The 55,297-nt window shown below is 69.2% G+C and carries 55 protein-coding genes and 10 pseudogenes (1 of these 65 cut by a window edge); 38 read left to right on the top strand and 27 right to left on the bottom strand.

Translation table 11 applies throughout. From position 1 onward, the window contains the following. From ACIBA9_RS36380 to ACIBA9_RS36360, 5 genes are all read right to left on the bottom strand, one after another. A protein-coding gene (locus ACIBA9_RS36380) for a sensor histidine kinase (protein ID WP_399369828.1) crosses the window boundary here: on the bottom strand, positions 1-266 show its beginning. It extends 1,015 nt beyond the left edge of the window; the window shows 266 of its 1,281 coding nt (coding positions 1-266); the start codon lies at positions 264-266; its stop codon lies off the left edge, out of view. Positions 267-347: 81 nt separating this feature from the next. Then, the gene (locus tag ACIBA9_RS36375; RefSeq protein WP_399369826.1) at positions 348-845 is read right to left on the bottom strand and encodes a hypothetical protein; all 498 of its coding nucleotides are present in this window, start codon (positions 843-845) and stop codon (positions 348-350) included. A 100-nt stretch (positions 846-945) separates the two neighbouring features. Further along, entirely contained in the window at positions 946-1,170 is a 225-nt protein-coding gene (locus ACIBA9_RS36370; RefSeq protein WP_399369824.1) for a hypothetical protein, read from the bottom strand. A gap of 28 nt (positions 1,171-1,198) precedes the next feature. Beyond that, positions 1,199-1,774 carry a hypothetical protein gene (locus tag ACIBA9_RS36365; RefSeq protein WP_399369822.1) on the bottom strand — a complete coding sequence of 192 codons (576 nt, stop codon included), beginning with the start codon at positions 1,772-1,774 and terminating at the stop codon, positions 1,199-1,201. A 295-nt stretch (positions 1,775-2,069) separates the two neighbouring features. After that, the gene (locus tag ACIBA9_RS36360) at positions 2,070-2,669 is read right to left on the bottom strand and encodes a hypothetical protein (protein WP_399369820.1); all 600 of its coding nucleotides are present in this window, start codon (positions 2,667-2,669) and stop codon (positions 2,070-2,072) included. 151 nt (positions 2,670-2,820) lie between these two features. On the opposite strand from ACIBA9_RS36360, the gene ACIBA9_RS36355 reads away from it, so the two are divergent. Next, positions 2,821-3,270 (top strand): STAS domain-containing protein, encoded by a 450-nt coding sequence (locus tag ACIBA9_RS36355; RefSeq protein ID WP_399369818.1) that lies wholly within the window; start codon positions 2,821-2,823, stop codon positions 3,268-3,270. An 804-nt stretch (positions 3,271-4,074) separates the two neighbouring features. Beyond that, complete coding sequence (locus tag ACIBA9_RS36350; protein WP_399369816.1) at positions 4,075-4,806, top strand: hypothetical protein; 732 nt, start codon at positions 4,075-4,077, stop codon at positions 4,804-4,806. A 489-nt stretch (positions 4,807-5,295) separates the two neighbouring features. Here ACIBA9_RS36350 and ACIBA9_RS36345 read toward each other — a convergent pair whose 3' ends face one another. Beyond that, positions 5,296-5,664: an STAS domain-containing protein gene (locus tag ACIBA9_RS36345; protein WP_399369814.1), complete on the bottom strand. Its 369-nt coding sequence runs from the start codon at positions 5,662-5,664 to the stop codon at positions 5,296-5,298. 5 nt (positions 5,665-5,669) lie between these two features. Then, a complete protein-coding gene (locus ACIBA9_RS36340; protein ID WP_399369812.1) occupies positions 5,670-7,130 on the bottom strand; it encodes a PP2C family protein-serine/threonine phosphatase in 1,461 nt (486 codons plus the stop codon). Between the two features lie 788 nt (positions 7,131-7,918). On the opposite strand from ACIBA9_RS36340, the gene ACIBA9_RS36335 reads away from it, so the two are divergent. The 5 genes and pseudogenes from ACIBA9_RS36335 (at position 7,919) to ACIBA9_RS36315 (ending at position 13,076) form a co-directional block, all read left to right on the top strand. After that, positions 7,919-8,719 (top strand): inositol monophosphatase family protein, encoded by an 801-nt coding sequence (locus ACIBA9_RS36335; RefSeq protein ID WP_399369810.1) that lies wholly within the window; start codon positions 7,919-7,921, stop codon positions 8,717-8,719. Positions 8,720-8,965: 246 nt separating this feature from the next. Next, complete coding sequence (locus ACIBA9_RS36330) at positions 8,966-9,214, top strand: hypothetical protein (protein WP_399369808.1); 249 nt, start codon at positions 8,966-8,968, stop codon at positions 9,212-9,214. A gap of 249 nt (positions 9,215-9,463) precedes the next feature. Continuing rightward, positions 9,464-10,084: pseudogene (locus ACIBA9_RS36325) on the top strand (response regulator). 457 nt (positions 10,085-10,541) lie between these two features. Next, positions 10,542-10,832 (top strand): hypothetical protein, encoded by a 291-nt coding sequence (locus ACIBA9_RS36320; RefSeq protein WP_399369806.1) that lies wholly within the window; start codon positions 10,542-10,544, stop codon positions 10,830-10,832. A 411-nt stretch (positions 10,833-11,243) separates the two neighbouring features. After that, entirely contained in the window at positions 11,244-13,076 is a 1,833-nt protein-coding gene (locus ACIBA9_RS36315; protein ID WP_399369805.1) for an AMP-dependent synthetase/ligase, read from the top strand. A gap of 354 nt (positions 13,077-13,430) precedes the next feature. Here ACIBA9_RS36315 and ACIBA9_RS36310 read toward each other — a convergent pair whose 3' ends face one another. Then, positions 13,431-14,096 (bottom strand): TetR/AcrR family transcriptional regulator, encoded by a 666-nt coding sequence (locus ACIBA9_RS36310; RefSeq protein ID WP_399369803.1) that lies wholly within the window; start codon positions 14,094-14,096, stop codon positions 13,431-13,433. Positions 14,097-14,180: 84 nt separating this feature from the next. On the opposite strand from ACIBA9_RS36310, the gene ACIBA9_RS36305 reads away from it, so the two are divergent. The 3 genes and pseudogenes from ACIBA9_RS36305 to ACIBA9_RS36295 form a co-directional block, all read left to right on the top strand. Continuing rightward, entirely contained in the window at positions 14,181-14,918 is a 738-nt protein-coding gene (locus ACIBA9_RS36305) for an SDR family NAD(P)-dependent oxidoreductase (protein WP_399369801.1), read from the top strand. A 39-nt stretch (positions 14,919-14,957) separates the two neighbouring features. Next, complete coding sequence (locus tag ACIBA9_RS36300) at positions 14,958-15,188, top strand: DUF664 domain-containing protein (RefSeq protein WP_399369799.1); 231 nt, start codon at positions 14,958-14,960, stop codon at positions 15,186-15,188. Positions 15,189-15,195: 7 nt separating this feature from the next. Next, positions 15,196-15,279: pseudogene (locus ACIBA9_RS36295) on the top strand (IS5/IS1182 family transposase); the annotation flags it as partial. Between the two features lie 2 nt (positions 15,280-15,281). On the opposite strand, the pseudogene ACIBA9_RS36290 reads toward ACIBA9_RS36295, so the two are convergent. Both ACIBA9_RS36290 and ACIBA9_RS36285 read right to left on the bottom strand, forming a co-directional pair. Continuing rightward, a pseudogene (locus tag ACIBA9_RS36290) lies at positions 15,282-15,899 on the bottom strand (IS5 family transposase); the annotation flags it as partial. 61 nt (positions 15,900-15,960) lie between these two features. Next, positions 15,961-16,260, bottom strand: a complete 300-nt coding sequence (locus ACIBA9_RS36285; RefSeq protein WP_399369797.1) for a hypothetical protein — start codon at positions 16,258-16,260, stop codon at positions 15,961-15,963. Between the two features lie 1,336 nt (positions 16,261-17,596). Between ACIBA9_RS36285 and ACIBA9_RS36280 the strand changes: the two genes are divergently transcribed. The 4 genes from ACIBA9_RS36280 (at position 17,597) to ACIBA9_RS36265 (ending at position 21,853) form a co-directional block, all read left to right on the top strand. Next, a complete protein-coding gene (locus tag ACIBA9_RS36280; RefSeq protein WP_399369795.1) occupies positions 17,597-18,352 on the top strand; it encodes a (5-formylfuran-3-yl)methyl phosphate synthase in 756 nt (251 codons plus the stop codon). A gap of 5 nt (positions 18,353-18,357) precedes the next feature. Next, on the top strand, positions 18,358-19,761 hold the full coding sequence (locus ACIBA9_RS36275) for an aldehyde dehydrogenase family protein (protein ID WP_399369793.1): 1,404 nt from the start codon (positions 18,358-18,360) through the stop codon (positions 19,759-19,761). A 2-nt stretch (positions 19,762-19,763) separates the two neighbouring features. Then, positions 19,764-20,867, top strand: coding sequence for an NAD(P)-dependent alcohol dehydrogenase (locus ACIBA9_RS36270; RefSeq protein ID WP_399369791.1), 1,104 nt, complete (start codon positions 19,764-19,766; stop codon positions 20,865-20,867). Positions 20,868-20,947: 80 nt separating this feature from the next. After that, positions 20,948-21,853: a class I SAM-dependent methyltransferase gene (locus tag ACIBA9_RS36265; RefSeq protein ID WP_399369789.1), complete on the top strand. Its 906-nt coding sequence runs from the start codon at positions 20,948-20,950 to the stop codon at positions 21,851-21,853. Positions 21,854-22,000: 147 nt separating this feature from the next. On the opposite strand, the gene ACIBA9_RS36260 is transcribed toward ACIBA9_RS36265, so the two are convergent. Both ACIBA9_RS36260 and ACIBA9_RS36255 read right to left on the bottom strand, forming a co-directional pair. Then, on the bottom strand, positions 22,001-22,534 hold the full coding sequence (locus ACIBA9_RS36260; RefSeq protein WP_399369787.1) for an EF-hand domain-containing protein: 534 nt from the start codon (positions 22,532-22,534) through the stop codon (positions 22,001-22,003). Positions 22,535-23,527: 993 nt separating this feature from the next. Next, on the bottom strand, positions 23,528-23,794 hold the full coding sequence (locus tag ACIBA9_RS36255) for a hypothetical protein (protein WP_399369864.1): 267 nt from the start codon (positions 23,792-23,794) through the stop codon (positions 23,528-23,530). A 374-nt stretch (positions 23,795-24,168) separates the two neighbouring features. Between ACIBA9_RS36255 and ACIBA9_RS36250 the strand changes: the two genes are divergently transcribed. Next, a complete protein-coding gene (locus ACIBA9_RS36250; RefSeq protein ID WP_399369785.1) occupies positions 24,169-24,372 on the top strand; it encodes a hypothetical protein in 204 nt (67 codons plus the stop codon). A 66-nt stretch (positions 24,373-24,438) separates the two neighbouring features. Here the strand turns inward: ACIBA9_RS36250 and ACIBA9_RS36245 are convergent, their stop codons facing one another. The 7 genes and pseudogenes from ACIBA9_RS36245 to ACIBA9_RS36215 form a co-directional block, all read right to left on the bottom strand. Further along, positions 24,439-25,053, bottom strand: coding sequence for a GAF domain-containing protein (locus ACIBA9_RS36245; RefSeq protein ID WP_399369783.1), 615 nt, complete (start codon positions 25,051-25,053; stop codon positions 24,439-24,441). Beyond that, complete coding sequence (locus ACIBA9_RS36240) at positions 25,016-25,639, bottom strand: GTP-binding protein (RefSeq protein ID WP_399369781.1); 624 nt, start codon at positions 25,637-25,639, stop codon at positions 25,016-25,018. Before ACIBA9_RS36240 ends, ACIBA9_RS36245 begins: the two co-directional genes overlap by 38 nt. Beyond that, entirely contained in the window at positions 25,617-26,003 is a 387-nt protein-coding gene (locus tag ACIBA9_RS36235) for a DUF742 domain-containing protein (protein WP_399369779.1), read from the bottom strand. Before ACIBA9_RS36235 ends, ACIBA9_RS36240 begins: the two co-directional genes overlap by 23 nt. Positions 26,004-26,006: 3 nt before the next feature. Further along, entirely contained in the window at positions 26,007-26,399 is a 393-nt protein-coding gene (locus tag ACIBA9_RS36230; RefSeq protein WP_106960650.1) for a roadblock/LC7 domain-containing protein, read from the bottom strand. 74 nt (positions 26,400-26,473) lie between these two features. Further along, entirely contained in the window at positions 26,474-27,907 is a 1,434-nt protein-coding gene (locus tag ACIBA9_RS36225) for a sensor histidine kinase (RefSeq protein ID WP_399369777.1), read from the bottom strand. Positions 27,908-28,192: 285 nt separating this feature from the next. Next, a complete protein-coding gene (locus ACIBA9_RS36220) occupies positions 28,193-28,372 on the bottom strand; it encodes a hypothetical protein (protein WP_399369775.1) in 180 nt (59 codons plus the stop codon). A gap of 93 nt (positions 28,373-28,465) precedes the next feature. Then, positions 28,466-28,606, bottom strand: a pseudogene (locus tag ACIBA9_RS36215) (GlcNAc-PI de-N-acetylase); the annotation flags it as partial. A 371-nt stretch (positions 28,607-28,977) separates the two neighbouring features. Between ACIBA9_RS36215 and ACIBA9_RS36210 the strand changes: the two are divergent. Continuing rightward, positions 28,978-30,450, top strand: a complete 1,473-nt coding sequence (locus ACIBA9_RS36210; RefSeq protein WP_399369773.1) for a sialidase family protein — start codon at positions 28,978-28,980, stop codon at positions 30,448-30,450. Positions 30,451-30,685: 235 nt separating this feature from the next. Here ACIBA9_RS36210 and ACIBA9_RS36205 read toward each other — a convergent pair. Next, positions 30,686-30,895 (bottom strand): annotated as a pseudogene (locus ACIBA9_RS36205) (UTRA domain-containing protein); the annotation flags it as partial. 28 nt (positions 30,896-30,923) lie between these two features. Between ACIBA9_RS36205 and ACIBA9_RS36200 the strand changes: the two are divergent. The 6 genes and pseudogenes from ACIBA9_RS36200 to ACIBA9_RS36175 all read left to right on the top strand — a co-directional run. Further along, a pseudogene (locus ACIBA9_RS36200) lies at positions 30,924-31,162 on the top strand (lamin tail domain-containing protein); the annotation flags it as partial. A 157-nt stretch (positions 31,163-31,319) separates the two neighbouring features. Then, positions 31,320-31,598 carry a hypothetical protein gene (locus tag ACIBA9_RS36195; RefSeq protein WP_399369771.1) on the top strand — a complete coding sequence of 93 codons (279 nt, stop codon included), beginning with the start codon at positions 31,320-31,322 and terminating at the stop codon, positions 31,596-31,598. 872 nt (positions 31,599-32,470) lie between these two features. Beyond that, positions 32,471-32,695 (top strand): annotated as a pseudogene (locus ACIBA9_RS36190) (transposase); the annotation flags it as partial. Positions 32,696-32,865: 170 nt separating this feature from the next. Beyond that, positions 32,866-33,387 (top strand): F0F1 ATP synthase subunit B, encoded by a 522-nt coding sequence (locus tag ACIBA9_RS36185; RefSeq protein WP_399369769.1) that lies wholly within the window; start codon positions 32,866-32,868, stop codon positions 33,385-33,387. A 142-nt stretch (positions 33,388-33,529) separates the two neighbouring features. Next, a pseudogene (locus ACIBA9_RS36180) lies at positions 33,530-34,971 on the top strand (NF041680 family putative transposase). A gap of 229 nt (positions 34,972-35,200) precedes the next feature. Further along, entirely contained in the window at positions 35,201-36,040 is an 840-nt protein-coding gene (locus ACIBA9_RS36175) for an SMI1/KNR4 family protein (protein ID WP_399369767.1), read from the top strand. Positions 36,041-36,398: 358 nt separating this feature from the next. Here the strand turns inward: ACIBA9_RS36175 and ACIBA9_RS36170 are convergent, their stop codons facing one another. Continuing rightward, a complete protein-coding gene (locus tag ACIBA9_RS36170) occupies positions 36,399-36,977 on the bottom strand; it encodes a TetR/AcrR family transcriptional regulator (protein ID WP_399369765.1) in 579 nt (192 codons plus the stop codon). Between the two features lie 92 nt (positions 36,978-37,069). Between ACIBA9_RS36170 and ACIBA9_RS36165 the strand changes: the two genes are divergently transcribed. The 3 genes from ACIBA9_RS36165 to ACIBA9_RS36155 are packed head-to-tail and all read left to right on the top strand — an operon-like array spanning position 37,070 to position 38,338. Next, positions 37,070-37,516 (top strand): anthrone oxygenase family protein, encoded by a 447-nt coding sequence (locus ACIBA9_RS36165; protein ID WP_399369763.1) that lies wholly within the window; start codon positions 37,070-37,072, stop codon positions 37,514-37,516. A 26-nt stretch (positions 37,517-37,542) separates the two neighbouring features. Continuing rightward, a complete protein-coding gene (locus tag ACIBA9_RS36160; protein WP_399369761.1) occupies positions 37,543-37,968 on the top strand; it encodes a DUF4267 domain-containing protein in 426 nt (141 codons plus the stop codon). Positions 37,969-37,972: 4 nt separating this feature from the next. Next, entirely contained in the window at positions 37,973-38,338 is a 366-nt protein-coding gene (locus ACIBA9_RS36155) for a hypothetical protein (protein WP_399369759.1), read from the top strand. Between the two features lie 360 nt (positions 38,339-38,698). Here the strand turns inward: ACIBA9_RS36155 and ACIBA9_RS36150 are convergent, their stop codons facing one another. Then, positions 38,699-41,167: a non-reducing end alpha-L-arabinofuranosidase family hydrolase gene (locus tag ACIBA9_RS36150; RefSeq protein ID WP_399369757.1), complete on the bottom strand. Its 2,469-nt coding sequence runs from the start codon at positions 41,165-41,167 to the stop codon at positions 38,699-38,701. A gap of 71 nt (positions 41,168-41,238) precedes the next feature. On the opposite strand from ACIBA9_RS36150, the gene ACIBA9_RS36145 reads away from it, so the two are divergent. Continuing rightward, positions 41,239-41,367 carry a hypothetical protein gene (locus ACIBA9_RS36145; RefSeq protein ID WP_399369755.1) on the top strand — a complete coding sequence of 43 codons (129 nt, stop codon included), beginning with the start codon at positions 41,239-41,241 and terminating at the stop codon, positions 41,365-41,367. A 1,034-nt stretch (positions 41,368-42,401) separates the two neighbouring features. Here the strand turns inward: ACIBA9_RS36145 and ACIBA9_RS36140 are convergent. Beyond that, on the bottom strand, positions 42,402-43,040 hold the full coding sequence (locus ACIBA9_RS36140; RefSeq protein ID WP_399369753.1) for a hypothetical protein: 639 nt from the start codon (positions 43,038-43,040) through the stop codon (positions 42,402-42,404). A gap of 296 nt (positions 43,041-43,336) precedes the next feature. Here ACIBA9_RS36140 and ACIBA9_RS36135 point away from each other — a divergent pair, with 296 nt between their 5' ends. Beyond that, a complete protein-coding gene (locus ACIBA9_RS36135) occupies positions 43,337-43,621 on the top strand; it encodes a hypothetical protein (RefSeq protein WP_399369751.1) in 285 nt (94 codons plus the stop codon). A gap of 266 nt (positions 43,622-43,887) precedes the next feature. On the opposite strand, the gene ACIBA9_RS36130 is transcribed toward ACIBA9_RS36135, so the two are convergent. Next, positions 43,888-44,124 (bottom strand): hypothetical protein, encoded by a 237-nt coding sequence (locus ACIBA9_RS36130; RefSeq protein WP_399369749.1) that lies wholly within the window; start codon positions 44,122-44,124, stop codon positions 43,888-43,890. Between the two features lie 270 nt (positions 44,125-44,394). Between ACIBA9_RS36130 and ACIBA9_RS36125 the strand changes: the two genes are divergently transcribed. The 5 genes from ACIBA9_RS36125 (at position 44,395) to ACIBA9_RS36105 (ending at position 46,878) form a co-directional block, all read left to right on the top strand. After that, the gene (locus tag ACIBA9_RS36125; RefSeq protein WP_399369747.1) at positions 44,395-44,967 is read left to right on the top strand and encodes a hypothetical protein; all 573 of its coding nucleotides are present in this window, start codon (positions 44,395-44,397) and stop codon (positions 44,965-44,967) included. A 118-nt stretch (positions 44,968-45,085) separates the two neighbouring features. Then, positions 45,086-45,460 (top strand): ankyrin repeat domain-containing protein, encoded by a 375-nt coding sequence (locus tag ACIBA9_RS36120; RefSeq protein ID WP_399369745.1) that lies wholly within the window; start codon positions 45,086-45,088, stop codon positions 45,458-45,460. 39 nt (positions 45,461-45,499) lie between these two features. After that, a complete protein-coding gene (locus tag ACIBA9_RS36115) occupies positions 45,500-45,757 on the top strand; it encodes a hypothetical protein (RefSeq protein ID WP_399369743.1) in 258 nt (85 codons plus the stop codon). Positions 45,758-45,839: 82 nt separating this feature from the next. Continuing rightward, on the top strand, positions 45,840-46,256 hold the full coding sequence (locus ACIBA9_RS36110) for a hypothetical protein (RefSeq protein ID WP_399369741.1): 417 nt from the start codon (positions 45,840-45,842) through the stop codon (positions 46,254-46,256). 412 nt (positions 46,257-46,668) lie between these two features. Next, positions 46,669-46,878 (top strand): hypothetical protein, encoded by a 210-nt coding sequence (locus tag ACIBA9_RS36105; RefSeq protein WP_399369739.1) that lies wholly within the window; start codon positions 46,669-46,671, stop codon positions 46,876-46,878. A 170-nt stretch (positions 46,879-47,048) separates the two neighbouring features. Here ACIBA9_RS36105 and ACIBA9_RS36100 read toward each other — a convergent pair whose 3' ends face one another. Further along, positions 47,049-47,684, bottom strand: a complete 636-nt coding sequence (locus ACIBA9_RS36100) for an HNH endonuclease family protein (RefSeq protein WP_399369737.1) — start codon at positions 47,682-47,684, stop codon at positions 47,049-47,051. Between ACIBA9_RS36100 and ACIBA9_RS36095 the strand changes: the two are divergent. Then, positions 47,681-47,929 (top strand): annotated as a pseudogene (locus ACIBA9_RS36095) (IS630 family transposase); the annotation flags it as partial. The gene ACIBA9_RS36100 and the pseudogene ACIBA9_RS36095 overlap by 4 nt on opposite strands. A gap of 136 nt (positions 47,930-48,065) precedes the next feature. Here the strand turns inward: ACIBA9_RS36095 and ACIBA9_RS36090 are convergent. Continuing rightward, entirely contained in the window at positions 48,066-49,130 is a 1,065-nt protein-coding gene (locus ACIBA9_RS36090) for an Lrp/AsnC family transcriptional regulator (protein WP_399369735.1), read from the bottom strand. A gap of 324 nt (positions 49,131-49,454) precedes the next feature. On the opposite strand from ACIBA9_RS36090, the gene ACIBA9_RS36085 reads away from it, so the two are divergent. The 3 genes and pseudogenes from ACIBA9_RS36085 to ACIBA9_RS36075 form a co-directional block, all read left to right on the top strand. Beyond that, complete coding sequence (locus tag ACIBA9_RS36085) at positions 49,455-50,393, top strand: alpha/beta hydrolase (protein ID WP_399369733.1); 939 nt, start codon at positions 49,455-49,457, stop codon at positions 50,391-50,393. 395 nt (positions 50,394-50,788) lie between these two features. Next, the gene (locus ACIBA9_RS36080; protein WP_399369731.1) at positions 50,789-51,160 is read left to right on the top strand and encodes a hypothetical protein; all 372 of its coding nucleotides are present in this window, start codon (positions 50,789-50,791) and stop codon (positions 51,158-51,160) included. 626 nt (positions 51,161-51,786) lie between these two features. Further along, positions 51,787-52,619, top strand: a pseudogene (locus ACIBA9_RS36075) (hypothetical protein); the annotation flags it as partial. Positions 52,620-52,899: 280 nt separating this feature from the next. On the opposite strand, the gene ACIBA9_RS36070 reads toward ACIBA9_RS36075, so the two are convergent. Next, positions 52,900-53,475 carry a hypothetical protein gene (locus ACIBA9_RS36070; protein ID WP_399369729.1) on the bottom strand — a complete coding sequence of 192 codons (576 nt, stop codon included), beginning with the start codon at positions 53,473-53,475 and terminating at the stop codon, positions 52,900-52,902. A 120-nt stretch (positions 53,476-53,595) separates the two neighbouring features. Between ACIBA9_RS36070 and istA the strand changes: the two genes are divergently transcribed. Continuing rightward, entirely contained in the window at positions 53,596-54,843 is a 1,248-nt protein-coding gene (gene istA / locus ACIBA9_RS36065) for an IS21 family transposase (protein ID WP_399369727.1), read from the top strand. Continuing rightward, positions 54,843-55,235, top strand: a complete 393-nt coding sequence (locus ACIBA9_RS36060) for an ATP-binding protein (protein WP_399369725.1) — start codon at positions 54,843-54,845, stop codon at positions 55,233-55,235. Before istA ends, ACIBA9_RS36060 begins: the two co-directional genes overlap by 1 nt. The last annotated feature ends 62 nt before the right edge of the window (positions 55,236-55,297 follow it).

Genomic DNA, 55,297 nt, shown 5'->3' with positions numbered 1-55,297 from the left:
CAGGGGGAGGGGGGAGCGATGGTCAGACCCAACAACCGGGCCGCCAGTGCGCGGTGCAGTCCGCCGAACGCCATCGCCATGCGCACGGTGCCGGCCAGCAGCCACGCGCCCAGCGGGGTGACCGACAACAGGCAGCCGAACGCGAGTCCGGCGAGGGTGAACCAGCCGGTCACGATCGCGAGCGGGAAGGCGAGCAGTCCGTACAGCAGGGCAGCCAGGGCAGGCCGGCCGAAGGTCGTGACGGCGAGGGAGCGGAGACGCTGCATGGGGAGAACCTATGTCTCGTCGCGGTCTTCATCCTCCCTGCGCCGTGGTGCACGGCAACCGGCCGGGAGGGGCACACAGGGTCAGGGCAGCAGGAGCCGCCGGGCGATGCGGAGCTGGAGGGCGGCCATCGCCCGGCCCAGCCAGGGCATGAGCAGCAGGAACCCCAGGCCCCCGAAGACCGCGTGGAAGGCGTAGGCGCCGATGTACGTCGGGCCGCCCCAGGCCGTGGAGTAGTCGGAGCCGGCCCGCAGGGGCCAGCCGAAGTTCATGGGCACGATCGACCAGCCGTAGAGGGTGACCATCATGACCAGGACGTTCACCGGGGTGGCCAGCAGCGCATGGGCCAGGCCCCGTCGGTGCCCGCGCAGTTCGACACCGAGGAGGCGGCGGACGAGGGCCCGCTGCACGCGCCCGGCCGGCCCGCCGACCAGTGCCAGGGGGATGCACAGGAGGCATAGGGGAAAGGCGAGCACGGCGTAGGCGGCTCTGCGCCAGGCCGCTGCCGTGAACGGCTCGCGCACCACGCGGCGGATGCCACGGAGGGCTGTGGGTGTGGTGCCTACAGGCGCGGTGGTCATGAGCGTCTCCCTGGGAGCGAGCGGTGGACCCGACCCTCACGAGTCTTCCGCCGCCGCTTGCCGTGCACGATGGTGCCTGCACGCAGGATCTGGGTTCGGTTCACCCCACCCCGCCCCGGCGAACGCCGAGCGGGGCGACGTCGTCGTCGGAACGGTGGATCAGCATGGTGGTGAGGATGCGGTGGACCGTCGCCCGCGGTCCCGCTGCCGCGGCGTCGGCCCGCATCAGGTCCAGGGCGGTGAGCAGGCCCTGTCCGCGGGCGGGGTCCAGCATGGCGTCGAAGGTGCGGATCTCCTCCGCCATTCCGTCGTGCACTGGTGTCACCGGTGCGTCCTTGGTGCTGTCGGCGGCCTCATGCCACGGCACAGTGTCCCGCACGGCGGGCCAGCGCTTCAGGTGGTCGGGCAGCGGCGACTGGGCGGCCGGGGCGACCCCGTCGGGCCGTACGCCGGCCGCGATGCGTTCGGCGATGTCCTCGACCAGCACCGGGTCGGGGCCGGTCCAGCTTGAATCGGCCGCCGATCGCCTGCTCCACGAGGTGCTCGGCGGCGTCGGCCGGGACGCCCCAGCGGCTGAGGAACCAGCTCAGTACCTGGTGGCAGTGGCTGTACCAGCCGCTGCCGCAGCCGGTGCGGTCGGTGACGTGCAGGATGAGGTTGCGGGCGGTGCGGTCCCACAGGATCCGCTGGTCGTCGATACCGGCCAGGTCCAGTGGGTAGGCCTCGAACCGTGCAGCCAGTTCTTCCAGCCACTCTCGCCACTCCCGTAGTGCGGCGGTCACCCGGTCGTGGATTTCGTCCGGGGTGGTGACCGAGTTCTGGGGGCGGCACCAGTTGCCGACCGGTCCTCCGTCGAAGTCCCCTTCGTCGTGCGCCCAGCGCCAGCCGGCGATCCAGCGGCCGTAGTGCTTGGCCAGTGCGTGGGTCATGGCGTCGGACCAGGGCCTGGCCTCCTCCCATCCCCACTCGCTCAGGACCGGGTCACCCGACGGTAGATCGGGGCGCCTGGGTACCCGCCTGGCCGGCTCGAGCGATCTGAGCACCCGTGCCGCCGTCTCGCTGGCGAACGGATGACGGGCGGGGTCGACCTCATCCCAGGTCAAATCGCGGGGTGACAGCTCTACGAACACCGCGCAAGTCTCCTGCCTCACCAGTGGGTTCAACCCGATTACCGAACCGCGCCGGAACACCTGCCAGGCCGCACCGGGAACCGCTGTCGTACGCCTATGCGGGCAGGTGGCCGGACGGGGAGGCGTACATCCACGCGGTGTTGAACAGTGCGTATTCGAGCAGGTCGAGTGAGGCATCGGACGGCCAGCCGTCGGTGGACGCCGCCTGGTGGGCGGCGGCGTGCAGGAACGAGAGGTAGACCTGGTAGCGGTGGGGTGACCAGTCCTGGTCCCTCCAGACCCGGCGGGCGATCGAGCCGTCGGGGTCGTGGCCCGTTTCCCGGCCGACCTGTGAGGCCAGGGATCGCATGCGCCGGGCCAGGACGCGGTCGAGGACGAGCGGCTCGGGGTCGTTCGCCGGCGGCACTGTCTTGCCGGCAAAGTAGAGGAACTTGGTGAAGAAGGACGGCCCGAGCCAGGGAATGCGACCGCGCAGCGCCGCGTAGGCCGCTTGGGCGCTGTGCTCGCTCAGAGCGGTGACCGCACCGGCCAGTGCCGCTTCCAGATCGTCGGCGACCAGGATCGTTCGCAGTGTGGCCGGTCGGGCGGCGGCTGTCCGGGAGGGGGTCGTCGACGTCTCGCAGAACCGGCCGCTGGTGCTGGTGGCGCACAGCAACGCGGGGCTGGCGGTGCCGTCTTCGACGGCGTCGGTCATCGGTACCCGAGGACCGACGCCAGCCCTGCGCGGACAGCCTGGAACGGTGAGGGCCGCCGGTCGCCCTACGGAAACCGCGTCCCGCGCGGATGAACGCCGCCGGACGGGGTAGCTGAGCTGCTGCCCAGTGAAGCCCGTCCGAGGAGAACATGTGAGTGAAGCAGTAGGTCTGGGCGTCGAGGTGGCCGTGATCAGCTCCGATGCCGCGATCATGACCGTCTGTGGAGAGCTCGACGCTGACACCGGCCTCGTCCTTCAGCACCAGTTGGCCGGCCAGGTGGTGCACGGACGACGTCACCTGGTGCTGGACCTGGCGGACGTGCCGTTCATGGACTCTTCCGGGCTACGTGTCATCGTACAGACCGTCAACGAGGTGCGGAAAATCAACGGATCCGTATCCTTGGCCGCGCCCAGCCAAGTAGTGCGACGTGTGCTCGACCTGACCGGGATCGGCATGACCTGCCGAATATTCGACACCGCGGACGCGGCCTGTGAAGCCCTCCTCGGCCGGCATGGCGAGGTGGCGGGCGGCACGATGCGCGACACGGTCGATAGCGAAGCCATGACGACCAAGTCCCCCACCGCTCCGTCGCAGCGATAGACGGGGAAGCGGACGCCGAGCAGGGCCCGCTCGTCGGGCCCGAGCTGGTAGGGCCGACGTCCCGGCCTTCGAGCCCGGCCCGACCGGCTGAGCCTGCGCGTCGGGCGCGGGCCGCCAGGACGCTGCACGGTCATCTGGCACGCCCTGCCAACCGCACCAGATCCACGTCACGTTCATGGGATGCGGCCGTTCTGGGGTTACTCAGCTGTCTCGATCCGCCGGTGGGCGAAGACGACGGCTGCGCCCCGACCGTGCAGTGGAGATAGCCGTGCCGACGTGCCCCCAGCGACGTCCGGGGCCCCTACCGCGGCGCCAGGGGAGCGCAACGGAAGGCAGTGAGCCGGGGAGCTCTCGCATCCACACGGGACGACCGGGTGCTGGGACGCCAGGGTGGATCAGGGCGATCGGGAATCGGCCGGCGGCTAACCTTGATGCCCGTGGTCCCGGTGCTCCTCCAAGGCGCCTCCCTCTTCAGGTATCGAGGTGTGCTCAGCAAGCAGGACGTCCGGTTCGATCTGTCGGCCTTCGGGCTCAGCGAAACCGCCCGCTGTGCTGGCCGCTTGAGGACGGCCGTCAGCCGTGCGCCCTCCCAGGACGCGGCGGCGCAAGCGATCCCCGATTTCTTCTACGACAGTCTGGTAGATGGGCGCGGCGGGCGCGCGTGTGCTGCGGTAGGCGCTTTCCTCAGTGAGCCCTGGAAGGCCGTCGCCGAGGTGTCCGAGCGTCCAGGGCGGCGCATGTTTCTCGCCGGGTTCCGCGGCCCGCAACCACTCGCCCGGCACGGAGGGTTCCAGCCCGCCGGGCGTGCCGTCGCTGTCGCCCGGCACCTTCGAGAAGGCATTCTCGGTGTGCCGGCTGCTGGAACGCCTGGGAATCACGGCCGAGGACACGAACGGCGCAGTGGCCCCGGTAAGCGACGTCGACGTCGTGCACCTGCCCGGCAGCCAGCTGGACGGCCTGGAGGAACTCCTGCCGGGACAGGATGTCCGTTCCGCACTCGTCTTCGGGGGCACCTTGTCGCCGGGCGAGCGGTTCGCGGTGGTGCTGTTCTGCCGTATCCCACTGTCCACCGAGGTCGTCACGCTGTTCCGCACCGTCGCCGGCAGCACGCGCCTGGCACTTCTGTCCGCCGGGCAGCCGTCGCCCACCATGCAGGCGGACGCGGCTCGCTCCGCCCTGGAGAGCATGGAGCATCTGGTCGAACAGCGGGCCGGGCACCTGCAGACTGTCGTGGCCCAGCTGCGCTCCGCCACGACAGACTTGCAGCGATCCCAAAGGGAGCTGGAGCAGCGGGAGCGTGAACTCCGTGAGGAGGCGGCGATCGTCGAGCTGCTCCAGGAGGTGGGGAGCACCCTGGCTGCGGAACTCCATCTCGACGCACTGGTCCAGCACGCGGTCGACCGCCACCCGCCTGGCGGGGGCGGCGTTCGGCGCCTTCTTCTACAACGTCCTGGGCGAGACCGGCGAGTCGTACCTGCTCTATGTGATCTCCGGTGTCGATCGGTCTGCCTTCGACAGGTTCCCCATGCCGCGTAATACCCAGGTCTTCGAGCAGACGTTCCGGGGGGTCGGCGTGGTGCGGTCCGACGACATCACCCGGGACCGGCGGTACGGACACAACGCACCGCATCATGGCATGCCGGAAGGGCACCTGCCGGTGTGCAGCCGCATCGACCAAGCAGCAGAGTGCCCACCACCGGTCCTCAGCGCGTAGGAAACTGGCCCCGTTCAACCGTACGCGGCTGGGGACGTTCACGCCGACTCCTGCCATCCTGACGGTTCGCAGGGTGGTGCCGCGGTAAATACCGGATTTCCGGATTTACTGTGGCGGACCTTTTCGTGCTGGGCCGCTACAGCATCCGCGCTCGGTCCCAGGCCGACGATGGCGCGCGCCGCCGCGCGACCCGGACGCCGACGAGCACGCCGAAGACTGAACCGCACCCCAGGCGCCTGGCCGCTCGTTGTGCCACCGCGCTCCGCCCTTGCCGCCCGAGGGGCGAGGCGAGGGGCTGGCGACGGAGCGGTTCAGGCGGCGTCGTGGGCGCGCTGGTGGGCGCTGAGCGCGTCGGCGGTGCTCGGGTGGTGGGGTACGAAGCTGTCCACTCCGGTAAGGGTGAGCATGCGCATCAGCCGGTCGGGGATGGCCGCCAGGGTCAGGGAGCCGCCGGCGTCCTGGGCGCCGTGCCAGATGCCGATCAGTGCGCTGAGGCCGGCGGAGTCGCAGTAGCCCACACCTGACAGATCGAGGATGAGGTGCTGGTGGCCCTGGTTGATCAGCTCCAGCGCGCGGGTGCGCAGGGACGGTGCGGTGTGCAGGTCGATCTCGCCGGTGACGGTGGCGACCGCTGCGGGACCGGGGGTGGCGGTCAGGGTCAGCTCGATGTCGTCGGTCATGGCGGTCAGTGCTCCCCGCCGGCGGGCGCGGCGGTGGTGTGGGCGGTGAAACCGGCCCCCGTCGCGGCGGCGGCCTGGTCGGGAGCGGGAACCGACAGAGCCAGCAGGGCCACGTCGTCACTGGCGCCCTCGGGCAGGGCGTCCAGCAAACCGACGGTGTCCTGGACCAACTGCGCCGCCCCACACGAGGAGGGACGAGCGGTGAGGAAGGCTGTCAGGCCCTCGTCACCGAGCATGGTGCCGGTGCTGGTGTGTGCCTCGGTCAGGCCGTCGGTGTAGAGGAGCAGGGCCTGGCCTGGGGCGAGGTGGAGGGTGGTGGAGGCGAAGCGGGCGCCGGGGAAGGCCCCGATGAGCATGCCCCCCTTGGGGCGGACCGCTTCCACCCGTGTGCGCGTGGCGGGCCCGGCCTCGGGCGGGGCGGGGCTGAGGTGGTAGGCCGGGGGATGCCCACCGGTGGCCAGCATCACGGTGAAGCCCCCGGCCGCATCAGGGGTGAGGGTGGCGAAGAAAGCTGTGCAGAACCGGCTGCCCGCCCACACATCGGCCAGCAGGGCGCTGTTCAGGGCCTCAAGTACCACGACGGGATCGTCCGTGTGCTGGGCGGAGGCCCGCAGGGTGTAGCGGGCCAAGGAGGTGATAGTGGCCGCCTCGGCGCCCTTGCCGCACACGTCCCCCAGGAACAATCCCCACCTCCCGGCGGGCAGGGGAAAGACGTCGTAGAAGTCGCCGCCGACTTCGTGCACGGACGCGGTGTGGTAGTGACAGGCCAGCTCCAGGCCGGGCACCGTCGGCAGCGCCGGCGGCAGCAGAGTGCGCTGCAAGGTGGAGGCGAAGGAGGCGATCGCCGCCTTGTCCCTCTCCGCCTGCTCCCGGGCCGCCCGCTCGGCCTCCGCGGCCCGTTGCTCCTGGCGCACGGTGCGCAGCGCGGACAGGCGCAGCTCCATCTCGTCCATCACGATCGCCGCCAGATCGGTCAGGGTGGCAGTCTGTTCGGAGGTGATGGAGCGGGGCTTGGTGTCCAGCACGTTGACCGTGCCCAGCTTGTAGCCCTCCGTCGTGGTGATGGGCGCGGCGGCGTAGAACCGCACACCGAGCGGACCGGTGACCAGCGGGTTGCCGCAGGCGACGTCGTCGACCAGGGTGTCGGGAATGACCAGCGCATCGTCCCGCAGGACCGCGGAGCCGCACAGGCCCGGGTCGCGGCCGATCTCGTTGACCCCGTCCAGGCCGTGCGCGGCCTTGAACCAGATCCGGTCCTCGTCCACGATCGTCACCGTCGCCACGGGGACGTCGAACAAGCGGGCTGCCAGCGCAGCCACCCGGTCGAACGCGCCGTCGGGCGGGGTGTCGAGGATGTCGTAGCGGCGCAGCGCCTCCATCCGGCCGACCTCGACAACGTCGTCGGGCACCAGATGCAGGCGCTTGGCAGTAGCGCCGTCCTCGGATGCCGAAGCCTGCTCGGGCATCGGCCTTCCACCTCCTCGACCTCCCGCAGCCACCGAGCGCGGCGCGGGCCGCCGGCAAGCCTAAGCGGAAACGGAGTGTGCGAAGGCCATCGGGTGGCACCTCACAGGATCACCACCGATATCGACGGGCAGTGCTGCCCGGTGGAACCCGGCGACGGCGCCGCGCTGAACTGCGCTCCCCCTCCTCCGGGCGCCCCCGCGCTGGGTGCCTCGCCCTTCCATGCAACGCATTGAAGACGCATTGAATGCATCATCCGCAGAACCCCCGCCGACCGTCTCAAGCCCCAGCGCGACGACTGGCTGGCCCGGTCCATCGATCACCCGCCGGCCGATGCCCCGCAATCCGCAGCCCTCATGAGCCTTGTCATCCACATCCTCGACAACCCGGATGGCACCAGCCCACTGGCTCGCATGCTGCCCCCGGCTGCCGGCTGCCGGCTGCCGGCTGCCGGCGGGCCGGGCCGGGCCGGGCCGGGCCGGGCGTCTGAGGTCCCTCACACCTCACTGCTCACCGCAGATGGGCGCCGTGATCGCGGAGGTGAGCCGCATTCAGCGGGGATCTGCAGGAAATTGGATCGCCGCAGATCAGGGCGGGTGCGCTGGGAGGCCATCGAACACGCCAGGCATTTTTCGCAACGCGTTTCCAGATTTGCGCAGGTAGCGCCAGGTATCACACCGTCCACCGACTACCACTCCGAGCGCCGGCTGGAGCACCCAAGTCCGCCTCTCCAATGCCTGACCGCGAAGGTTCGCCGGGGCGGTAACTTCGCCTCGATAGTCTGCACGGCATGATCGACTCATACGCGAGCTCCGACGATGCTGTAGTCGCGATAGCCGGGGCGCGGGCTGGCGCGGACGTGGTCCGCAGCATGTACGGCCGGCGTCTCAACCGCATAGACAAGGGGGCCGGGGACTTTGCCACCGCCGCCGATGTGGAGGCTGAGAAGGCGATCCTCGGCGTCATCCGTGCCGCACGGCCCGATGACGCCGTGCTCGGCGAGGAAGGCGGGCAGCAAGGCGCCGCCGACGCTGTGCGCCAGTGGTTGGTGGATCCCCTGTGCGGCACGCTGAACTACGCCGTCGGCAACATGCTGGTGGCCGTCAACGTGGCGCTGCGCGATGGGGCGGCGGCCGTGGCCGACCCGTTCAGCGGCGAGGTCTTCTTTACCGACGGGGAGACCGGCTGGGTGCGGCAGGACGGGGCCGACGACACACTCCTGACGCCCACGCCCGCTACCCGATTGGTGGACGTCAACCTGGATCCGCCGTTCCCGAGTGCGCCGGGATTCCGGGCCGTGGAACTGCTGGCCCATCCTGCATTCATCGAACGTTTCCGGCCCCGCGTAGTATCCACGACCCTGGCGCTGGCCTGGGTGGCTGCCGGCAAGCGCGCCGCGTATGTCACCGATGGTGGCGACCTTTCCAGGAGCGTGCATTTCGCGGCCGGCATCGCTTTGTGCCGGGCTGCCGGCTGCGTTGTCACCGGGATCGACGGTGCGCCGATTGGGGAGGCAGGTCGTGGGCTTGTGGTCGCCGCCGACGACGAGACCCACAGGCTGCTGATGTCGATGATGCACTGCCGTAGCTAGTGCTGTGACCGCATGGGTTTCGCCGGGTTGGGGGCTGGGTCAGGCTGCGGCCTGGAGGGGCCTGCCGCCCCAGCGGATACAGTTGTCGCCGCGGATCCGGGCACGGTCACGGCGTTGAGCCGCAGCTGATCGGCGATGAACCCAGCAAGGCGCCACGTTCGACCGTGCCTGAGGTGTCGGCTCGTACAGTGTCGATCACATGCCGCTGGGCAGGTTCCCGGGCATCTGCGGTGGCATCGGGATGTGATGGTTCGCCAGGTTGGCATCGCGGGCGCCGTCGACGAGATCACCGAGGTCGAGGAGTTGTCCCGGCAGACCCTCGCCGACGTGCGGGCCGCGGTCTCCGGGTATCGCGAGGTGACCCTCGCCGGTGAACTCGCATGCGGGCGCGAGCTGTTGCGGGCCGCGGGCATCAGGCGCGGCTGCCACCGACGACGGACCCCGTCGGGGCTGAACGGCTGGAGCTGTTCGGGTGGGTCGTGCGGGAGGGACTGACGAACGTGGTGCGGCACGCGCGGGCCACACGCTGCGAGGTGAGGCTGACCGCGTCGGCCGTGGAGATCCGGGACGACGGCGCAGGCGGCGGCACCGGGGGAGCGGGGAACGGACTGGCGGGGCTGCGGGAGCGGGTGGGGGAAGCCGGCGGCGTCCTGGAGGCCGGGCCGGCCGTACCACGCGGTTGGCGGCTGAGGGTGACGTTATGAGGGGCGGACGCCGGAAACGGGCAACCGACAGGGAGAGACGATGACGACCCACCGCACCATCCGGCTGCTGCTCGCCGACGACCAGGACCTGATCCGCAGCGCCCTGTCCGCCCTGCTCGACCTGGAGGACGACTTCGAGGTCGTCGCCTCCGTCGACCGCGGCGACAAGGTCGTCGGCGCCGCGCTCGCCCACGACCCGGATGTCGCCCTGCTCGACATCGAGATGCCCGGACTCGACGGGCTCGCTGCCGCGGCCTAGCTCACCGCACGGGTGCCGCGGTGCCGCGTCGTCGTCCTCACCACCTTCGGCAGGGCGGGCTATCTGCGGCGCGCTATGACCGCCGGCGCCGTGGGCTTCGTGGTGAAGGACGCGTCGCCCGAGGCGCTCGCCGACGCTGTCCGCCGCGTGATGCGCGGAGAGCGCGTCGTCGACCCGGAGCTCGCGGCCGCCACCCTCGCCGCTGGCGAGTCACCGCTGACCCCGCGCGAACGGGACGTCCTGCGGGCCGCCCGGGCGAGCGGCTCCGTGGCCGACATCGCCGGCGCCCTCCACTTCTCCGAGGGCACGGTCCGCCACTACCTGTCGTCCGTCATCGCCAAGACCGGCACCCGCAACCGGATGGAGGCGGTGCGGGTGGCCGACGAACGCGGCTGGCTCTGACCCCGCAACTCCGTAACTGCGCACCTCGCAGGGCCAGGGAGCACCCTCCGCCTCGCACACCCGTCCGCGCACCCGGGCGTGCTCTCGGGCCCCTCTCGTGTGGCCGGGGCCCGGGGAGCTCGCCGTTGCGGGGCGGTCAGTGCGCGTCGTTGCCGGGGTGGCACGGGCCGCAGTCGGCGGCGTCCGTCCACAGCGGCAGTGGCGCCGGAGGGCCGGGTACGGGGCCACTGCCAGCAGAGTCCGGCGGTGGTGCGGGCGGTGTGTCCGGCGGTGTGTCCGGCGGTGGTGACCTGGTCGATCCAGACTTGGAGCTGGAAGGGGTCCTCGGCGAGTCCTCGTTCGTAGCCGGTGTGTCCGGTCCATGGCTGGGGGGGGGTGCCGTAGAGCAGGTTGCCGACCCAGGCGGTGTAGGCGGCTGAGCCGTTGCAGCGGACGAGCCGGTGAGTTCGAGGTGGTGGTGGGCGCGTCCGACCCCGCGGGCGGCGGCGCGGATTTGGTCAACGGTGGTGCCTTCGTCGGGGCGGATGATCTGCCGTTCGGCGAGGAAGATGACGGCCAGGGGGACCTGCTGGATCACGGAGGCCAGGTCCGGTGGCAGGCCTGTCGCGCCACCCCGCTTGATGCGCTGGACTTCGTCGATGACGAGCGCACCTGTCTGGCGGGCGGTGCTGCGCAGGGAGCCGGCCTACGGGAACAGCTCGCGGGCCGCGTCGTGGTCGCGGAGGGCGTCGAGGAGGTGGGCGCGTAGCGTGCCGGAGGGGGTTAATGAACCGGGGGCGTATCGCGGGGTGGGCGCGCATGAGACGGCCCAGCAACCGCACGGCGAGAGCGGTCTTGCCGCTGCCCGGCCCGCCGTTCACCGTAATCCACGGCAACCAGAGCCCCGGCCGGCACCAGCCACTCCACGTCGCTGACGTTACCGCAACAAACCTGGAGGGGACCCGAGTTGAACAAAGCCGTTCACCTCGCATTTGCCCGGGATCACAGCACCAGTGGTGGGGAGGCCTGAACGGCGTGGAATAAGCCCCGGCACCGGACACCGCGCACCAATGCAACGAGAATTGGCGGCCAGCACCTAGGCTCCCGCGATGACGGCCGGTATGTTGCGCCCCTGCCCGCCGCGAGGCGGGCACGGTGAACGGTTCAACATGGGGGTAGCGTGCGCGACTTCAGTCTTCCGGCACTGGTGGAACCCCTATCGGCGGGAGGCCTTGCGGACTCGGTGTACGAGGTGGCGGAACGCGACCCCAAACTGGAGCAGTTGGCGCGCCGCGACCCCCTGGACGAGCAGAGGTGGTGTGCGGTCACCGCGGCCGAGTTCCGCGACGAGGTCCTGGCGCTGGCCAAGGGGCTGCTGGCCGGCGGGATCCAGTTCGGTCACCGCGTCGCCGTGATGTCCCGCACCCGTTACGAGTGGACGCTCTTCAGCTACGCGTTGTGGTCCATCGGCGCCCAGGTGGTCCCCGTGTACCCCACCTCCTCGTCGGACCAGGTCCGCTGGATCCTGTCGGACGCGCAGGTGGTGGCCGTCGTGGTGGAACACGAGGACCATGCCATGACCGTGGGGGCGGTCTGCGACCAGCTGCCGCTGCTGAGGGCGATATGGCAACTGGACGCGAACTGCGTCCGGTGGCTGGCGGACGCGGGCCGGGGCATCCCCGACGAGGTGGTGCACCAGCACCGCAGGGCAGTGCAGCCGGGCTCGGTCGCCACCATCGCCTACACCTCCGGCACCACCGGCCCCCACCCCAAGGGCTGCCTGATCACCCACGCCGGTGCCGCGGCCGAATGCGACACCCTGAACGCGGGCTGGCGGGAGGTCCTCGCCGAGCCCGGTGAGCAGCCGGCCGTTCTGGCCTTCCTGCCCCTCTCCCACATCTACGGCCTGATGGTGCAGGTCCTCTGCATGCGCGGCGGCATCCGGCTGGGGCATCAGCCGGACCTGTCTCCCGCCGCGCTGCTGCCCGCCCTGGCATCGTTCCGGCCGACGTACGTCTTTGCCGTGCCGTACATCTTCGAGAAGATCTTCCATTCCGCCAGGCGTTCGGCCGAAGCAGCCGGCCGGGAGGCGCTCTTCGACCGGGCCGTGGACGTCGCGGTGCGCTACGCCGAGGAAGTGGAGCGCCGGGACAGGGGCGAGGGTTCGGGGCCAGGACCGCTGCTGAAGGCCTCGCACAGCGTCTTCGACCGTCTGGTGTACGGGCGGCTGCGGGCCGTCCTCGGCGGCCGGGTCCGGTACGCCACCTCCGGCGGGTCGAATCTCGACCGGGAACTCGGCCTGTTCTTCGCCGGGGCCGGGGTCACCATCCACGACGGATACGGGCTCACCGAGACGACCGCCGCCGTCACCAGCCAGCCTCCGGGCCGGCCCCGCTTCGGGACCGTCGGCAGACCCCTGCCAGGCTGCTCCGTCCACGTGGCACGGGACGGGGAGGTCTGGGTCCGCGGGGACGTCGTCTTCGCCGGCTACCTCGGCGATCCGGCGGCCACCGGGTCGGTGCTGCGCGACGGGTGGTTCGCGACGGGCGACGTGGGCAGGCTGGACGACGACGGCTTCCTGGTCATCACCGGACGCAAGAAGGACATCCTCATCACCAGTGGCGGCAAGAGCGTCAATCCCCGGGTGCTCGAGGAGCGGCTGCTGAGACATCCCCTGATCTCCCAGTGCCTCGTCGTAGGCGACAACCGTCCCTTCATCGCGGCGCTGATCACCCTGGATCCCGAGGCGTCCCAGCACTGGTACCGGCTTCGCGCACAGCAGCACGCCCGGACCGGGGAGGCGCCGATCAACGAGGAACTGCGTGGCGAGATCCAGCGGGCCGTGACGATGGCGAACGCGGCGGTCTCCCAGGCGGAGGCGATCCGCGCGTTCCGGATCATCCCGAACGAGTTCAGCACGGCCGACGGCCTCATGACGCCATCGCTGAAGCTGCGTCGCGCCGCGATCGTGCAGGCGTACGCGGCCGACATCGAAGCGCTCTACGGCTCCTGAGGCCCCCTCACCGGCGGTCGGACCGCCCCTCGGCGCCGGCGTCACAAGGGGTCCGGGTCGGCCGAGCCGATCCGGAGGAGCCGACGCTGGCCGCGCCTCTCCGGGCCGGACCGCCCCGCTCCGACGGCCGGTGAGCAGCCGGGGCAGCCCGGGGGGCCGGTTGAACAGCCAGGGTGCCCGCCTACGTCAAAGGACCACATTCACCTCGGTCGGTCGTTCCCAACTGCCCCTCATCGGTTCCTCGGTGAAGCGACCGAAGCGCTTGCGCTGCTCCTCGCTCACAAAGTTGGCGGGTACGCGCACGCTCCCTCAGGTCATCGGCAGTCGCGCGCGAGCTAGGCACTGTCCGGCGGATCACGTGGCCGTGATGGCACCAAGTTGGTTCTCGCGGGCCGGACTGCACCCGGTTGCGAGGCGTTTTCGCCCCTCGGGCATGGGCAGGACCGCCAGTGCGGTGTCTGCGATGTTCCGCAGCGTCTCCGGGTCCAGGCCGGCCTTGCCTACCGCCTCGATACCGCGGACCACCGTCAACAGCAGTGCCGCCAACCGCTCCGGATCCGCAGCGCTATCGATGTCCCCGTGGCGCTGGGCGGCGCTGATCTCCGTCCGCAGCAGGGTCAGCAGTGCCGTCATGGTCTCGGCCGACCGTCCGGCGACCGTCGGATCGTGCTGGGCCAGTTCCGCCGCGCCCTTGGCCAACAGGCACCCGCGGCGCTCGGTGTCGGAGGCGGTGTTCTCCGCCATTAGATGCACGTATCCCGACAGCCGGGCCAAGGCCTCTGCGTCCGGGCCACCTGCCAGCCGCCCTTCGGCCACCTCAACGACTGCGGTGCACCAGTCGCCAAACACGCGGTGGAACAGCTTGCCCTTGTCGCCGAATGCGCCGTACAGGCTGCCCTTGCCCAGGCCGGTCGCCTGGGCGATGTCGTCCATCCGGGTTCCTGCATAGCCGGTCGCCCAGAACTGTTCCCGGGCTTGCTCCAGGACTTGGCGTTCGTCGAATGCGCGTGGTCTCGGCATGGTTTCAGCCTAACCATTCTTGACTCGATCGTCCATTACTGCCTACGTTATGGACGATCCATTCCACAACTGAAGGGGTTCGACATGCCAGGCGTGCTGCAGGAGAAGGTGGCTGTGATCACCGGAGGAACCAGCGGGATCGGGCTGGCCATCGCCCACCGCTTCGTCCGGGAGGGCGCACGGGTCTTCGTGACCGGCCGGGACACCGACCGCCTCGAAGCGGCAGTCAAGGAGATGGGCCCTGCGGTCACCGGCGTACGATCCGACGTCTCGGTCCTGACCGACCTGGACGCGCTCTACGCGCGAGTCCGCGAGGAGGCCGGACGCATCGACGTGCTGGTGGCCAACGCGGGAATCGTCGCGGACGCCTCGCTCGGCGCCCACATCGAGGCGAACGTCGACCTGACACTCGCCGTCAACGTCAAGGGCCCACTATTCACCGTCCAAAAGGCGCTTCCGCTGCTGGCGGAGAACGCCTCCATCCTGGTCATCGGCTCGAGCAACAGCGTGCGCCCCAATGAGCATCTCGAGGTCTACAGCGCCTCGAAGGCAGCGTTGAGCAACCTCGTGCACAACTGGGCCCGGCAATCGCGAGAGCGTCGATTCCGGGTCAACGTCCTCAGCCCGGGACCCACGCGGACCCCTGCCCTGCTGCGCGCCGTGGGCCAGGACGCCGACCGGTTCGCCGAGGCCGTCGTGCCACTGGGGCGGCTGGCCGACGCCGAGGAAATCGCCGAGGCCGCCCTCTTCCTGGCCTCGGACGCCTCGTCGTTCGTCACCGGCGCCGAACTCTTCGCCGACGGCGGCTACACCCGGGCCTGAACGACGGCCGGTGGTGCGCATCCGGTTCCCGCGAAGCCGATGGGGCGCACTCCCCGCCGCGCGTGTGCGTCGTACGAGGCCAGTGCGCCCGAAGCAACGAGATTCGTGGCCGCGGCCTCTTGGGATGACGTCGGCCGCCACCCCGGCTGCCGCTCCGGCAACGCCAACCTCCGCTGGATGCTCATCCATCTCGTCGAGGAGACCGGACGGCACGCGGGGCATGCGTCCATCGTGAGAGAACTGCTTGACGGGGCGAAGGGGTACCACTAGGTCTCCGATCTACAAACGCAGGAACGAGGTGGAGCGGACGATCAATGCCCTCAAGAGCTTCCGGGCTGTGGCGACGAGGTTCGACAAACGCGTCCTGTCGAAGCCAGCGGGCCGACCGCCCCTGCTGCCTTTGTGCTGTCGGTTGGCCCGCTGGTTCTTCGGTTCGGGGATCGTGTGCTTGATCTGGCGTCGCCGCAGGTAGCGACGGCTGCGACGGGATGAGTAAGCCTTGTCTCCGCCGAGGTGGCCAGGCCGAGTCCGCGGTCGCCCGCCCTCCCGGCGGGCGACACGGACACGCTCCATGACCGGGATGAGCTGCGGAGCGTCGCCCCACTGCCCCGGGGGGGATCAGCAAGGCGAGTGGGCGGCGTCCGCCCTCACCGGCAAGGTGGATCTTGCAGGTCAGGCCGCCCCGTGAGCGTCCCAGGCCCTCATCGGGGTGGTGCTGCAGGGGCGTGTGTCTTTTCCCGGAAGCCGCGGGGGTTTCTTGTGTGCTCCCGCGGCGTGTTGGTGGGCCCGGCAGGAGGTGGAGTCCACGCTCACCATGGACCAGTCGATGCGGCCTTCCGCGTCAGCATCGGCGAGGACAGCCGCGAAGAGCTTGTCCCATGTGCCATCTGCTGACCAGCGCCGATGCCGCTCGTACACGGTCTTCCACCGACCGAAACGCGCAGGCAGATCCCGCCACGGTACCCCGGTGCGCTGCCGGAACGAACCAAGGCCGGGGCAGTCACAAGATCCGCCGGACACGGCCTAGACACCTGGTGCTGCTTCAGGCCCGCGTTGGGTCTTTGATGAACCGGTGGGGATGGGCCGCCTGGACGTACTTCATCGCCGTATCGGGGGCGATCCCGAAGACGCGCATGAGGTGAACGGGGTCGGCGGTCTCGTGTGCTTCGTCGAGAATCCGGTCGATCCTCAACTTCTGTGGCTGAAGGCCAAGTTGAGTAGAGATCGGTTGGATGCCGTATTTGGCAACGGGCGACCCTTCTGAGTCGAGGGGCGGTGACATACTCGTCGACCAGATGCTCTCCGCCTTCCCGGGACGCCAGCGCCGCATCATCATCTCCATCACGCTGAACCGTCAGCCGGTGCTCAGATCGCGTCTCTCACGGATGCGCTCGACGGCGTCGAGGACCTCTGCCATCTCGGGAATGAGTGGTCGGCGATCCGCTGGGCATGCTCGCGGGTGAACGTCCGAGGCAGCCCGGGAAGCAAGGCCAACTGCCCAGCCACCTGGGGCGGACAGACCCGGGGGTCGTCTTGTAGGCCCCAGGCGCCACGGCCGTAGCGCCGCTTCCAGGCATCGGCGGGCGGCAGCTCGACCGGCTGTCGCCGCTTCCGGCAGACGTACCCGTTCGGGTTCGGAATACCCGGCAGCCGCAAGGACAGCTGCAGGTCACGGACTGGACCGGGCTGGTGCCGAACCGCGCTGCGAGTCCACTCAAGATCGGGCAGCAGTCGGATCTCGACCGTGCAGGGACGACAGATTCCGTCCTGGTCGACCTCCGCCCGGTGCCGACAACGGCGACAAACACCGTCCCCGCCGCCGCGAGGAGTCCAGTTGATGCAGACGGTGCAGCTGCCCACGGGCCTCGACGGACCCCAGCCGTGGCAGCGATAACACTCGCCGATCCTCGTCTCACTCGGGTCCATCAGTTCGGCGGCAGCCTCGCCGGCCGATGCCGCCGCTGCGGGGGACCGGCCGGGCAGTGGAAGCCGCCTATCGCAGCGGCGCGGTGCCCTTCGGCCGTCCGTCCGTGTCGCATGACGACGTGAAGCACGCCCGCGCAGCTCTGCAACGGGCACAGACCCGCTTCACGACCTGGGCATCAGCCGCCCGAATACCATCTGCGCACTCAAAGCCCTCGACGGCGCAACGCATCACGCACCTTCTGAGTCCGAGGCGCCGGCCGCACGCGCTGCCCGGATCGGCAGCAGTCCCGGGAACACTCCCCGATCCCGCCGGGGAACAGGTTCGTCAAGTCCACCATTCCTCCGCGCAAGCACCCCAACCGGGCCTACGCCCAGCCTGACCGGCCAGAGGCGTCGGCGCCCCTTCTGGTCTGGTCGCCGGTCGCGGTGCTACTGCAGCCGCACTGCGCGTGTCCTGCCCTGGCGATACCTGCGCACCCGGTGCGAACTCGTTCCCGGGTGCGCAGGGCTGCATCCCTCAGCGGGCCTACGCGGGTGCCGCGAGGTATTCGCCGACCGGACGAATCGCTGCTTGCCGATCGCTTTGCCCGGTATGCACGGCGCACCATTCGTGGACATGAGCACCCGTGACTACTGTGTGCGCCCTCCCGATTCCCAAGGGTGACGGAAATGATGAGCGCACCGTACGCGAGCCAGGTGTACCGCGGTGCCCTGTCCCTCGGCCGGGCGGACTGGCGGCGAAGGAGGTCAGGGTGTTGCTTCTCATCTCCCCGGACGGTGTCGAGGAGGCTCTCGATTGTGCGAAGGCGGCGGAGCATCTCGACATCGTCGACGTCAAGAAGCCTGATGAGGGCTCTCTCGGCGCGAACTTCCCCTGGGTCATCAGGGAGATCCGCGATGCTGTCCCGGCGGACAAGCCGGTGTCCGCGACCGTGGGGGATGTCCCGTACAAACCCGGCACGGTGGCTCAGGCTGCGCTCGGCGCGGTCGTCTCGGGGGCCACGTACATCAAGGTCGGCCTCTACGGCTGCACGACGCCCGATCAGGGCATCGAGGTCATGCGCGCGGTCGTCCGGGCGGTGAAGGACCACCGCCCCGAAGCGCTCGTCGTCGCCTCCGGTTACGCCGACGCCCACCGCATCGGCTGTGTCAACCCACTCGCCGTGCCCGACATCGCCGCCCGCTCCGGCGCCGACGCGGCCATGCTGGACACGGCGATCAAGGACGGGACGCGGCTGTTCGACCACCTTCCACCGGACGTCTGCGCCGAGTTTGTCCGGCTGGCCCACGCTTCCGGTCGCCTCGCCGCCCTCGCGGGCAGCGTCAAGCAGGCCGACCTCGGTCCGCTGACCCGCATCGGCACGGACATTGTGGGCGTGCGCGGAGCGGTCTGTGAGGGCGGCGACCGCAATGCCGGAAGGATTCAGCCGCATCTCGTGGCCGCCTTCCGGGCGGAGATGGACCGGCAGGCCCGGGAGCACGCGGCCGGCGTCCCCTCCGTCAACTGACCGGCATGGCGACATCCGAGTCCGATCGCGTTCCCGGACGCCGACCCGCGCGTTTCGCCGTCATCGACCCGGCCACCGGCGAGACCTTCGACGAGGCTCCCGACCAGCAGCCGGACGAGTTGGACGCCGTGATCGACCGGGCCCATCGGGCATGGCACGCCTGGCGCGCCGACCCTGCCGCCCGCACCACCGCGTTACGCGCAGCGGCCGACGCCGTGGAGGCGGCCGGAGACGAACTTGCCCGGTTGCTCACCCGGGAACAGGGCAAGCCCCTGGCCGAGTCGTACGCGGAGATCGCCCGTACGGCGGCCCGCCTGCGCTACTTCGCAGACCTGGCCCCCAAAGCTCGCCGGATCACCGACGGTCGGCCGGTGCGCAGCGAGATCCGCTGGCGTCCGCTCGGACCCGTAGCCGCGATCGTGCCGTGGAACTTTCCCCTCCAGCTCGCGGCGTCGAAGTTCGCGCCCGCGCTCGCGGCCGGCAACACCATGGTCCTCAAACCGTCCCCGTTCACCCCCCTCGCCACCCGACTGCTCGGCTCCGTCCTCGCCACCGCCCTGCCCGAGGACGTCCTGACTGTCGTCACCGGCCGCGAACCGCTCGGCGCCCGCCTCGCCTCCCACCCGGGCATCCGCCACGTCACCTTCACGGGCTCGGTACCCACCGGGCGGGCCGTCGCCGAAGCGGCGGCGGCCACCCTCGCCCGGGTCACCCTGGAACTGGGCGGCAACGACGCCGCCGTCCTGCTGGACGACATCGACGTCGACCGGATCGCGGACCGGCTGTTCTGGGCCGCGTTCCGCAACTGCGGGCAGGTCTGCATGGCGGTCAAACGCGTCTACGCCCCGGCCCGGCTCCACTCCGAGGTCGTCGAAGCACTCGCCCAGCGCGCGAAGACCGTCACCGTCGGGGCCGGCCTCGACCCGAACACCCTGCTGGGCCCCGTGAACAACGCCCCCCAGCTGGCCCGGGTCGAGCAGGCCACGAAGCAGGCCCTGGCAGACGGAGCCCGGGCGGCGGCCGGCGGCCACCGGCTGGACGGGCCGGGCTACTTCTTCGCTCCCACGATCCTCACCGATGTCCCGCCCGACAGCCCGGTGGTGACCGAGGAGCAATTCGGCCCCGTCCTGCCGGTCCTGCCGTACCGGAGCCTCGACGAAGCCGTCGACGCTGCCAACGGCACCGGCTTCGGACTGGGCGGCTCCGTATGGGGCACCGACCTCGACCGGGCCGAGGCGGTGGCCGACCGGCTCGAATGCGGCACGGCGTGGATCAACCACCACGCCGAACTGTCCCTCTCCCAGCCCTTCGCAGGCGTCAAGAACAGCGGTGTCGGCGTCGCCGGCGGGCCGTGGGGGCTCTACGGCAACCTTCGGCCGTTCGTCGTCCACCGCCCGCAGGAGGCATGACGATGAGGTACCAAGCGGCCGTACTGCGCTCGTACGACGGCCCGTTCACGGTCGAGGACGTGGCCCTGCGCACAGAACCCGGCGCCGGCGAAATCTTGGTCGAGATCGCGGGCTGCGGGATGTGCCGGACCGATCTCGCAGTCCGGCGATCGGCGGGCCGCAGCCCACTGCCGGCGGTGCTCGGCCACGAGGGGGCCGGCGTCGTGGTGCGGACGGGCGGCGGCCCGGACACCGCGATCGGCGTCGGCGACCACGTCGTGCTGAGCTTCGACTCCTGCGGGCACTGCCGCAACTGCCGCGGCGCGGCCCCCGCCTACTGCGACTCCTTCGCCTCCCTCAACCTCTTCGGAGGACGCAAGGACGCGCCGCAGCTCACCGACGCAACCGGGGGAGCGCTGGCCCCTCGCTGGTTCGGCCAGTCCTCGTTCGCCCAGTACGCGCTCATCCACGCCCGCAACGCCGTCCGGGTCGACCCGGCACTGCCCGTCGAGCTGCTCGGGCCGCTCGGCTGCGGCTTCCTCACCGGCGCCGGAGCCGTGCTGAACACCTTCGGCGCCGGCCCCGGCGACACCCTCGCTGTCTTCGGCGCGGGAGCGGTGGGCCTGGCCGCGGTGATGGCAGCCACCGCCGCCGGCGCGGTGACCGTGGCCGTCGACCGGCATCCCGGGCGGCTGACCCTGGCCAAACGGTTCGGCGCGATCCCGCTGCCCGCCGAAGGGGCCGGACTGCCCCAGCGAATCCGGCGGCTGACCGACGGCGGCGCGCAGTACGCACTGGACACCACGGCATCGACCCCGCTCATCAACGACGCGCTCCGGGCACTGCGCCCCACCGGCAGCCTCGGCCTGGTGGCACGGCTGAACACCGCGCTGCCGCTCGACCCTGGCACGCTGGACCGAGGCCGCAGCATCCGCCACATCTGCGAAGGGGACGCCGTTCCCGGACTGCTGATACCCCGGCTGATCGGGCTGTGGCCGGCCGGACGCTTCCCCTTCGACCAGCTGATCCGCACCTACCCACTGGCCGACATCAACGAGGCCGAACGCGACTGCGCCGCAGGCGGCGTGGTCAAACCCGTTTTGCTTCCGGAGGGAAGAAGCCGATGAGCGAGGCAGGCAGCACCGCAGACTCACCGCATCCGACAAGCAGGCACCTCGCCCTCCCCACTTCCGCCAACGGAGGAAACATGGTCGGCACCGCGCCGCAGCACACGGACGGGGAAGGCGTGGACGCAGGCGTGGGACTGACCGCCCTCCTGGTTGCCGCGGCACGGGCGATCGAGACCCACCGCCACGACAGCCTGGCCCAGGACGTCTACGCGGAACATTTCGTGCGCGCCGCTCCGGCGTGCGCGAACTGGCCGGTGCGCATCCAGCAGGTCCCGGACGGGGACGGCAACCCGCTATGGGGACGGTTCGCACGCTACTTCGGCCTGAGGACCAGGGTTCTTGACGACTTCCTCCTCCAGTCGGTCCGTACGAACGCCCGCCAAGTGGTCCTGCTGGGCGCGGGGTTGGATGCCCGCGCCTTCCGGCTGGACTGGCCGTCCGACTGCGTGGTCTTCGAGATCGACAGAGCGGGCGTGCTGGCGTTCAAGCACCAGGTGCTCACCGACCTGTCGGCCACCCCGAAAGTGAAGCGCGTCCCCGTTACCGTCGACCTGCGGGCCGACTGGGTCACCGCGCTGACCACCGCCGGCTTCGACCCGGCCGCACCGAGTGTCTGGCTGGCCGAGGGACTGCTCTTCTACCTGCCGGGCCCCGCCGAGAGGTACCTCATCGACACCGTGGACAGTCTGACTACCGCAGGCAGCGCACTGGCCTTCGAGGCGAAGCTGGAAGAGGACCTCCAGGCATACCGCGACAGCCCGATCTACACGGCGACGCGAGACGAGATCGGCATCGACCTGCTCAGCCTCTTCGACAAGGGAGCACGACCCGACTCCGTCGGCGACCTGGCGGCCAGGGGCTGGTCCACCTCAATGCACACGCCATTCGACTTCACCCGCCGGCACCGACGTGGCCCCCTGCCTGAGCCGAACGATGCGTTGGAGGGAAACCGGTGGGTCTTCGCGCACAAGCCCTCGCCCTGACGCCCGCGATCGTACGACGACGTCTTCACGGAGGCTGAGGGCGGGGCCTGGCCGCAGGTCCCGCCTGGCGGGAGACATTTCACGCGGCGGCAGTTCGAGGCACATCAACGGCACCCCTACCGCCAGGGAAGCCGCTCGCGGGCCGTCTCAGGCGGCCGGGGCCACCACCAGATGGTCGCCCGGGATCCCGGCCATGTCCGGCGCGTAGTAGTCCTTGATACCGATGGCCCACGTATCCACGGTGATGCGGTCCTCGGAGTCCGGACCGAAGGCGTCGAACAGGGCGTGGATGTGCGCCTCCTCGAAGCCGATCGCCGTCATCAGCGATACGAAGAGCGGGCGCTCGATGAGGCCGTCCCCGTCGGGGTCGCCGAGCGCCGAGAGGGCCTCGGCGAACTCGGCGATCGTGGGACCGAAACGCTCGGGGTCGAGCACGAACGGGCGGAACTCCTCCAGAGTGATCACACCGTCACCGTTGGCGTCCAGTTCAGTGGCCAGCGTCGTCCAGTAGCGGCGGAACGCGGCCCGGATGGCGGCCTTGGCGCCGTCGTCCGAAGCGGCCGCCGCCTCCACAACACGGCCCGTCATCAGATCGAAGTCGTCGGAGTCGATGACTCCGTTGCCGTTGGCGTCGAAGAGGGAGAAGACCAGCTCGGCCCGCTTGGCGGCCTCGTCTCGCATTTCCATCACCTGTCTTCTGCGACCCGGCGATTCCGGGCCTGGGCCAATGAGGGCCTCTACTCGACCGTGTCGGGACCACGAACATTCCCTGCCAGCGGCACTGACGCAAGCAACCAGACCACCACGTCGGTGGCCTGCACTGCCCTTCCCAACCCAGACGTGTATCGGCCAAGACCTATGGAACCGCCATGACGAGCCTCAAGGTCTCGATCTTCGCTTCTGGTGGTGTAACGGCTGCTGAATGAGCGTGCGTGACAAGTCGGATGCCTCGTCTGCGATAACCAGACCGCCTCGATCGATCCGATTCCCAGCTCATCCGACCCCGTTGCTGACGACTCCCGCGTGTTCGGTCACTGTGACCGGGCCTTACTTGGCGGTTGAACAATTGAGTGGGCCGTCGATGAGCAGAGCGTCAGCGGGGCCTCCGGCTAGCGGTGGGCGAACAGGGCTTCGCATCGCAGGTCGAGGCTCGTACGGCCTGCCGGTGAGGTCAGTCATCAAGCCCGTCAGGAGGGGAGCGTCTGCTGCTCCACAAGCGGTCCACCGCGCCTCGGAGGACGAAGTGGTAGGCCATCGGTTCACCGGGAAGCTTCAGCGCCTCCCGCACCCGGGTGACCAAGTCCGCTCCGCTCGCCTCCACCGGCACATGCCGTCTGGCCGGCGTCGCTGACGTAGTGCTCTCAGGATGGCGGCATGAGGACCTGGTTCCGCACTTACTAGGAGGACGAAGATCTGTGGCTGTATTTCGAGGCCGATGACGAAGGCTGGGCAACGCGACGGGTTGAGGTCCGAGGGCAAGTCTCGCGGTGGGTGACGGCGGCCTCGTTGGAGGAGGTGCTGCACTTGCGTGATCATGCAGATCTCGCGGCGATGTTCCGGTAGGTTCTCGCTGAAGGCCCCAGGGACGGCTGGCAGGACCAGCCCGAGGCGGCCGAGATCTCCGCAGAGGGGTTCGAGCGGCTGTGGGCTGAAGCGTGGCGGAGGCTTGGCGATTCAGCCTGACCTGGCGGGTTGGGGTTCGTAGAAGTTCCGTCGCGATCGGTGAATTCGGCGTCCGCGCCGAAGGCGGCGATCTCGCGTACGTCGAGTTGTTCGCCCCAGGCGAGTTCGCGTTCCCCGACCGCGTCCGACTCGACCATGACGCGGACCCGCGGCGGCGGCGCGTACGGCGTCGGTGAGCACGGTGACGGTGGTGTACGGCGGCGGAGGCTTGCTGGTGCCATCCGGGCCGCCGAGCCGGATGACGGCGTGGAAGTGGATCAGGCCGCGCTGTTGGTACTCGGCGACCTCGGCGAAGGAGACCCTCTGGGGCTCGTAAAGTCACCGCCGCAGGTTAGGACGGTAGAGCGGTCCCGGCTGGGACCATGCCCGCCGTGATCCTCTCGATGCTTGATCGCCAGCCCGGTCCGCCACGAGCCCGCTGACCGGTTCTGGCTGGCCGCACTCTCCAGCCTGATACCCCGGCGCCGCTGGCGCGAGGTCTTCGCGGTCACTCCCGGTACCCTGCTGGCCTGGCACCGCAGGTTCATCGCCGCAAAGCGGGACTACAGCGCCCAACGCGGCCGCACCGGACGCCCGCCCACCAGGGCAGCGCTCAAAAAGCTGATCCTGCAGCTCGCTCGAGAGAACGCGGGGTGGGGACACAGGCCCAGCGGCGGACGGTGTTCTGCCCGGAGGGGAAGGTCGCCATCGGCGGGGGAGCGGAGGCACAGGGCCAGGACGCGATCCTCGTCGGCTCGTTCCCGACCGATGACGGGCGCGGCTGGATCGGCCTCGGCCGGCAGATGCGGTACAGCGACGTCGGTATCTCGGTGTACGCGATCTGCGCGAACCGCTGATCTCCTGCCCCTTCCGCTGCTCCAGGTCACCCGCTTCGGCGCCGCGTGCGCGTCCGGCAGTGCCGGTCAGCCGCGGTGGTTCGCCGACTCCTCCAGTCGCTCGACCAGTTCGGCAGCCATGGCCTTGATGGTTTCCAGCCCTTCGCGCCCCCACGGCTGTGGGTCCTGGTCGACCACGCAGATGGTGCCCAGCACCACGCCGGTGCTGTCTATCAGCGGTGCGCCCAGGTAGGAGTGAACGCCGATCGCGTCAACCACCGGGTTGCCGGCGAACCGGGGGAAGTCCCGGATGTCCTCCAGCACCAGCGCCCGGCGGCGCTTGACCACGTGCGGGCAGATGCCCATGTCGATGTCGCGGGGCATGACGCGGCCGGCCACCGGTTCCTCCAGCAACGGCGGCCCCACATGAGCCGTGGTGTCCTGCGCGGCGCTGTACAACCCCGCGAAGTACTGGCGGTCTGCGTCGAGGAAGAAGTTGACCCCGGCGTAGCAGCCGCCGGTGCGTTGTGCCAGCTCCCGTGCGAAGGCGTCGAGTTCGGCGTCCGGACGGGCATCGATGCCCAGCTCGCGCAGCCGCTCGGAACGGGCGCGCACCTCCTGGTCCTCCGGGGGGAGGAGCAGATGGCGCAGGGCGATCTGGGACTCAGGCCCGGACGGTGGGTTGATCTGTGTCGCTGCCATGGGAACTCCTTGTCGTCATCAGATGCTGAACCAGATCGAGAAGCACGCGTATGCCCGACCTCTGGACGCGGGCGTCGCACAACACCACCGGCACCTCCTGCCTGAGGTCGAGCGCGGTCCGCACCTCTTCCCCGCGGTAGCGGTGAGCCCCGTCGAACTCGTTCACGGCGACGACGAAAGGGATGCCGCGCCGCTCGAAGAAGTCCACCGCCGCGAAGGAGTGCTCCAGCCTGCGGGTGTCGGCGAGCACCACCGCCCCGAGCGCTCCCTCGGAGAGTTCGTCCCACATGAACCAGAAGCGCTCCTGCCCAGGCGTGCCGAACAGGTACAGGACGTGGGACTGACTGAGCGTGATCCGGCCGAAGTCCAAGGCCACCGTGGTGGTGGCCTTGTTCTCCACTCCGTCCAGCCGGTCCGTGGCCGCGCTGACGGCGGTCAGCATCTCCTCGGTGCTCAGCGGCTCGATCTCGCTGAGCGCGTTGACGAAGGTGGTCTTTCCCACGCCGAACCCGCCGGCGATCAGCACCTTGACGCCCATCGGCAGGACGTCAGCGGGCAGCGGGTCACAGTCGTTTGAGGAGGCCATCGCGTATCGCTTCCAGGAGGTCTCGATCAGGTCGTGCGGAGTGGTCCGTGGGCGCCGGGCGCGTATCACCTGCGACCACCGCGCCTCCCTCGGCCAGATCGGACAGCAGTACCTTGACCACGGCGGCGGGCACCTGCATCCGGGCCGCGACCTCGGCAACGCTCACGGGCTGTTCGCACAGCGCCAGCACCTGCGCGTGCTCCAGGCCGAAAACGCCCTGCGTCTGGGCGCCGGTGGCCCGCACCGTGGTCACCAGTGTGAAATGGGACGTGGCCCTGGTCCGGCCGTCGCTCACCGTGTAGGGACGGACCAGCCGCCCGGCCGCTTTGTCGAGCTGCGGTCCGTCTGGGAGGACCGGCGTCATCGGTCACCCCACCGGGTGCCGGGGCGGTGTGGCCAGGTGCGGACGCACGCTCTTCACCATCATGCCCATCTCGTAGCCCAGTACCGCCGCGTCCGCATCGCGTCCGGCCAGCACCGCCAGCACCGCGCCGTGCCCGGCGGACGAAACGAACAGCAGCGAGGTGCTGAGCTCCGTCACGATCTGTCGCACGTCACCGCCGTCGTCGAAGTGCCGGCCCGCGCTGCGCGCCAACGAGTACAGCCCACTGGCGAGCGCGGCCAGCTGGTCCGCGGCGTCCTTGTCGAGCCCCTCCGCTGCCTTCACCAGCCCGTCCGAGGACAGCAACAACGCGCTTCGGGTGTGCGGCACCCGGTTCACCAGACCCGTCAACAGCCAGGAAAGGTCTTCGCTCGCCACGATCGTGTACTCCTCTTCGGCAGAAGGAAACGTTTCGCTGTACGGACCCTGGGCCTTCATGGCGGCTACGGCCATCAGGGCGTCTCCGCTTCCTCGGCCCTGCGTAGTCCGGTCTGGAATGCGGCCATGAGGCCGGGGTCGTGTTCGATGTCCTCGGCAGCACCGGCGCCGCCGACCGGTTGCGGCACTTCGGCGGCGTGGTCCTGACGGCGGCGCTGAGGCAGCCGCGGGCGGTCGTCCTCGCCGTCGGAGGTGGCCGGGGCGGGCCCGGATGCGGAATCTGACACGCTCGGCTCCGCGACGACGGTCGTCTCCGTGGCCGGGAGGTCCACTGCCTCGGTCTCCGTCCGGTCGTGCGGCTCCGCCTGGGGAACCGGGACGGTGTGGGGCTCCGGCGCGGAAGCTGCCGGCTGCGGGCCGAGCAGTGCCTCGGGCAGCACCATGACGGCCTGTGTGCCGCCGTAGACGTTGCTCTGCAACTGCACGGCGATGTCGTGTCGCTTAGCCAGGACGGAGACCACGTACAGGCCGATCCGGCCGTCTTGCAGCAGTTCGCCCAGCGCAACCTTGTCGGGTGCGCTCAAGACGGTGTTCATCTGACCGCGCTCGGCCGGGGACATGCCCAGGCCCCGGTCCTCGACCTCGATCGCCACCCCCGCGGCGACGGGCTCCACCCGTACGTGCACGGTGGTCTGAGGCGGTGAGAAGACCGTCGCGTTCTCCAGCAGCTCGGCCAGCAGATGGACGACGTCTACCACGGCGTGGCCGCTGACCGTTCCCTCGACGGGCGGGACCAGCTTGACCCGGGCGTACTGGTCGATCTCGGCGACGGCGGAACGCAGTACGTCGGTCAGGCTGACGGGGCGGCTCCACTGGCGGTGGGTGTTCGCGCCGCCGAGCACGGCCAGGTTCTCGGCGTAGCGGCGGATCCGGGTGGACAGGTGGTCCACCCGGAACAGCCCCTTGAGCAGGTCGGGGTCCTCGACCTCGTTCTCCAGGTCGTCCAGCAGACCGATCTCGCGGTGCACCAGGGACTCCAGACGGCGCGCCAGGTTTGCGAACACCTCGAACTGCTCCAGCCGGGAGTGGTGTTCCGCGCCGATCGCGGAGGCGGCGGTCTCCAGCAGGGCTGCCTTCGCCTCGTGCCGGGCCACGGCGATCTCGAATCCGAGGCGGGAGAGTTCGTCCGGGCCGGTCCGCGGCGGGAGTTCCGGCCGGCCCTGCACAGGGCGCTCCCCGGCCCGCAGCCGACGGCACAGCGATTCCAGTTCGGCTCTGCCCTCGGCTGTGGCGCGGGTCAACTCGGTCACCTCGGCATGGTTGCGGTCGGCTGCGCGGGACAGCTCCGCCCAGTGCTCGGTGACTGCTCGCGCTTCCGCCGAAGCCCGCATGCCCGCGATCGTGGCCGCCACGGTCCCGATGAGCACAACGCCGCCGAACACAGCGCCCTGGTACGCCTGGTCCAGGTGGCCATCGCCGACCAGCGCGGTGGCCACCGCACCCGTCACGGCCACAACGCTCGGCGGCAGCACGGACGACAGCACCAGACGCCGTCTCAAGGACCCGGCCGACGACTCGGCCCTCACACGGGGCCTCACGGGCGACGCCGGCAGGTCGTCCGGCGGCACGGAAGGATCAGGCATAACAGTCCCCGGACAGTGCGATGATCAGGCCGAGCCCGCACGTTATCGCGCAGCAGGACCCCGGTGTCAGCCCCTGGCGCGTACAGAAATCGAACCGTTGTACTTTGAACGTTGTATGAAGTGCCCGTCCCGGACCTGCGCCGGCCCTCTTTACGGGACGACATCCTCCTCGACTGCCGGCAGTGCGGCGTCGCCGTCGTCGTGCCGGGTGGGGGAGTTGCGGCCCGTCCACAGCCGCTGCACGCTGGCGGTCGGCAGGCTGTAGCGGTCCGCGGCCCGGTTGATCAGTGATGAGGTCAGTTCCCCGGCCGGCGTCAAGAAGTCCTGCACCGGCTGCCCGGCGTACGGCTGGGAGAGCTCCCATCCGCCGAAGCGGTAGATCTCGCACCCCGCGAGCCGCAGCCGGTGGATCCGGGGGCGTCAATTGGTCTGCCAGCCCATCAACCCGGAGTCGGCGTAGTCCCGCATCTCCAGATGACTGACTCTCAGGACTTCGCAGCTCGCCTCGAGTTCTCGACGCCGCATCAAGGCGACGGCCGCCGGATCGTGCCCGGGATGCCCCGGCCCCTGACTCATCCCCACCGTGGATGAGGTCCAGCAGGTCATCCCGCTCCAGCCTGTCCGAGTCAAGGCCGAACCCGCTGGCATCGTCAACCGGCACGCGGCCCACGGCCCTCTCCGGGGACCTACGAGACGGCGCCGTAACAGCACGATCAAGGAGCCAACCGGCACGGGGCCCGCCGGTCGGCTCCGCCATGCTCCTCGACGACCCGGGGATGACTCCGTCGTTCGGCCCATCAAGGGCACCGGCTGCAACGCCGAAAAGGACCAAGCGGAGTCGCCCCACCCTCGCGTTCCGGTACGCCTCCGCGCCCCAGGCCGCTCCGATGACGGCGGTCCCGTACCCCGGCCGGCAGGCCCGGAGGAGATCCCGCATGCGCGTCTTCCTGTCCCTGACCGCCGTCACCACCGCCGCGCTCCTGCTCGGCACGGTCACCGGCGCGACTCCCGCCGCAGCAGACCGGAACCCCTACGGCACACCACTGGTCAAGGTGTCCCACGGCGACCCGTACGCGAAGTGCACCATCGGAGCGAGGTCCCCCGACAGCATCGTCTACCCGGCAACCGAGGTCGAACCGTACCTGTCCGTCGATCCGCGCGACCCCAAGCGCGTGGTCACCGTGTTCCAGCAGGACCGCTGGAACGACGGCGGCGCCCGTGGCCTGGCGGCCGGCTGGACCACGGACGGTCACACCTTCCACCGGAGCACGCTGCCGTTCAGCCTGTGCGCCCCCGGCGGCGCGGACTACGAACGGGCCTCCGACCCCTGGGTGAGCACCGGACCGGACGGCACAATCTACGCCGGCGGGGAGGGCGTCGACTTCACGAAGAGCACGCGCAGCGCCCTCCTGGCAGTCACGTCCCGTGACGGCGGCCGCACTTGGCGGAACCTCACCACCACGCACGTCGACGAGCAGCCGTTTTTCAACGACAAGCCCTCACTCACCGCCGACCCGATCCGCAAGGGCACCGCCTACCAGGTCTGGAACCGCCTCGACAACGACCCACCCGGCCCCAGCTCCCTCGACGGTCCCGGCTACATCTCCCTCACCCGCGACGGCGGCCGCACCTGGAGCAAGGGCCGGCCGTTCGTCGACACCAGCACCGTGCCCAACACCCAGACCATCGGCCATCTGATCGTCGCCGACCGGTGCACCGGCAACCTGTACGACTTCTTCGACCGAATCACCTACTCCGACGACCTGAGCACCGTCGTCGAAGCTCGCTATGAGGTGGTCACCTCGACCGACGCCGGAGAGACCTGGAGCGCCCCGGTCACCGTGGCCCGGGACACGTCCGTACCGGAGGTCGACCCGAACGACCCCACCAAACTGCTGCGCGCCTCGGCCACCCTGCCGAGCCCGGCCGTTGACCCCAAGACAGGCACGCTGTACATGGCCTACGAGGGCTCGGACTTCTCCGGTGGAAGGTTCGACTCCGTCCAGCTGGTGCGGTCCACCGACGGTGGACGCAGCTGGGGGGCCCCGGAGCTGATCAGCCCCAAGGGTGTTCCGGCCTTCTCACCATCGATCGCGGTCGCCGAGCGGGGCACGGTCGCGCTCACTTACTACGACCTGCGCTTCCTCAAGCCCGGCAACACCAGCACCCTGCCTACCGCCTACCAACTGGCCACGCTGCAGCACGGAAACCCGAAGCTCCGGACCGAACGACGGATCTCGCGGGTCTTCGACTGGCTGCAGGCGCCGTTCGCTGGGGGCTACTTCCTCGGCGACTACCAAGGCCTGGTGGCAGACCACAACGGAGTACGGGCGGTGCTCACCGAGACCCACTCCGGCGCACCACAGAACCGTACGGACGTGTACACCAGCAGTCTCCGCACTCCCTGACCGACGCGGACGCCATCGGCCGGCCCGACCGCCGACGACTGCAGACAGGCCTCGGACCCATTCCGTGACCACGTTGGGCGGGGAGGTTTGGCCGCGTCCCGCCCCGGCGGGGCGGGCCTGCTGCTCTGGGGTCGCGTGGTTTTCCCGGTCTGTCGGGCACGGAAGGGGCACGCGTGGGGCACGCCTGAGACCTGACATTCGAAGATCCAACACGCCGCCGGTCGCCCGCACACGAACGGTTGTTCGGGATCTCATAGACGATCTCGCAATGAGCGACGGGCATCACGATGTCCGCCGTCTCCACGGGCCGCCCCTGGTCGCTGGAGGACGTCCGCCAGATGTGCGTGACGAGCGCGGCCTTCTGGATGCCGAGCAGTGATGCCTCCTCGGCAGTCGCCTGCCTTGGCTCCGGCTGCTCCACGGCATGGCTGACTGGGACCCCGATTTACGGCCACCAACTCCACCCGCCGGGCGTCAACCTCGACGGCTGGACGCTGGCCGACGAGGACGGCCACACCTACACCTTCGACCACTACCGCCTGGCCGGGGCACCACCGTGCGCGTCCACACCGGTATCGGCCGCGACACCCGCACCGACCTCTTCCAGGACCGCCGCGCCTACGTGTGGAACAACGACCACGACACCGCGACCCTGCGCAACGACCACGGCCGCTTCATCGACGACGCCTCCTGGAGCCACCACCGCCACTGACATGAACCGGTCAGCCAGCGCTCCAGTGGCGCCGGCCGGTCGGCCGAGTACGGAGGCGGGCTGGCCTCGTGCGCGGCTCGCCTCCGGCGTCCCTACCCCGGCCGCAGTGGTGCGCTTACGCGGGTGCTGTCATGAGCCCGGCCCTTGGAGCGATCACATGTCCGCTGGCACGCAGGCGGCCTTTACCGCCGGCGACGTCACCTACCTGCTCACCGCCGACACCGTCCGGGCCGCCGCCGCCTGCCTGGCGCCCGCCGACTCAGCCGATCCCCATCTCAACCGCAGCTGGTACGGCCTCGTCGGCACCCACCTGTACTACGTGGTCGACCTGGTCGAAGAAGCCACCGGCGCCAGGGATGTGAAGGTGAAGACGGCCCGTCTGAGCCTCGCCGAACTAAGGTTTCCCGTCTTCGCCCTGCCTGGAACACGCTGCTGACCCAGGGCCACCCCGGACGCACCGGCTGACTACTCCCCGGCATCAGCCGCCGAACGAACCCGGCGTCTACCCGGGAGTCAGCACCGCATCAGCCCGGACCACCCTGCCGAGAAGCGGGCCCGGGCCTCTGCCTGTTACCCCTCGGGCCGGTCAGGCGCCCCAGGGGGTGCTGTTGTTGCGCAGACTGTGGGTGGTGTCGTTGAGCTGGTAGGAGCGCAGGTCGCCGATGGTGCCGCCCTCTCGTCCGACACAGACGTGCCGCCCGAAGTAGTTGTCCTTCTGGTAGATGCGCGGCGGCCGCCAAGATGATCAAGGCAGGTCAGGAACGCTCCCTGCGGCAAGCACCCCAGGAGTTCGATCTGGCGCAGACCGTCCTCACTCTGGGTGAACAAACCCCTGGCCTCTTGCGAGATGCCCCAGAAATCGCACTCGTCCTCGTCGCTTGTCAAGGCGTACTTACACTCTTCTCCTGCGCTACCCGCTACGGCCACAACACCTCCTGAGCCGATGAGCCTGCAGAGGGATCGATCAGGCGGAGATCAACCGGCCGACAGGACAACCTGACGTTCGAAAACACCCACTGAGAGGTCGTTTCCATCTGTCTCGAATAGGTATGGGGCGATTCTCGGGGTGCGGGGTGGCGGTGCGGAAGGGGCTGTGCGTGTGGTCGGGTCCTGTAGGCCCTGCGGGGTGACGGGCGGGGCGGGATGCGACTCGTTCCTGTCTCATCCCAGGATGCCCTGTCTTCGTGGCCGTGTGCTTCGGGCGCCGTTGCTTCGCGCCTGGCAACCCCCCCGATCCGCGGCGATACGCCCATAACATGCCGTCGCGACGTTCCGTATCCGAGTGATCTGTCCGATGCCCGCTGAGAGTTGATCGAGCCGGCACTCTCGGCCTGGCGCTTCGAGCGCCGGGGCAGGGCTCTGGACTTCGGCCGGCCGCCCGAGCACGACCTGCGCGACATCATGGACGCGGTCTTGTATGTGGACCGCACCGGGATCCAGTGGCGCTATCTCCCGCACGATTTCCCGCACTGGAACACGGTCTACGGCTACTTCGCCAAGTGGCAGCAGGAAGGCGTGTTCGCCCATCTCAACGGATAGCTGAGGTCGGGCGATCATCTGCCATGAGCGCGCGACCTCCACATGGCTAGAGCGGACGTGGCGCTACGTCACCGTTTGGATCAAGCGAGCCGCCCAACAGGGCTTATACAAAGTGGCTTTGGCACACCGGCGAACCGAGATCCGTGGTCTTGTAGGCTCCGGCCATGGACATAGGACCCCTTGAACCCCATGGTGGCGAACTCGTAACTGGGCTCGTCTGTTTCGGTGTTGTATTCGGCGTGTTCGCAAAGTTCCTCCTTCCTCGCATCGAGCAGGTCATGGCGGAACGCGACGACGCCATCATCGGTACCCGTGAGCGTGCTACAGCCACCCGGCGTGAAGCCGACGGCATCCATGCCGAGTACAAAGCGCAACTCGCTGAGGCCTACCGAGAGCTCGCTGCAACTCGCCAAGAGGCCCGAGAGCAGGGAGCCGCGATCATCGTCGCCGCACGAGAAGAAGGACAGCGGCAGCGGGATGCCCTGGTGACGGACGCGCATGCCCAGCTCAACGTGGACAGGGCCCTCGCCGCAGCCGCTTTGAACGAGAACGTCAGGTATCTCGCCGTGGAGCTTGCGAGCCGAATCGTCGGAGAGCCCCTTGACGTCTTCGCCTACCACAGCGACGTCATTGACCGGTTCTTCGATGAGCTGGCCGCAGAAGATTCCAAAGGCACCGCGGCCTGAACTTGGCTTGTTCTGCTTCTCCGGTCTCGAACGGTGTCTCGAACTGGGTCGCTCACCTGAGGATTCACCGGACGTGGGGGCGGCCTTCGTCTGATCCCGTGCTCCGACCAAGGTGCACGTGACCAAGACGAAGGCCGTGAGGGTGAGTCTGCTGCCTGATGCTGTCCGGAGGGATGCGTTCGCGAAAGCGTCATGCTTCCGGGGAGAGTTCCACGAGTGTCTGACCGCTCGGCGCGACGAGTTGTTCGAACTCACCGACGCGGTGCTGTGTGCGGAAGGGGCGGTGAAGTCCCCGGTGGATCTGACGCTGCTGCCCGAGCATCGTCGTGGGCATGGAGCGATGTACGGTGGTCTGAACCACGGCCGGATCGACATCGGCCGGCTGCGGACCGTGCTGGCCGGGGTGTCGCTGCCGCGTTTCGACGGTGGGCGCCTGGTCCTTGCCGTCGATGTCTCACCGTGGCTCCGCTCGGATGCGCCGTGCTCGGCCGAGCGGCTGTTCTGCCACGTATAGGGCCGCGCGAAGACGGCGTCGCAGTTCGTCCCGGGCTGGCCCTACTCCTTTGTGGCCGTGCTGGAGCCGGGCGCCACGTCCTGGACCGCGATCCTGGACGCGGTCCGGCTCGGCCCGGCGGATGACGCGACCGCCATCACCGCCGCCCAGTTGCGGGGCGTCGTGGAGCGGCTCGTCACCGCGCGCCAGTGGCAGACCGGGACCCGCATATCGTGATCGTCAGCGACGCCGGCTACGACGTGACTCGCCTGGCCTGGGTCCTGCGTGACCAGCCCGTCGAACTGTTCGGCAGAGTGCGGTCCGACCGGGTCATGCAGTTGCCGAAGCCGTCCCGCCAGCCGGGGACGAACGGCCGGCCACCCAAGCACGGCCCGGAATTCCGCTTCGCCAAGTCGGAGACCTGGCCCGATCCCGCGATCACCACGGTCACGGACACCATCAACTAAGGCAAGGCCGAAACCCAGGCATGGGACCGGGTCCACCCCCGGCTCACCCACCGCTCCTCATGGCTCGACCACGACGGCGAACTGCCCTTGTTTGAGGGCACGTTGATTCGGCTGACGGTCGAGCACCTGCCGAAGGAGCGGGACGCCCCGCCGGTGTGGTTATGGTCCTCGAAGACCGGTGCGACCCCGGACGACGTAGACCGTTTCTGGCGGGCATATCTCCGCCGCTTCGACCTGGATCACACCTTCCGCTTCGCGAAACAGACCCTCGGCTGGACCACCCCGAAACTCCGTACTCCCGAGGCTGCGGACCGCTGGACCTGGCTCCTGATCGTCGCTCACACCGAGCTCCGGCTCGCCCGGCCACTCGCCGAAGACCTCCGCCGGCCCTGGGAGAAGCCCGCGACCCTCTATCGGCTCACCCCGGCCTGGGTCCGACGGGGGTTCGGGAACATCCGCGCCCACCTCGCCTGCCCGACCCGTGTTCCCAAACCCAGAGGCGCAGGCCCCGGCCGGCCACCTGGCGCCAAGAACAAACACCGGGCACCCCGCTACGACGTCGGCAAGACCGTCAAACGCCCCGAGACCCTCAAGGCCATCGGCAAGCCTGGAAGATCTTGGTAGATAAAGAACAAGCTGACCTGCAGCGACGACTTTCCGAGCCCCACAGGGGCGAGACATACCGCCCCACGACGCTCAGGGTCAGCAGGGACGTCACGATCGAGATCAGCGCGGTCATGCCCCACGAGGGCATCCAGTCAGGCATGGCGAGATCGTGGCGGTGCCCCCTGGGGGCAGAGAAGCAGCCGGACAAATTCATCACGACCGCTGCCCCCTCGATAGCCTCACCCGCATGAAGACGATCGACGACCTGGTCGCCCTGGTGCCACCACCGACGCATCCCATCGACGCGAGCGGCGACTGGAAGCAGATCGAGGACGCCCTCGGCCTGGAACTCCCCGCCGACTTCAAGGCCCTCATCGGTTCCTACGGCTTGGGTCAGTTCGTCGACTTCATCACCCCCCTCACACCGTTCGGTAGCCGCAACCTCCTGCTCCAGTCCGCGCAGCAGCTGCTGGAGAGCGAACGACCGTTCCGTGAGGCGAACCCGGAAAAGTGCCCCTACCCCTACTATCCGGAGGCCGGTGGCCTGCTGGAATGGGCTGGAACCGACAACGGTGACCGGCTCTGTTGGGTAACCGGCGGGCACCCGGACGCCTGGACCGTCGTCGCATGGAACCCGCGCGGGTGGTACTACGACGCCCACGAGACCGGCGCGGTCGGCTTTCTATACGGCTGGCTGAGCGGTCGGCTCAACACCACCGTCTTCCCTGCGAACGAGCACGTCACGACACCATGGTTCGAACCGTTCCGCGAGCTCAACCACGTCTACATCAAGCTCACCGACAGCCAAAAGACCTACCCCGAGCGCCTTCGGCTCCTCAGGGAAGCCCTCTCCCCGACGGCCGACCGAGGTGGCTACGCGGGAGGGGATGGCCGCCAGGACCACTTCGACGCCACCGAGCTCGGTTGGAGACTCACCTACGAGACGGCCTACAACCACCAAATCCGCATCGCCTTCCCACCCGAAGACGAAGACCAAGTTCGCTCCACCCTGCTTGCCGCTGTCCACAGCATGGGCTGCAACGTGCTGTCCACGACGACGCACCGAGGCCAGCCTGTCTGGGACTGACCACGTCACGCCGCCCAAACTCAGCGGAATCCTCTGCGTCGAGAACCGATGACAGGCACGACCTGCGAGGATCGGACACAGTTCTCTGGAACACGCTCAGAGGACATAAGCGCGGAACGCCGAAGCACTGCAGATCACGTGGATGCCGGCATCGGGGAACAATGGAACAGCGGTTGGCGCTAGGGCGCGTATCGGGTCGCGATCAATGAGCATCGCAGCTTCCGGAGCGGGTGCCGGCCTGGGGCACGGGGCCCGGCGATCGGCGGCTGCGCCGTGTGGACGCGAGTGACCGGAAGCGTTGCCGCAGGCAGCGGCGGGGGCCCGAGGGCCCCGGCTGCGTGCCCGCCGGGACGGTGTGTCAGACCACGGCGAGCCGGTCCACCAGCAGCTCCACCCTCTGCGCGGCGTCCTCCGGCAGCAACCGTCCCGCCCGGGTCAGGGTCGCAAGGCCGTGCAGGGACGCCCAGAACACCTCGGTGAACAGCCCCGGGTGGACACCGTTCCCGGCGACCTCGCCCAGGCTCTCCAGCAGCGCGGCGAAGGCGTCCTTCAGCGGCTCCGGGGTGTCCTCCTGCGCGTACGCCAGGCCGCCGTCGAGCTGGAACAACGCGTCGTAGACCGCCGGGTTGCGTGCGGCGAAGTCGAGGTAGGCGCGGGCGAGCGCGGCGACCCGCCCGCGCGGGCCGTCCGCGGCGGAGGTCGCGGCACGCACCGCTGCGGCCAGCTCGGCAGCGCCCTCCAGGGCGACGGCGCCGATGATCTCGCGCTTGCCGCGGAAGTGGCTGTAGAGGACGGGCTGGCTGTACTCGATGCGCTCGGCGAGCCGGCGGGTTGTGACCGCGTCCCAGCCCTGCTGCTCGGCGAGTTCGCGGGCTGTCGCCACGATGAGGCGCTCGCGCTCCGCCCGTTCGCGCTGCTTGCGTTCTTGTACCGACATGACTCGAATCCTAGCATCGCTAGACAATCGAGCGGCAGTAGTACTAGCGTTGCCTCATCATCTAGCGACGCTAGATCCTAGGAGGGGTCATCATGCTCAACGCACTCAAGGTGTTCACCACCGTGATCGTCGGCCTGATGGTGGGGGTGGAGTTCTCCGTCGCCTTCGTCATGAACCGGATCTTCAACACCCTTCCTGAGGACAGTGACCAGCTCGCCCGCGCCCACGGAGGCCGGATGCTCGGCGCCCTCATGCCGTTCTGGTACATCGGCTCGCTCGTCCTCAGCGCGGTCTGGGCCATCGCCGGATGGGACCGCCCCGGCGCCGGACTCGTCGTCATCGCCGCCGCGCTGCTGATCGTGAGCGTGATCATGTCGCTCCTGCTGCTCGTCCCGATCAACAACCGGGGCAAGACGTGGACCCCCGAGAACCGGCCCGCGGACTGGAAGGAGCAGATGAACCGCTGGGACCGCTACCACTACGTCCGCGTCGCCGTCATCGTCGCCGCCTTCGCCTTCCTGGTCACCGCCCTCGTCTGAGCCCGATACCCACAAGGAGAGGAACAATGTCGCTGAAGAAGATCAACACCGTCTTGGCCGCCGCCTTCGTCCTCTTCATCCTATGGTTCGGGTCGGAGTTCATCCTGCGCCCGGAGGCGGTGGCGCCGGGCTTCGGCCTGCCGAGCTGGCCGTCCGGCGACAGCGGCGGCTTCCTGATCGTCAAGGGAATCCGCGACGTCGTCATGGCCCTGGTACTGGGTGTCCTGCTGGTGGCAGGTCACCGCCGGGCGCTGGGCTGGGCGATGCTGGTGGAGGCCCTCGCGGCGTACGGGGACATGGCCAACGTGCTGGCCCACCACGGCTCCGTGGCCACCGCGCTCGGCGTCCACGGCCTTACCGCGACACTGATGGTGGTCAACGGCCTGCTGATAATGCGCGAGACCCGCAAGGTCGCTGCTGCTCCGGCAACGCGCGTCCCGCAGCCCACCTGACGCCATGGCGCAGCGCGGCCGCCTGTGCTCGCTCGCGGAGGACGTGATCGCGTTCGCCGAGTCCGCGGGCGCCGGGGTGGAGTTCCAGCGCGTCGCGGTCACCCCCGAGCAGATCGCCACCTACAACCTGCCGACCGCCCCACCGAAGGCGACCGACCGGCGCTGGTTCTCCGGCACCACAACCACCCAGGCCGAGGCCCTGCCGCCCGATGTCCTGGCCTCCATTGTGCGCGAGGCCATCGAGGCCCACCGCGACCCCGCACTCCACCGGCAGGCACTCGCCCGCGAAGGGGCCGAATGTCGCGCGATCCGCGAGCGCCTGCACGGGTGCCCCGAGCATGGCCTGCGGGCTCTGCCCGTGGTCTGGTGAGCGGGCCGGTCACCGTCCTCACCTCGGACGTGGAGGACCTGGAGAGAACCCTTCCGGGCAGGGGCGTCGTCAAGAAGGTACGACCCAGACCCCTCGTCTCAGTCCTGGTCTCATTCGCTGGGGTGCACCCGTGTCCGTGAGCTACTCCGCTGACCCTGATCCGCCTCGACGCCTGGTGCAACGGCCAGCCCCTCGACCACACCCGCGCCAGCCACCTCGCCCGCCTCGACCTCAGGCTCGCGACATAACTGCACATTTGGCCGGCAGGATCTCTGGCGTCTGCGGCGAGATCCAAAAGAGAGGAGCCCCAGCCGATGCACGGCTGGGGCTCCTCGCGGTGGTGAGTGTCGATCAGGCGGGTCAGCGCTTCAGGGTGAGGATGCCAGGGCGGTACGGCAGGTTGTCGTAGGAGGTGTTCGGCGGTGTGTTGGGGGACTTGCCCTGGTAGAGGAACTGCAGGTTGCAGGGGTCGATGGTCATGGTCTGGTCGGGGTTGTTGCGGACCAGGTCACCGTGGCTGATGTCGTTGGTCCAGGTAGCGCCGCTGTTGGCCTTGCCGGCGAAGGGGTTGGACTCGGTGGCGGCCTGCGGGGTCCACGGACCGTTCAGGCTGGTGGCGGTGAAGGAGCGGAAGTAGCGCCGCTCGCTCGCACCCCGTGCCTCGACGATCATGAGGTACTGGTTCTGGCCCTCGACCTTGTAGACCTGCGGCGCCTCGAACAGGTTCTTCACCGTGTCGCTCATGACCGTCGTGTACGACGAGCCGAAGCTGCCGGGGAAGTTCCCGATCGGCATGGTCGACTTGTAGATCTTGCCGTTGTCACCGGCGAAGAACAGGTGGATGTTCTTGTCGTCGGCGATCAGGGTCTGGTCGATCGGGCCGGTGGGGGAGTCGGTGCGGGGGAGGCTGCCGGTGAACAGCGGTTTAGGCGCGGACCAGCCGTCGGGGTTGGTGGGGTCGCTCGACGTGCGGTAGACAAAGGGCGCTGCGCCCCACTGGGACGCCAGCACCCAGATCTTCTTGGGCGCGAAGTAGAACAGCGTGGGCGCCACGGTCTTCTGGCTCATGCCGGTCTGGCGGGCCGACGCCATGTCCGACCAGTTCGTGAAGGGGCTGAACGCCATCGAGCCGTAGGCCGATCCCGAGAAGTTCGACCCGTAGACCAGGTGCTTGCCGTTGTAGGTCACGTTGGTGAAGTCTTTCAGCGAGGCCCACCCGTTCGCCGGCTGCGCCAGCGCGCCCGTCGAGGTCCACCGGTACGTCGACGGAAGAGCACACGTGTCGCTCTTCGGCGCTGCGGTCGTCTCGCTCTTCGGCGTCGCGGTCGCCTTGAAGGTCCAGCGCTGGTTTGCGCCGCCGCCGTTGGAGTCCCAGATCTGGACGGGAGTGCCGTTGGCGGTCTTGCCGCCGGGGAGCTCCAGCGCCCGGCCGCTGGCAACGTTGGTCAGCGTGTAGGAGCCGTCGCTGTTCCGGTTGGTCTTCCAGTGCTGGTGGGGGCCGCCGTTGGCGTCCCAGACCAGCGTCTTCGTCCCGTTGGCCGTCCGGCCTGCCGGCTCGTCCAGGACCCGGCCGCTGGCGATGCTGGTCAGGGTGTAGGAGCCGTCGCTGTTCCGGTTGGCCCGCCACTGCTGGTTGGAGGCGCCGCTGGCGTCCCACACCTGGAGCGGGGTGCCGTTGCCGTTCTGCCCAGCGGGCTCGTCGAGAACGCGTCCGCCGGCCGCGTTGGAGAGCGTGTAGACGGTGCCGGAGGTGATCTCCCCGGCCTTCGTGCCGCCGCTGCCGGTGCTGCCGGTGTCCAGGGTGGTGAGTACGGCGCTGTAGGCGGCCTTCTTGTTGCCGCTCGCGTCGAACAGCAGGGCGTTCTCACCGGTGCGCCAGGAGTCGCTGTCGCGGATGCCCCACAGGGTGATGCCCGTGCAGCGAGCGACGTTCATGCACGCCTGGACGGCTTTGGTGTACGCGGTGGCGGACGCCTGGGCGATGTCGAGCTCGGTGATCTGGACGTCCACGCCGAGAGCGGCGAAGTTGGACAGGGTGGTCTGGAAGCTGGCCGGCGGGCCGCTGCTTGCGAAGTGGCTCTGGAAGCCGACGCAGTCGATGGGCACGCCACGGGACTTGAAGTCCTTGACCATGCGGTAGACGCCCTGGGTCTTGGCGTCGGACCAGTTCTCGATGTTGTAGTCGTTGTAGCAGAGCTTGGCGGAGGGGTCGGCGTTCCGGGCGGTGCGGAAGGCCTCTTCGATGAAGCCGTCGCCCAGCACGTCCTGGAACACCGAGCTGCGGTGCCGGCCGCTGCCGCCGTCGGCGAACGCTTCGTTGACCACGTCCCAGGCGTAGATCTTGCCCTTGTAGTGGGTCATCTCGGTGGTGATGTGGTTGTCCATCACGCTGCGCAGGGTGTTGGCGTCGGTGATGGACTTGACCCAGGCGGGCAGTTGGGAGTGCCAGACCAGTGTGTGGCCGCGCAGGCGCTGGCCGTGCGCGGAGGCGTGGCTGACGATCGAGTCGGCGCCGGCGAAGGTGAACGACCCGCGGGAACGTTCGATGGCGTCCCACTTCATCTCGTTCTCCGGGGTGATCATCTTGAATTCCCGGTCGAGAAGGCCGGAGTACGTGGAGTCGCCGAGCCTGCCCGCAGCCACTGCGGTGCCGAAGTAACGGCCGCTGCCGGCCGCCGCGGCGGCCAGGGTCGGTGTGCTGGCTTCCGGCGTGCGTGCAGCCAGGGCGACCAGCGGTACGGCCGCACCCGCGGCGGCGAGAACCACGGCGGCGGCGATCACGCGGCGGATCGCCGGACGGCGGCGATGAGAGCGGTTCTGATCTGACAATGGAATGTCCTTCTGGCACAGCGGGCCTTGATACGGCCCCGGATACCTGTCAGTTGCCGCCCCGCACGGCAATGGTTGCCGCGATCGAGGGAAGAATTTTCACGGCCGTCGCCACGATCCCCACCCGGTTCCACGCCGACCTGCCGACCACCATGGAGGCCACCGACGCCGAGGGGAGCAACACGAGCCCGGCCGACTGACGGCGCGTCGGCTGGGGGCCGCCAGGAGATGGACTTCCGCCAGGCCGCCTTCCGTCTTCACGCCGGGCGGGTCACCCGTGGCCCTCCTCGCCCGCCAGATACCCAGGGGCTGCCGAGCAGCTGCACACCACCGCTCCCCAGCTGCGCGCGGGTAAGGGCACCCGCTACCGCTCCCTGGCCCGTCGGGGTGAGCGTCCGTCTCCGTCCCGCTGGGGCGGGAAAGCAGTGACCACACCGGCCCGGCGTACGAGGACCACTGCCCCCCTTCGGGGAAGCCGTCGTTCTCCGCGCGTTGCGCTGCACATCGGCGGTGAGGATGGCCCGGGAGCCTCCCGCTTGCATGCGGGCCGTACGGGCGTAGCCGCACTCGCCCGCCGCAGCGCGGATGGCCTGCTTGCGTGCACGATTACGCGTCATGATGGTCGCGTCTCCGGCGCAGCCCCACGTCCCACGCCTGGTACGCATCACGTGCAGGCAGAGGGTGTTCACCGTGAGATTCGCAGAACCCTGTCCACCAGGCCGCGGGCCACGTGGGGGCCCCGCAGACGAGAGTCGGGCGATCACGGTCGCCGCGACGAAGGTAGCGCGGCATGTCCCCAGGGCTCAACGTCCGCGGTGACAGGGGCCGTCCCGGCACTCGAGGTCCAGGCGACCTGATGCTCGGCGCCAGCGGGGGAGAACATCTCGTGGCCCGGACTCGGCGGACCACTGCGCTGGGCAGGTCGGCGAGTTCCCCGGCTGAGGAGGTGCTGTACGGCGCCTGCGCCGGGACGCGCCCCGGCCGAAAGGTCTTCGCCGCCCTGCGCGCCCGTGCTGCTCGCCGCCCTGCGCCCGCCCGGCAGCACCGCCCGCACAGTACGGTGCCCCTGAGGATCCGGCACCCCTTGGGCAGTCCGGGAGACAGGACAGTCGGCAAGTCCGCATCCGGGCCGGGACCTACCGCATCTCCGGCTGGCCTCCCGAAGTGGCGAACATCTGCTGTCCGTTCTCGTGGACAAAGCCAATTGGTTGTCTCATCGAAGGGTGGCGGTTGGTTACTCCCGCTCGGGGCGGATCACTACCTCGCTGCCGATGGGGGTAAATCCGCAGGCGAGAAAGGCGCGCAGAGAGCGGGCGTTGCCGGGTGAGACGGCGGCGAAGACGGGTTCACCTTCAGGGACCAGGGAGAGGGCGTCGGTGAGCAGGGACCGTCCGTGGCCGTGGCTGTCGTTGTGGGAGTAGTGGAGTTCGATGCTCAACTCTCGTCGGCCTGCCAGGCCGTCGGCCAGGGTGATGAGGCCGCGTTCGTCACCATGAATCGTGACGTTGCTCCGCAGTTCCCGGGCGTAGCGCACACGGGGGTGATCGTCTGCGTCGGTGAGCGGCTGCAGCCGCGGTGGGCCGCCCGTGCCGCGGGCGGTGAGCGTGGCGTCGGTGACGCCGATCCAACCATTGCCGCCGGCGAGGTGGCGCAAGAAGTCCGGTGAGAGTGACGCGCCGAAGCCGTCCGGCTTCTGGTCGTGGACGGCCCCATCTGTCAGGGCGGTGGCGACGACTGCGTGGCCAGTGAAGGCGAGCGAGCACTCAAGCCCTGCGGGCAGGGGCGGCAGGACGGTCACCCGGCCGTCGACGGGCGGAAACCGACCGTCGGCCGCGTCGAGGAAGAACGTCAGGAGCGGGTGCGGTTCACCCATGAGCGGTCACCCGTCAATCGAGAAGAGTTCTGGCAGGGAGCATGCCAGGCAGATCCTATGGACCGGTCGTGGTGGATCACGCCGCGTGGGCCTCCGAGCGTTCGACGAGGACACCGTTTTCGAACGTGGCGCCGGCGCCGACCAAGGCGACGAGATGGGCTCCGGTGACCGCGCGCCACCGCGGTGGGCGAGCGGCGTACGCCTTCTCCGCCCGCCGGCGGCGGCCGGACAGGTGGCCGAGCTGCACGGACGGCTGCGCGCAGCGGCTCCCGGATCAGTACCGCTACGCTGATCAAATGTTCGAAGACCAGTCGCTGTACGACTACTTCTCCGGCTGCTCTGAACGCGGTGACAAGGTGGGCTTCGCCCTCGTTGACGGCAGGGAGTTCCTCGGCTGGATCCATGAGGTGTCGGAGGAGCGCATTCGGTTGGCCTGGGCACCCAGTCCGTTCTACGCCCAGGTCAACAATGGGGAGGTGTGGGCCCCCGAGGACGAGTGGGTGGCGTGCACCGCCCTGGTTCTTGAGTCGATCGCCAGCTACGACCCCGCCGTACCAGGGTGGGTGAACTACCTCAGCTGAACACCCCGGCAACCGCATAGGTGGGAAGGTGCCGACGCCGGGGCAGGCGCGTAGCTTGCTCCTGGCGGCACCGCCTGATGTCCTGCGGCCTGCTGGGCGATCAGACGCATGTCCACGGTGAGGGCGCGCACGCGGCGGCCCCACGTAGGTTTTTCGCCGGGCAGGCAGGGCCCCGCAGGCGTGCCCGGGCGGCGATGACGAGGCCGTAGTCCAGGCGCCCGTCATGGCGGCCGCCGCCGACAGGCCCGAAGAGGGCCGGGGCCCGCTCACCGTCGTGCAGCGTGCCCCAGGTGGTGGAGGACATGACCCGCCGGAGCCTGCAGATACGCGGCGAGGTACTCGGCTCGCTCCTCCATCCGCAGCACTTCTTCCCGGTAACGCTTGAGCGTGTAGTCACTGACCTTCCGGCTGCCCCGGTTCGGCCGGGGCGACTTCAGCACCCCTTCGGTGCCGTCATCGCGGCGGACGAAGGCGACGTGCCCGAACCCCTCCACAGTGCTCACGCAACGCCAAGGACCAATTAATGACGGCAGTTGCAGACACGCCACGCAATGTAGATCGGGCCCGGCCCCACCCCTCCTCCTTCGCCGGATTACCGTCCCTAACGCGCCGCAGCCCCGCCGCCCGGGAACACGGCCGACCGGACCGGACCCGACAGCTCCGCACCCCGCGATCACGCCACCGCGGAACAAACCGGATGTCCCTACGGCAGGCGGGTAGCCCATAGTGAACCGACAACACCCTGCGACTCCTCTACGAATGGACAACCCCGCGTGACGACCGCGCACACCCAAACCTCCACCGAGCGCGTCCCGGGGCGGGCCTGGACGGTCCGCCTCACCGGCTACGCCGACCGCTCCGCGACCGTCTCCTGCAGCAACACGGCCTGCACGATGCCCGGCAGGTCCAAGGACCTGGCGGCCCTGCGCAGGTTCGCCGCGCAGCACGCCGCCGCGCACGCGAAGGCGGCCACCGTCCGCGCCAACGCCGGGTGCCACTGTGGTTCCACCGGCTGCGAGGCCCACCCGGAGACCCGGACCCAGTGCGCCGGCGCCGTGACGCTCATCCTGCGGCACGATCCCACCGTGGGCCGCGTCTGGAACATCGAAGAAGTCTGCGCGGCCTGCGCCCCGCTGCTCACGCACACCACCGTCGTCGCCCGCGCGGCCAGGCCCCAACGCGCAAGCGAACAGCCTCCCGCGCCGGTACCGGCCGCCAGGCCGCGCGTTCCCGGTGGCTTCTCCTCGCCCACCGCCGGAACTGAAGACCGCCCGACCACACCAGCCCGGCGCCCCCGACGGACCGCGCAGCGACCCCAGCGCCGAAGCTCCGGCCGGCAACGCTGAACCCGATCGACGAGCGCAGCGCCGCTGCCGCCGCCGCGCCACAGCGTCCCGACAAGCACCGGCGGCACAGCGGAAACCGCCTGGTCGTCAGGCCGGGACCTGCGCTTGGATAACCCACATGGACGACTTCACGTGGACTCCGGCGCACCGCGCGGTGGAACTCGAGGACGCTGAGACGCTGACCCGTCTGCTCGCGGGCGGAGCCGATCCCAACGAGGTCTTCGGCGCGGCGACGCTCCTCACCCACGCGCTCGACGTCGAGGGAGACAGCGCCCTGCAAAGCCGCCAGCCGCTCACCGTCCACACCACCGCAATCCTGCTCGCGTTCGGCGCCGACCCAGAATTGCGCGATCCGGCCGGAGACACTCCCATGGACGTGGCTGAGGAGTACGACCACCAGCCAGCGATCAAGCTGCTGACCCAGCACATGGCCCGGCGCCTCACGCGTAATGTCAGTGGCGTCCGGTGGCATGGCAGGACGCTGCTGTCGTGACCTGCTAAGGAGCCTGCCGTAACGTCCGTGTACTCGTCCTTGACCCACGCCCTGGCCGAGGCGTTGGTCGATGTCCTGTGGTTCATCGAGGGCAGTGACGACGAACAGATGGACCCGGACGACGCCGTCAAGGTCCTGGAGGGCGTCGCCCACCTGGTCAGCCGACTGTCGAACGATCAGTGCAGCGAATTGACCGCCCTGCTCGAAGCGATGGCCGAAGCCGAAGCCGACCCCGCGCGACGGGAGTTCCTGGAAGGGTTCCCCGACGGCTTCGGGCTCCTCGATGAGCGTGGGTAGGCCTGCACTCCACGACCCGCGGCCGCGCTGAACGTTTCGCACGGCGGGACGCAGTGCCCCATGCCCATGAGACTGTCTGGTCGTGCCAGAGGTGACGGGTGGGTTGGAGGCGGCCTTGGCTGAGGCGTCGTCTCGTTCATGGACGCAACGTGTTCGTGCCGGGCGTGACCTTGCTTCCTTCGCGGATGTTCCCGAGGCCGCGGAAGCGCTGGTGGGACTACTGCTGGACGTCGAGGACACGGCGGTGACCCGTCAGACGGCAGAGGCCCTGGCCCGGGTGGGAACGGTGGCCGCCATAAGGCTCATCGCTCGCGCGGTCGCGGAAGCTGAAGACAACCACGCTGACTGGTTGCAGACCGGGTTGCATGACGCGCTCGTGGGACCGGACGGTCCGCCTGACGTCGCAGCGGCCTGCGTGAAGCTTGCCCGGGACCCGGAAGAAGCTGTCCGTCGGAATGCCGCAGATATCTCGATGTGGATAGACGGCACAAGGTGTTGATCTGAATCGACCTGCCTGCCGACTGGTTCATGCAGCCGTTGCCCAGGGGAGGCGGGGTCCGTAGAAGGTGCCGTCGCGGAGCATGGCTAACAGGAAGCTGATGCGATGGCGGGCGCGGCGGAGGAGACACGTCCTGTAAACCGCACCTGATGCACGTCACGTTCATCGGGGCTTGCTCTGCTCTCTCGATCTTCCGGTGGGCGACGACGACGTGGACTGCCTCGCCGCCGAGGGCTGGACTTGGAGAAGCAGGGCCAGTACGTAGCCGAAGCGTTCGCGGCCTGGTGGAGTATCGATGAGGACGCGGTCCTCCAAGTCTACGACCGCAGCGGAAAGTACACCGCCAGCACCGCCTGCATCCGCCCCGACAGTGCTGAGAAGGAGGGGTCCTGCCTCTGACAGTCCGTTCGACGTGCTCGACGACGAAGCTGCGCAGGTCGTCTCGGCCCTCCTGCTTGCCACAAGTGGCCGGGCGGTCCAGCACGGCTGGTGGAGCCGGGAAACCACCGCCCGAGACAAGTTCCGGCGCTGGATCGGCGCCTACGGCGACTTGCCCGACGCCCGGATCATCCTCACCGACGACGAAACCACACGAGTGCTGGCGGCCTGGCCCAACCAGTAGAGGAAGCCGTAACCCCCGTCATTGAGCACGGAGGCTTCCGCTCGTTCGGGCGGTCGCACTAGGGCGTGTCCGATAGCTCGGGCGGCGGGTCGGGAGCTGTTGACCCACTCCTCCGGGCCGCGTCGGGATGTGGCGTGAGCCGGTCGTCGCGTGACCGCCGTGCCGGAATGTCAGCGGGCGGGAGTGACAGTGACGGGTACGTCCGGGCAGCTGTCGAGAACCTCGCCGAGCGCGGCCTGTTCGGTGGCGTCGACGCTCAGGCCCCACCGGGTTTTGTCGGCGATCCAGTCGGTGGCGTACTGGCAGCGGTACCCGGCCGCGGGCGGCATCCAAGTGGCGGGGTCCTGGCCGGCCTTGCTGCGGTTGCTGGTGGCGGAGACCGCGATCAGGGCGCGGTCGTCACCGAGGTCGTTGGCGTAGGCCTCGCGTTCCTTCGCGGTCCAGGTGGAGGCGCCGGAGTCCCAGGCCTCGGCGAGCGGGACCAGGTGATCGATGTCCAGCCCGCTGGGCCCGTGGATGTACCGCTCGTCGTAGGGGGAGTACCACTCGCCCCCGGTCAGCGTGCACTTGGCGCCCTGCTCGGGCGCGATGACGGCCTCGGCCTTCAGGACTTCCGCGCGGGTGTTGCAACCGTCCTTGTCGGCATCCGCCCAGTCCTTGAACTTGGTGCGCTCATACCCGCTGCGGTCCTCGCCGCGCACGGGCAGCTGGGCTAGGGCGTCACGGACGGGCAAAGTCACCGTGTCACCGGGCACCGCGGCGCCCGGCGCGGCTTGGGCGGCGGTGGGGACGAGCAGGGCGATCATGCTGGGCTCACCGATCAAGCCCGGACCGGCTGCCGGCGACCTACCGTCGCACTCACGGCATCAGCTACTTCCACGGCTGCTACTCGGCCGGCGACGACCGGCTCTGGGGAGTTGTCCGCCGTTGCCAAGGCATCGGCCACACCTGGGCGGCCCTGCGGTCGATCCGCGCGGCCCGCCCGGACGGCGCCCCGATCTACGTGATCCTCGACAACCTGTCCGCATCGACGCAGGCCAGCGCAAGACGCAGCACACCGCCTCGGGGGACCAGGCCAGGTCCTGCACCGACGACTATCTCCCCGACACCAGGCCGATGCACGCTCGATGAGACCCACCGGCGCCCACACGGCCACCCACTCCTGCGACAGCACCGGCAACACCACCTCACGCGCTTTCGCCCTGCCCATGACGGGCCGGGCGGCGCTGGGCGACTGTGAGGGCGGGGCGGCCAGGATCAGGGTGGGGGGTACGTTTGACGACCCGGCTGACGATGGCTGTCTCAACGTGGCTGATTCCCAGGCCTGACAGGTCGCGGGAGAGGAAGTCGTAGAGGGTGGTCAGGTCCGGGAAGTAGGCGGCCGCGTGCAGGTTCGAGGGGCCCGACGTGGCGAACGCACCGTGCACGGCAGGGTGATCAGCCAGCGCTTGCCCGGCGGCGGCCAGGTGGTCGGGGGCCACGTGCAGCAGGAGCTTGGCCTCGATGGGCAGTCCGAGCCGGCGGGGATCGACGAGGACCTGGGTGATCAGCCGACCCTGAGCAGTCAGTTGGGCGATGCGCCGGCGCACTGTGCTCTCGGGGTGCCCGGTGCGGGCGGTCAGGGCCGCGGCGGTCAGCCGCGCGTCGGAGGTGAGGGCGTCGATGAGTGACTGTTCCAAGGCATCTGCGTCGACGCCGTAGGGGCCCGGGGACACGGAATCCACTGCCCCGGGGGCTGGCTTGGCCAGGTCCAGCGCAGCACGTTCCGGTGTGGTCAGTACCTGGTGCCGCCACTTCGAGGTGAGTTGGAAGACGTGCAGGATGGTGGCGCTCTCCAGGGACGTGACCGCTTGAGTGGAGGGCAGTTGGCGGAAGACCAGCGGGTCGCGCGAGCCTGGCTCGGTGCGGGCGACCGCGAAGATCTCGTCACCCGAGGTGGTGACGTCGATGAACGGGATGTCCTCGCGCGCCGCGAGGGCGGCCACGATGGTGTCGAGCTTTCCGCGCAGTACCCGGATGCGGAGGAACAGGGCCCCGGCCGGGCCCCCGTTGCGCGGTCGTGCGACGGGGGAGACCACTACGCGCACGGTGCCGTCGGCGCCGAGCGCGTGCAGCCGGCGGCGCACGGAGGCGGGGCTGAGCCCTAGCACCTGGGCCGCGTGCTCCGCGGTGATGCGGCCGTTGCACTGCAGCGCGGCCACCAATCGCTGGTCGGTGAGACTCAGTGCGGAATCCGCCGATGCGCGCTCCATGAAGGCAAGTTTCGCCCATTCGGCCGCTGTGTGGAGCCTCTCCCGGACACGCTGCCCCAAGGATGGATGTCGTCCGCTTCTCCTTGTCCCTGGTCTGTGCCGGCGGACCCGAACCACGGAAGGTGCATGCGATGATCCTCGATTCACGCGTTTGGTTGGCCGGCCTGGTCGGCTGAGCGCCCGCACCGTGCGGGTTTGCACCCGCGGCCGGCGAAGGGGCCTGGCCCGACGCGACGACGCCTCGCACCGGGCTGCAGCCCGACCTTTCCGAGAACCCCCAGAGCCCCGAACCCGAAGAGCGACGGAAGCACCACGGAGGTCCATGTGCCCGTGTCCAGGCAACGCGAAAAGCTGAGCTTCGCCAGCGGTGACACCTCGTGCGCCGCCTGGCACTACCCAGGGTCGAACGGCGGCTGCGTGATCATGGCCGGAGGCACCTCCGTGACGAAGGAACCGGCCACGGACCTGTTCGCCGCACGATTCAACGACGCCGGCTTCGCCGTCTTGGCCTTCGATCATCGGCGGTTCGGTGAGAGCGGGGGAGCGCCGCGTCAGGTCGTCCGCTTCGGTGAGCAGGTCGCCGACTGGCAGGCCGCGATCGAGTGCGCGGCCACTCTGCCCGACGTCGCACCGGACAGAATCTCGCTCTGGGGTTTCTCGCTCGCAGGTGGCCACGTCATGCGTGTCGCAGCCGACAATCCACAACTGGCCTCCGTGATCGCGCAGACGCCACTGGTCGACGGCCGCGCCGTTGCTCCCCACGCGCTGCGCTGCATGACCCCCGTCGCCTTCCTGAGGCTCTTCGGCCGGGGTGTCGTGGACGCGCTTGGCAGCCTCGTCGGGCGGCCACCGGTGCTGGTTCCGACCGCTGGAGCCCGCGGCACAGTCGCCACGCTCACCACCCCCGACGCGCTGGACGGCGACCGGGCCCTGGACCCCGGACACCGCTACACGGACTGGGAGCAGACGGTCGCCGCCCGGCTCGTGCTGCGGCTCGGCGGGTACCGGCCCGGCCGCCACGCTTCCCGGATCCGGTGCCCGCTGCTGGTGGTCGTGTGCGACCAGGACCAGAGCGCGCTTCCAGGCCCCGCCGTCCGCGCAGCCCACAACGCACCGGAGTCCGAGGTGGTCCATCTGAAAGGCCGGCACTATGCCCCGTTCCTCGAAGCGCATGAGGATGCCGTCGAGGCGGAAATCGCCTTCCTGGAGAAACATCTGACACGCTCGCAAACCGCGCCAGGAGTGCTGAACGGACCTGAGTAGTTCCGTCGCAGACGGCATGGCCGAACGGATCAAGCACGACTACCAGGTGAAGGTCCCCGCTACCGCTTCGACCACGACAGGCGTGGATCAGCGTTTCGCGGCCTGCAGGCGTTGCTCGGTGAAAGGGTTCGACGGCCGGCTCGTGCCGGGGAGGTGGCGAATACCGACTCGTCACCGTTCTTCGGCCACCACGTCAAGTGCGCCCGCAGTGTCGCCACAGCACACATCGTTGACGAGTGAGGTTGCCCGTCCGTGCGCGCCCGGGACATGACCATCTCCCCCGCCGGGACGCATTGCCCGTCGGGGCACCTGAACGGGGCCACGGGGATCCGACTGAGCACGTGCTCTCACTCGAATTCCAAATCCGCCTTCGAAGGCGGGACCTGGAGGGAATCATGAGAATCTGTTACGCCCTTGCTGCTGCGGCCGCTTCGGTCCTGATCGGTACGGGTACAGCGATCGCGCAGCCAATGCGGCCGAACACCAACTCAACCGGCTGCACGTCAAGCGACTACTTCCATCAGTACACGCGATACCACGGAACAATCTGCTACACAGGTACGGGGGATGACGACCTTGCCACCTCGGGATTCTGGACGACCAAGATGACCGCCGGCAGCAACACCGGCCGGGTCGATTTCTACACGACGGACGGCGTCCGCAGCTCGTGGTCGTTCTGGCCCGGTGGGGTCTTGAACATACCGGACGTCAAAAGCATCCCTGGCGGGGTGGTATCGGTCGTGCATCTGTACATCCAGCCCAGATGAACTTGTTCTGCAACCTCTGCTCCTGGCCCTCCTCTTGGGCGGTGACAGCCGTGTCGGGTCCGTGACCTGCGTCCTCCACTCTGTGCGGGAGCGTCACCGGTGGGGCGTGTCGGATGAGCTGTGGCACGGCCAGGAGCCGCTGCTGCCGCAGTGTGAGCGGCACTTCCGGCACCCCGGTCGCAGACCACGCCGGACCGGGAGGTGCTCTGCGGGGGATTCTGTACGTGTAGTGATCACGAGCGTTGTGCACGCGGGCCGGTCCGTCTGACGGTCTGGGGGGCTGCCGCGTTCGGCAGCCCCCCAGACCGCCGCCGTCGACTACTCCAGCACGTGCACCACGCAGGCGGCGCGGTCGACCGCGTCCCGGGTCAGGCCACGCCTGCGGATGAGTCGGGTGAGGGATCCGATGCGGCCGGCGGTGCGTTGGGGCAGGTAGGTGGCGTGTCGGGGGAGGGTGCCGAGTGTCCTGGCTCGCTTCGCAGCCGGACAAGCACGAGGCGCCCTCTCCCCGGGGCCCCGACCTTGTCGTCGAGCGGTCCTATGCCACCGCGGAGCCTGGAATGTGCCCGCCCCGGCGCCGGCATACGGGGCGGCCCACGATGCTGTTGCTACGCTCATTCCACCCCGAGTTCGGCGCCGGCCACGCGCGCCCGATGGCGGCGGCGTTCCTGGTCAACACCGTCGGGACCTGGCTGAGGACACAGGCCTCCGAGCCGGTGAAGCGGGACATGCTCGCAGCCGCCTCTGACCTGACCTACCTGACGGGTTGGATGGCCATGTACGAGAAAGCCCACGGGCTGGGGCAGACGTACTACACCAAGGCGCTGAAGCTCGCCGATGAGGCCGGGGACCACGTCACCTACTACCGTACGCTGCGCGGGATGTCGCTACAGGCGTCGAACCTGGAGCACGGCCGGATAGCTCTGAAGCTGGCGGACTCGGCGGCCGAGGCGGCACCCTCTGCAGGCCCCTGACTGGTGGCTTTCCTCCGCGGGCAGCAGGCGCATGCAGCGTCCATGGTCGGGGACCGGCACCAGGCCCATACCCGGCTGCGCGAGGCCGAGGCCGCGCTGTCGCAGGCCGACAACCGTCGCGACGCGATCGGCGGCTACGACCAGACCGCCTACCTCTTCCACGTCTGGCACGTGCTGATGGAAGAGGGCGACCTGCCCGGCAGCATCAAGGCCATGACGCAGTCGATCCGGGTACAGCCGTCCCAAGAGCGGCAGGGCCGCGTCCACGCCTACGCCGTCCTCGCACAGCGACAACTGCGGTACGGGCACCAGGATGCCGCCTCTGAGTCGTGGGCGCGGTTCCTTGGTGATACGAACACGTTTCCTCGGTGCGAGGTGACGACCACTTCGCCACCATGCACACAGACCTTGCCCCCTACGCAAAGGCGCACGCGGTGCGAGAACTATCTGGCCGTGCGCAGGAGGTCGCAGAGGCCAAGGCCTGAAAGAAGGGCGCCTCCGGCCCGTCTGAGACTCGACGAACTCGGGTTCCCTGTCTTCACCCTGGCCTGGAACAGGCTGCTGACCCAGGGCCACCTCAGACGCACCGGCTGACTGCTCGCCTTGCACCAGCGGTCGAACGAACCAGGTCTCTGCCCGGGAGTCAGCATCGCGTCAGCGCGGACCACGCTGCCGAGAAGCAGGCCCGGGTGTCTGTCTATTTCTCTCTCTGGTCGGTCAGGCGCTGCAGGGGGTGTCGTTGTTGCGGAGGCTGCCGCAACGGTGTCAGCGTGTTTGTGCTGGCCTGGCTGTTTGTCTCAAGTGGTGCTGCCAGGCGTGTGCGTTGGCCTTCTTGGTGCGGCATACCCACTGGTAGGCGTCGTCCCGGGACAACGGGCCAGCCGTGTTGTATCCGGCGCGTGCTCGACTGATGCGTATGTGCGTGGCGATGAGGTGAAGCACGGATTTGTGGGAGAAGTAGGAGGTATGTACGAGCGCGGTGCTCTGCTGGTCACGCAGATCATCTGTAGCGTCAGCTGGAAACTCCCCCTCCAAGGCGCCGATGATCAGGAGTTCCCGTGCCTGCGGGCCGAGGGCGCGCAGAGTGTCGGAGACGTCGGCCTGGAGCTGTCTGGCAAGGTCCACGGTGAACACCGGACGCCCGCTGAAGGCGTACGTGCCGTACTGGAAGAGCAAGCCGTCTGAGTCGGGGGTGGGCGCGGTGGCGAAGCGCTGCCGCGCGAATCGCATGAAGGCCAGCCATGCAGCCCGCCTGGTCAGCTCCGTCTTCGCCGATCGCTCGACCTCCAGCTCGGCACGCAGGACATCGAGGGTTTTTTCTATCCGCAGTCTGCCGTGCACGTCAGCTCTCCCCGGTTCGTGAATCAGTGTCGGCGACGGCTGAAAAGTGGACCAGTAGCGGCGCTTGAAAGTTGACCCCCTCCAGGGGGTCTGGCTCGTTGAGCCAGGCCGGGAGGAGTGGTGATCAGCGTGGAGGACTGGGCGGAGATCCGCCGGCTTCACCGGGCCGAGCAGATGCCGGTGCGGGCCATCGCGAGGAAGCTGGGGATCTCGAGGAACACGGTCCGCAGGGCGATCGCGGACGACGCGCCGCCGAAGTACCAGCGGGCGCCGAAGGGCTCGATCGTGGATGCGGTCGAGCCGCAGGTTCGTGAGCTGCTCGAGCAGTGGCCGGAGATGCCCGCGACGGTGATTGCCGAGCGGATCGGCTGGGACCGCGGGCTGACCGTGCTCAAGGACCGCATCCGGGAGCTGCGACCGGCCTATCGGCCTTCGGATCCGGCGTCCCGGACGGTCTATGAGCCGGGCGAGATCGGCCAGTGTGACCTGTGGTTTCCACCTGCGGACATCCCGCTCGGCTTCGGCCAGGTCGGGCGGCCGCCGGTGCTGGTGATGGTCGCGGGCTACTCACGGTGGATCACCGCGAGGATGCTGCCCTCCCGCTCGGCGGCCGATCTGATCGCGGGGCACTGGCGGCTGCTGACCGAGCTGGGAGCCGTCCCCAGGGTGCTGGTCTGGGACAACGAGGGCGCCGTCGGTTCCTGGCGGTCCGGAGGTCCTCAACTCACCGATGAATTCGCTGCGTTCGCCGGACTGCTGGGCATCAAGTTCCTGCTCTGCAAGCCGCGGGACCCGGAGGCCAAGGGGTTGGTCGAGCGGGCCAACGGCTATCTGGAGACGTCGTTTTTGCCCGGGCGGGTGTTCACCTCGCCGGCCGACTTCAACATCCAGCTCGCCGACTGGCTGGCCAAGGCCAACCGGCGCATCCACCGCACGTTGCAGGCCCGCCCGTCGGACCGGCTGGAGGCGGACCGCTCACGGATGCTGGCCCTGCCGCCGATCGCCCCGCCGGGCTGGTGGAAGGCGTCCTTGCGGCTGCCGCGGGATCACTATGTCCGCCTGGACACCTGCGACTACTCGGTGCATCCGCTGGCCGTCGGCCGCCGCATCGAGGTCGCTGCCGACCTGGACCAGGTCCTGGTGACCTGCGACGGCGTCGAGGTCGCACGCCATGCCCGCAGCTGGGCCCGCCACCAGACCATCACCGACCCCGACCACGCGGCAGCCGCGGCAGCCGCCCGCAAGACGGCCGCCGCCAAGAAGCCGGCACCGGAGGTGACCGAGGTCGAGGAGCGGTCGCTGGAGACCTACGACCGGATCTTCGGCGTCATCGACGGCGGCCTGAGCGCCGGTGAAGGGGCAGCGTGATGAGCACGAAGAACAGCACGAACCAGACCAGGACCGCCCGCGATGTCGGCTCCGAACTCGTCTATCTCACCAAGGCGTTGAAGGCCCCGGCCCTGCGGGACGCGGCCGCCCGGCTTGCCGAGCGGGCCCGCGACGAGGGCTGGTCCCACGAGGAGTATCTGGCCGCCTGCCTGCAGCGGGAGGTCGCCGCCCGCGACAGCCATGGCGCCGAGGGCCGCATTCGCGCGGCCCGCTTCCCCTCCCGCAAGTCGCTGGAGGACTTCGACTTCGACCACCAGCGGTCCGTGAAACGCGAGGTCATCGCCCATCTGGGGACGCTGGACTTCGTCGTCGGCAAGGAAAACGTGATCTTCCTGGGGCCGCCCGTTATCGCCGGTTCGTTCGCGATCTGAGCATGTTTTTGCAGCTCAGGATGGTTCTTCGATCGATGTGACGTGGTCAGCAGGGGCCGATG

Origin of the sequence: Streptomyces sp. NPDC051452 (genome assembly GCF_044454765.1) — a bacterium.
GTDB lineage: Bacteria > Actinomycetota > Actinomycetes > Streptomycetales > Streptomycetaceae > Streptomyces.
Note: the sequence above shows the minus strand (reverse complement) of the source record. Positions and strands in the feature narration are given on the sequence as shown.

What these genes read in the sequence shown, in the direction of transcription:
- ACIBA9_RS36195 (WP_399369771.1), top strand. Translation starts at nt 31,320, where the DNA reads ATGTCCGCTGGCACGCAGGCGGCCTTTACCGCCGGCGACGTCACCTAC.
- ACIBA9_RS36080 (WP_399369731.1), top strand. Translation starts at nt 50,789, where the DNA reads ATGAGAATCTGTTACGCCCTTGCTGCTGCGGCCGCTTCGGTCCTGATC.
- ACIBA9_RS36090 (WP_399369735.1), bottom strand. Translation starts at nt 49,130, where the DNA reads ATGGAGCGCGCATCGGCGGATTCCGCACTGAGTCTCACCGACCAGCGA.
- ACIBA9_RS36330 (WP_399369808.1), top strand. Translation starts at nt 8,966, where the DNA reads ATGGTTCGCCAGGTTGGCATCGCGGGCGCCGTCGACGAGATCACCGAG.
- ACIBA9_RS36235 (WP_399369779.1), bottom strand. Translation starts at nt 26,003, where the DNA reads ATGACGCCGGTCCTCCCAGACGGACCGCAGCTCGACAAAGCGGCCGGG.
- ACIBA9_RS36175 (WP_399369767.1), top strand. Translation starts at nt 35,201, where the DNA reads ATGAAGACGATCGACGACCTGGTCGCCCTGGTGCCACCACCGACGCAT.
- ACIBA9_RS36120 (WP_399369745.1), top strand. Translation starts at nt 45,086, where the DNA reads ATGGACGACTTCACGTGGACTCCGGCGCACCGCGCGGTGGAACTCGAG.
- ACIBA9_RS36345 (WP_399369814.1), bottom strand. Translation starts at nt 5,664, where the DNA reads ATGACCGACGACATCGAGCTGACCCTGACCGCCACCCCCGGTCCCGCA.
- ACIBA9_RS36135 (WP_399369751.1), top strand. Translation starts at nt 43,337, where the DNA reads ATGTTCGAAGACCAGTCGCTGTACGACTACTTCTCCGGCTGCTCTGAA.
- ACIBA9_RS36100 (WP_399369737.1), bottom strand. Translation starts at nt 47,684, where the DNA reads ATGATCGCCCTGCTCGTCCCCACCGCCGCCCAAGCCGCGCCGGGCGCC.
- ACIBA9_RS36160 (WP_399369761.1), top strand. Translation starts at nt 37,543, where the DNA reads ATGTCGCTGAAGAAGATCAACACCGTCTTGGCCGCCGCCTTCGTCCTC.
- ACIBA9_RS36270 (WP_399369791.1), top strand. Translation starts at nt 19,764, where the DNA reads ATGAGGTACCAAGCGGCCGTACTGCGCTCGTACGACGGCCCGTTCACG.
- ACIBA9_RS36185 (WP_399369769.1), top strand. Translation starts at nt 32,866, where the DNA reads ATGGACATAGGACCCCTTGAACCCCATGGTGGCGAACTCGTAACTGGG.
- ACIBA9_RS36365 (WP_399369822.1), bottom strand. Translation starts at nt 1,774, where the DNA reads ATGACCCACGCACTGGCCAAGCACTACGGCCGCTGGATCGCCGGCTGG.
- ACIBA9_RS36240 (WP_399369781.1), bottom strand. Translation starts at nt 25,639, where the DNA reads ATGGCCTCCTCAAACGACTGTGACCCGCTGCCCGCTGACGTCCTGCCG.
- ACIBA9_RS36375 (WP_399369826.1), bottom strand. Translation starts at nt 845, where the DNA reads ATGACCACCGCGCCTGTAGGCACCACACCCACAGCCCTCCGTGGCATC.
- ACIBA9_RS36145 (WP_399369755.1), top strand. Translation starts at nt 41,239, where the DNA reads ATGGTTGCCGCGATCGAGGGAAGAATTTTCACGGCCGTCGCCACGATC.
- ACIBA9_RS36360 (WP_399369820.1), bottom strand. Translation starts at nt 2,669, where the DNA reads ATGACCGACGCCGTCGAAGACGGCACCGCCAGCCCCGCGTTGCTGTGC.
- ACIBA9_RS36265 (WP_399369789.1), top strand. Translation starts at nt 20,948, where the DNA reads ATGGTCGGCACCGCGCCGCAGCACACGGACGGGGAAGGCGTGGACGCA.
- ACIBA9_RS36140 (WP_399369753.1), bottom strand. Translation starts at nt 43,040, where the DNA reads ATGGGTGAACCGCACCCGCTCCTGACGTTCTTCCTCGACGCGGCCGAC.
- ACIBA9_RS36060 (WP_399369725.1), top strand. Translation starts at nt 54,843, where the DNA reads ATGAGCACGAAGAACAGCACGAACCAGACCAGGACCGCCCGCGATGTC.
- ACIBA9_RS36260 (WP_399369787.1), bottom strand. Translation starts at nt 22,534, where the DNA reads ATGCGAGACGAGGCCGCCAAGCGGGCCGAGCTGGTCTTCTCCCTCTTC.
- ACIBA9_RS36285 (WP_399369797.1), bottom strand. Translation starts at nt 16,260, where the DNA reads ATGGAGATGATGATGCGGCGCTGGCGTCCCGGGAAGGCGGAGAGCATC.
- ACIBA9_RS36335 (WP_399369810.1), top strand. Translation starts at nt 7,919, where the DNA reads ATGATCGACTCATACGCGAGCTCCGACGATGCTGTAGTCGCGATAGCC.
- ACIBA9_RS36310 (WP_399369803.1), bottom strand. Translation starts at nt 14,096, where the DNA reads ATGCCGAGACCACGCGCATTCGACGAACGCCAAGTCCTGGAGCAAGCC.
- ACIBA9_RS36170 (WP_399369765.1), bottom strand. Translation starts at nt 36,977, where the DNA reads ATGTCGGTACAAGAACGCAAGCAGCGCGAACGGGCGGAGCGCGAGCGC.
- ACIBA9_RS36275 (WP_399369793.1), top strand. Translation starts at nt 18,358, where the DNA reads ATGGCGACATCCGAGTCCGATCGCGTTCCCGGACGCCGACCCGCGCGT.
- ACIBA9_RS36245 (WP_399369783.1), bottom strand. Translation starts at nt 25,053, where the DNA reads ATGGCAGCGACACAGATCAACCCACCGTCCGGGCCTGAGTCCCAGATC.
- ACIBA9_RS36300 (WP_399369799.1), top strand. Translation starts at nt 14,958, where the DNA reads ATGGGGCGCACTCCCCGCCGCGCGTGTGCGTCGTACGAGGCCAGTGCG.
- ACIBA9_RS36165 (WP_399369763.1), top strand. Translation starts at nt 37,070, where the DNA reads ATGCTCAACGCACTCAAGGTGTTCACCACCGTGATCGTCGGCCTGATG.
- ACIBA9_RS36210 (WP_399369773.1), top strand. Translation starts at nt 28,978, where the DNA reads ATGCGCGTCTTCCTGTCCCTGACCGCCGTCACCACCGCCGCGCTCCTG.
- ACIBA9_RS36340 (WP_399369812.1), bottom strand. Translation starts at nt 7,130, where the DNA reads ATGCCCGAGCAGGCTTCGGCATCCGAGGACGGCGCTACTGCCAAGCGC.
- ACIBA9_RS36305 (WP_399369801.1), top strand. Translation starts at nt 14,181, where the DNA reads ATGCCAGGCGTGCTGCAGGAGAAGGTGGCTGTGATCACCGGAGGAACC.
- ACIBA9_RS36155 (WP_399369759.1), top strand. Translation starts at nt 37,973, where the DNA reads ATGGCGCAGCGCGGCCGCCTGTGCTCGCTCGCGGAGGACGTGATCGCG.